Source organism: Kribbella sp. C-35 (assembly GCF_046549195.1).
Lineage (GTDB): Bacteria > Actinomycetota > Actinomycetes > Propionibacteriales > Kribbellaceae > Kribbella.
The window spans coordinates 1,054,774-1,110,486 of the sequence record NZ_JAJPWG010000001.1; the positions used below are offsets into that span (position 1 = coordinate 1,054,774).

Genomic DNA, 55,713 nt, shown 5'->3' on the forward strand with positions numbered 1-55,713 from the left:
TCGGCACCGACACCCCGGCCTGCTCCGCAATTTTCGCAATGGTCGGCCGCTCGGCCACGACGCCTCCCGATCGAAACTTTCGAACCAGCCTAGCGATGAATGGTGCGGCCGTGGGCATCCGGTACGCCGCTGAGCCGGAAGAAGAACGTGTTGACCTGGTCGCGCCACTCGCGGGCGTTCGACAATTGGGTCTCGAAGCGGGCGGTGATGTTCGTGCGGATCGCCGGCTCGAAGCGCTCGGCGATCACCTGCCAGCGCGCGACCATCGCCTCCACCTCGGCGTACCCCTGGAAGTGTGTGTCGTAGATGTGTTGCAGCACGGTGCTCCCGCTCTGCAGCACGTGGTCGTATGGCACGTGGTGGAAGAACAGCAGCAGCTCGTCGGGACACGTGTACACGTCCTCGTACCGACTCGCGAGCGGTTCCGGATACTGCCCGGTGAATCCCGATCCCGTCTTCACCGTCCGGTCCACCCCCACGCCGTACCGATCCGCGAAGTGGTGCGCCCCCGCGCCCGAGTACTCGTACCCGTTCACGCTCGGCCCGTAGTGCGTTCCCGGCGTCACCATGAACCCGACGCCGAGTGGTGCGGTGTACCGCTCGTACGTCTGCCACGAGCCGGCCAGGATCGTGACGAGCTCGCTCCGGGTCCGGTCGTCCATCGCGAACGTCGCGGCCGCCCACTCGTGCAGCAGGCTCAGCGGGTCCGCGGCCGGGTCCCACGCCAGCCGCCCGAACGCGTAGAGGTTGCTCTGCGCAAGCTTGTGGCCGGTCCAGTTGAGGTCGTCCCCGACGTTGGACACGGCAACGATCGCACCGATGCGGTCGGCAACGTTCACGCCACCGCCGCCGGTCGTGTCGAACTGCAGGATCTCCCGCCACCAGGGCCCCAGGTAGCAGAGGTCCTGCTGCTGGCCGGAGTACTCCTGCGTGACCTGCAACTCGACGCCGAAAACGGTTTCCTGGAATTCCCCGAGCAGCGGCGAGATCGGCTCCCGGACCTGGAAGTCCAGCGGCCCGTGTTTGACCTGCAAGACAACGTTTTCCTCGAACCGCCCGTCGAGCGGGATGAACGCGTCGTACGCCGCCCGCGCCCGATCCGCCCGGCGATCGCGCCAGTCCTGTTCGGGTTCCGCGCCGGAACATCGCCAGAAAACCGTTCCGCCGTACGGCGCCACTGCCCGCGCCAGCAGGTTCGCGCCCTCGGGGTCGTGGGCGGTTCGCACCACGAGCCCGCCGAGATCCGGTACGACGTCGTACACCCGGTGGATCGTGGCGGCCCACCAGCGCGCGACCCGCTCGTCGTGCGGGTCGTCGATGAAGTCGACCGCGAGACTCACCGCGATCCCGTACTCGCGGAAAACGCCGGCCAACCGCGCCACATCGGGCAGCTCGGCGGTGGCGACCGCCACCGCATTGATCCCGATCGACGCCAGCAACCGCGCGTACGCCCGGACCCGGGTCAGGTCGGGCACCACTTCGCCGTCACGGAAAAAGATCGAGCCGCCCGAGTATCCGCGCCGTACGGCACCGGACAGCTCGTCCCAGTGGTCCAGCATCCGGATCGGTACGGCGGGCTGCTCGACGACGGTGAAGTCGCCGCTCATCCACTCGAAGTACCGCAGCACGTAGAAGTACCCGTACAGCAACCCGTGCCCGCCCTCGGCCGCGACGACCAGATCGTTGCCCCGTCGCACCACCACGAACCCCTCGACGCCCAGCCCGTGCTCGGGTACGGCGGCCTCGACCTCCTGCCAGAGAGCGGTCTCCCGGACCCGGGTCAGCATGCAGACTGCGACCTGTACGTCGGTGCGGAAACGGCGCGTCTGCCGGATCTCGGCGCGGATCGTCTGCGCGAGCACGCCCGACGCATGCACAGTCACCTCGGGCAGGCGTTGGGTACCCAGCCAGGCGGAATCGGCGGTCATCGAGCGTCGATGCTTACACACCAGACGGTCACTGCCCGGTGACCGAAAGTTTCGAGACCGTACCGTAGCTGAGACACTCCGAGACACTCTGAGACCAAGGCCACGCCCTCCCGATGTGGGTGCATCCGGCGCCGATGGGAACAATGGGCCACATGCTGCAGCCGTCACGGGAGGTGACTCCCTACACCGAGCTCGACCGGGCCACCTGGGCGCAACTGGCCGAGACCACCATCTCCCCGCTGACGGCGGACGAGGTCGAGCGGTTGCGCGGTCTCGGCGACGAGATCGACATGGACGAGGTCCGCGAGGTGTACCTGCCGCTGTCGCGGATCCTCTCGCTGTACGTCCGGCACGCCCGCGCGCTGCACGCCGACACCGAGAGTTTCCTCGGCAAACCGGCCGAGACCCGCACCCCGTTCGTGATCGGGATCGGCGGATCGGTTGCCGTCGGCAAGTCCACGACCGCGCGACTGCTGCGCGAACTGCTGGCGCGCTGGCCCGAGCACCCGCGGGTCGCACTCGTCACTACCGACGGTTTCCTCTGGCCGAACGCCGAGCTCGAACGCCGCAACCTGATGCAGCGCAAGGGCTTCCCGGAGTCGTACGACCGCAAGGCCCTGCTGCGTTTCGTGGTCGAGGTGAAGTCCGGGATCGACACGGTCGAGGCGCCGGTCTACTCACACCTGCACTACGACCGCATGGACGGCGTACGGACGACCGTCGAGCAACCCGACATCCTGCTGCTCGAGGGCCTGAACGTCCTGCAACCCGCACCCCGGCACGCAGACGGCAAGAGCGGCCTCGCGGTCAGCGACTTCTTCGACTTCTCGGTGTACGTCGACGCGGCCGCCGACGACGTCCGCTCCTGGTACGTCGCCCGCTTCCTCAAACTCTGGGAAACGGCGTTCCGCAACCCCGAGTCGTACTTCGTCCGGTACGGCGAGCTGAGCCGCGAGGAAGCGATCAAGAAGGCAGAGTCGCTCTGGGACGGCATCAACGGCCCGAACCTCCGCGAAAACATCCTCCCCACCCGCTCCCGAGCCACTCTCGTCCTCCGCAAAGGCCCCGACCACGCCGTCCGCTGGGTCAGGCTGCGGAAGCTCTGACTGCGGGTACGACGGCCAGCGCGACAACTGCCGCGGTCAGGGCGAACGCGACCGGGTAGCCGGTGCCGCCGACGACCGCCCCGAAGGCCAGCGCGCCGAGTCCCCACCCACCGTCGTACGCCAGGTTCCAGAGCGCACTGACCTGCCCGAACCGCGACCGGTCGACGCGGTTGTACATCAGAGTCAGCGTCAGGTTCTGCGCGGCGCCGAAGCCGGCCCCGAAGCACGTGGAGCCGATCAGGATCGCGATCGGGCTGGGCAGGAAAACGAGCGATCCGGCCCCGACGGCGGCAAGCACGAGTGCAGGCGCAAGGAGCTTCGCGGGACCGACGCGGTCGGCGTACCGACCGGCCAGCCAACGTGCGGCGGGCGCCGCAATCGCCTGCAGCAGAAGGGCCGAGGCGACCATCGACTGCCTATCCCCAGCAACAGCCAGCGGTAAGAACGTAACGCTGATCCCGGCCGCAACAGTCACCGCAGCGAACACGAGCGTCGGCATCAACAACCCACTCCGCCGTACGCCGCCGAGCACCTTCACGTGCTGTTCTTCCACAGCGATCCGCGCCGGCAGACCGATCAGCATGACCAACCCGGCCAACGACGCAACGGCCGCCAGCACGAACAGCGCACCGAACCCGATCACGTCGATCAGATAAACCCCAAGCGGCAACCCGATCACCGCAGGCACCCCAACCGCCACGCCATACACCCCAAGGGCCTCACCCCGCCGAGCTGCCGGCGTGAGGTCAGCCACCAGCGCCACAGCCCCCACAACCAAAATCGCCAACCCCGCACCACGCACGATGCACACGGCCAGCACAACCGGCAGAGACGCCGACGCCAACAGAACAAGCGAAGGCGCACCAAGCAGCACCAACCCAACCCCGAGCACCACCTGATACCCCCACCGCGCCAACATCCGCGGCACCACTAACTCAACCCCCACCGCCGAAAACATCATCGCGGCCGTGGACAACCCCGCCCCAACCCCACCAGACCCGTTGGCCGCCAGGTACATCGGAACGACCGACGTCAGCAGGTACATGCTCAACCCGGACCCGAACGCCATCACCAGCAGCCGCTGAAACCGGCCACTCAGCAGTCGGTCGACGGCGACTGCAGGAATCTCGCACGCGGTAGTCATACCTCGAAGGTATGGAAATACCGGTACGCCCTACAGATCCAGTTTCCAAGCGGCCGAGAGGACCAGTTGCCGGGGTCCCTTTGTCGACAAGTTATCTTCTTGCGGTGGGAAGTTCGGTACACCTCCGGCTGGCGACCCGGTCAACGGCCCACACCGTGCTGCTCGAACTGGCGAGCACTCTCGTCGACCGTCCTCGGTTGACCCACGACGACGCCGGCCGGCCACACATCCCCGGGCTCGCGGTGAGCATCACCCACACCGATGAGCGGAGCGCGGTCGCCGCGTCGTACGGCGGGCCGGTGGGGATCGATCTCGAAGAGATCCACCCGCGCAACGTGCGCCCGCTCGCTGATCGTTGGTTCAGCCCACGGGAATTGGCGTGGATGGCGAGCGAAGCGGACCAGTTGAGGGCTTTCCTGCGGCTGTGGACGGCCAAGGAAGCGGTCGGCAAAGCACTCGGCGTCGGGCTGCGCGGCGCGGGTCTGCGTCGGGAGATGCCGATCGGCGGCGGGGCAGTCGAATCCGAGCCTGGGCTCGCGGTGGCCTACCTGCCGTGCGACGGCGCCGTACTCGCGGTCGCCGCACCTCTTCGCGTCGCGGTGTCACCGGCTCTTGACCCGCTGTGTGCGTGTGGGTAACTTTCGCGTCGCGGGGGAGTATCTGTAATTCAATTACTTTGGCGTTCGCCCCTGCCCGCCTGGACTGAGTTGGTGACACCGATGGAACTGACCCGACGCCAGACCCTCGGACTCGCGGCGGCCACCGTCGCTGGGACGACGGTCGCCGCCACTACGACCGCAAGCGCGCACACCGACCGGTGGGTCCGCGACACCCTGCGCCGGATGACGCTGGAGCAGAAGGTCGGCCAGCTGTTCGTCTGCTACGCGTACGGGCCGGCGGCCGACACCGCCGACGCCCGCAACACCAGCCTGTACGGCGTGGCGACGCCCGCCGAGGTGGTCGCCAAGTTCAACCTCGGCGGCGTCATCTACTTCACCTGGACCGACTCGACGAAGGACCCGCAGCAGATCGCCCGCCTGTCGAACGGCCTGCAACAGGCATCGATCACCAACACCGGCATCCCGCTGCAGATCAGCACCGACCAGGAGTACGGCTCGGTCGTCCGTGTCGGACCGCCCGCGACTCAGTTCCCCGGCGGTATGGCGCTCGGCGCGACCCGCTCGGCCGCCTTCGCGCGCGCGGCGGGCGGGATCGCCGGTCGCGAACTGAAGGCCCTCGGCATCACCACCGACTTCGCGCCGGACGCCGACGTCAACATGAACCCGCTGAACCCGGTGATCGGCGTCCGCTCGGCATCGTCCGACCCGGCGCTCGCCGCGGAGATTGTCGCCGCTCAGGTGAAGGGCTACCAGCGCGACGGCCGGATCGTCTCGACCGCGAAGCACTTCCCCGGCCACGGCGACACCGAGACCGACAGCCACGTCGGGATCCCGGAGATCCACCACACCCGCGAGGAATGGACCCGGATCGATCTGCCGCCGTTCCAGGCCGCGATCCGGGCCGGCATCAAGTCGATCATGACCGCGCACATCGTCGTACCGGCGCTCGACCCGTCCGGCGACCCGGCGACGTTGAGCCGGCCGATCCTGACCGGGATCCTGCGGCAGCAGCTGCGGTTCGACGGCGTGGTGATCACCGACTCGCTCGGCATGAAGGGCGTCCGAGACAAGTACGGCGACGCGGAGATCCCGCTGCGAGCGATCGAGGCGGGCGTCGACCAACTGCTGATGCCGGTCGATCCCGGGCTGGCGTACAACTCGGTCCTCGATGCCGTCCGCGCAGGTCGCATCTCCGAGGCCCGCATCGACGAGAGCGTCACGCGCATCCTCGCGCTCAAACACGATGGCGGTCTCGTCGACCACCCGTACGTCGACCTGTCCCGCATCGCCAAGGTCGTCGGTACGCCGGCCAACTACGCCGAGGCCCAGCGCATCGCGGACCGCAGTACGACGCTCCTGCGCAACGACGACGGCGTACTCCCGCTCTCCCCCGCGCCGCGCAAGATCGTCGTCACCGGGTACAGCCCCACCAACCTGGCGACCGCCCTGCAGAACCGGGGCGCGACGACGACGATAAAGGACACCGGCACGACGCCGACCGACGCGAAGATCGCCGACGCCCTGGCCGCCTCGGCCGCGGCGGACCTGACCATCGTGCTGACCAACAAAGCCTGGGACACCGAGGTCACGGACAAGCTGGCGAAACAGCAGAAACTCGTCAACGGCCTGCTCGCCACCGGCCGCCCGGTGATCGTCGTCCCGGTCCGCGACCCGTACGACGTCGCGTACTTCAACAACCCGTCGACCACGCTGGTCACGTACGGCAGCACCGTCGTGTCGATGGAAGCACTCGCCAAGGTGCTGTACGGCGAGATCGCCCCGACAGGCAAGCTGCCGGTGGAGATCCCCGCGAAACCGGACCCGAACAGCCCTGATCCGGCACCGGTCCTGCACCCGTTCGGCCACGGGCTCACGTTCGATCCGCGGGCGACCCGGCTGACCGTTGCCTCGTACAACATTCATGCGGGCGCCGGCGAGGACAACGTTTTCGACCTCGACCGGACCGCGCAGGCGATCAAAGCCTTGAACGCGGACATCGTCGGACTGCAGGAGGTCGACGTTCACTGGGGCGACCGCAGCCAGTGGCTGGACACGATCGCGGAACTGGCCGGAAAGCTCGGAATGTATCCGGCATTCGCACCGATCTACGACCTCGACCCGCCCGCGGCCGGACAGCCGATGCGCCAGTACGGCGTGGGCGTGCTGTCCCGCTTCCCGCTGGTGCGCACCGAGAACCACCCGATCACGCGACTGTCCACTCAGGACCCGAATCCGGTGCCCGCTCCGGCGCCGGGATTCCTCGAGGTGGAGGTCGACGTCCGCGGGCGGCGGGTGCATGTGTACTCCACTCACCTGGACTACCGCGGCGATCCGACCGTACGGACGATGCAGGTCGCCGACACCGTCAAGATCCTGGCCCAGGACCGTCGGCAGGACCTGCAGATCCTGGTCGGTGACTTCAACGCCGAGGCCGGCGCGCCGGAGCTCGCCGGGCTCTGGACGCGGCTGACAGACTCGTGGACGGCAGCCGGTGAGACGACCGGCGGACCGAACACCTATCCGGCGGTTTCCGCGAACAAGCGGATCGACTTCGTCACCGTCGGCAAGGGCCTGACCGTACGGAGCGCCGAGGTACCTGCCGAGGTCCCGGTCGCCGAGGCCGCCAGTGACCACCGTCCGACGATCGCCGACCTCTCGTTCCGTTCCTGAGGAGACCGCTCATGAAACGACGCAGTTTGCTCGCCGGCGCCGGTGCCGTCGCCGCCGCCCCGCTGATCGACGTACCCGCGGCACACGCTGCGCAGACCGTGTCCAGCCGCAAGGTGATGACCGGCGCCGAAGTGCTCGCGAAGGACGGATGGCGCGCGCTGGCGGGCCAGAAGGTCGGCGTGATCAGCAATCCGACCGGGATCCTGCCGGACTTCACGCACGTCGTGGACACCATGCACGCGTCCGGCCAGGTGAACATCGTCGCCGTGTTCGGTCCAGAACACGGTTTCCGCGGCAGCGCGCAGGCCGGCGGTTCGGAGGGCGACCACGTCGATCCGCGGACCGGGATCATGGTGTACGACGCGTACGGCGCGAACGCCGACAAACTGGTGAAGCTCTACACCCAGTCCGGTGTGGAAACCGTTGTCTTCGACATCCAGGACGTCGGCGCCCGGTTCTACACCTATATCTGGACGATGTTCGAGGCGATGCTGGCCGCGGTCCGCACCGGCGCCCGCTTCGTCGTCCTCGACCGCCCGAACCCCGTCGGCGGCTCCGCGCGCGGCCCGATGCTGAAACCCGGCTACACGTCGGGCGTCGGCAAGAAGGAGATCGTCCAGCAGCACGGCATGACCGTCGGCGAGCTGGCCCGGATGTTCAACGCCGAGTACCTGCCGCTGGAGCCGAACGGCGGGCGCATCGAGCAACTCACCGTCATCGAGGCGAAGAACTGGAAGCGCGACCAGCTGTACGACGACACCGGTCTCACCTGGGTGATGCCGAGCCCGAACATGCCCACCCCGGACACCGCCCTGCTGTACCCGGGCCTGTGCCTGTTCGAGGCAACCAACATGTCCGAGGGCCGCGGTACGACGCGACCGTTCGAGCTGATCGGCGCGCCGTACGTCGACTACAGGTGGGCGCAGGCGCTACAGACCAAGGACATCCCGGGCGTCGCGTTCCGCGAGGCGTACTTCACCCCGACGATCAGCAAGAACGCCAATGTGCTGTGCGGCGGCGTCCAGGTGCAGATCACCGACCCGCACCGGGTCGAGGCGATCACCGCGGCGACGCACATGATCGTCGAGGCCCGTAAGCTCTACCCCGAGTTCACCTGGCGGGCGGAGACCCCACCCGGCCGGTGGATCGACCTGCTCACCGGATCGGACCGGTTCCGGACCATGCTTTTGGCGGATGCGACCGCCGAGCAGATCGTGGCAGCCTGGAAGTCCGAGACCGACGCCTGGACCGCCCGGCGGGCGAAGTACCTTCTGTACAAGGGCGCGCACCGATGAGACGGCTCGCGCTCACGACGATTTCTGCGGTGATACTCACGATGGCTTCCCCTGCTGTTGCTAGCGGCAACAACTCCGGCCGGTTCGACCGGCCGTACGACGGCTACGCGCCGAAGACCACGCTGCTGCGCGACGCGACCCCGGCGAAGGCCGGCCTGGATCCCGCGCCGATCGACGCCGCGCTGGCCCAGGTCGCCGCCTGGACCCAGCCGAGCGGTGCGACGAAACCGTTGTACGCCGGCGCCGTCACGCTGCTCGGCCACGACGGCAAGATCGTCACCCGGACGGCGACCGGCCTGGCGCTGAAGTACGCCGACGGGCAGGGCACCGAGCTGCCGCCGGACCAGCAGATTCCGATGCGCACGGACACGATCTTCGACATGGCCTCGGTGTCCAAGCTGTTCACCTCGATCGTCGTGCTGCAGCTGGTCGAGAAGGGCAAGGTCGACCTGGACACGCCGATCGCGACCTACATCCCGGAGTTCGCAGAAAACGGCAAGGAAACCGTAACCGTGAGGCAAGCGCTCACGCACACGAGTGGATTTCCGTCCTGGCTCCCGCTGTGGAGCACAGGCAAAACTCCGGAGGAACGGCTGCACCTGGCGCTGACCGCGAAACTGCAGAACCCGCCCGGTTCGACGTACCTCTACAGCGATCTGAACCTGATCGCCCTCGGCGAGCTCGCCCATCGGGTGACCGGGAAAACGCTGGACAAGCTGGTCGCCGACGGGATCACCAAACCGCTGCAGATGCGCGACACCGGCTACAACCCGGACCCGAAGAAGAAGCCGCGGATCGCCGCCACGGAGTACCAGGCCTCGCCGCCGCGCGGCATGGTGTGGGGCGAGGTGCACGACGAGAACGCCTGGTCCCTCGGCGGTGTCGCCGGCCACGCGGGCGTCTTCAGCACGGCCGACGACATGGCCGTCCTCGCGCAGACGTTCCTGAACGGCGGCAGCTACCGCGGCGCCCGGATCCTCAAGGAATCCTCGGTGACCGCGATGATCACGAACTTCAACCAGGGCTTCCCCGGCAACGACCACGGCCTCGGGTTCGAGCTGAACCAGCGCTGGTACATGGGCGGCCTGTCCGGCCCGCGTGCGGCCGGCCACACCGGCTACACCGGTACGTCGCTCGTGATCGACTTCGACTCCCGCTCGTTCGCGATCCTGCTCAGCAACCGCGTGCACCCGAGCCGCAACTGGGGCAGCAACAACCCGGCCCGCCGCGCGGTCGCCCAGGGCCTCGCGCTCGCCCTCGGCGTCGGCCCGAGACACGGCAAGGACGCCTGGTTCTCCGGTACGACGGACAACGCGACCAGCACGCTCGACGCGAAGGTCGCCGTACCGGCCGAAGGCGCGAAGCTCGCGTTCGACCTGTTCGTCGACACCGAGGTCTCCGACCTGCTGTATCTGGAGACCTCCGCGGACGGAACGACCTGGACGAAGGTTCCGTTCTCGGTCCGCGACCGGGGCTCGGTGATCGACACCGACGGCTCGATCAGCGGCTCCGGCAACCGGCACTGGCACCAGGTCACCGCCGACCTCGAACCAGGCGAGCAGACCATTCGCTGGCGCTACACCTCTGACCCGCTGTACCAGGGCCGCGGCGTGTACGTCGACGGTGTGAAGATCACGAGCGAGACTGGTCTTCTTCTCGACGGTGAACGAACGCCTGAATCATTTACCGCAACAGGTTGGAGACTTTCGCGTCGGTGACCCCATCTCGTGGTTCGTCGCCGTACCGTGCTGTTATGAATTCGACAACCTCTCCAGAACCCACGGGGCCGCTGCTGGTCCGGGTCCGCGCGGTGATGCCCGCGCTGGCGCCGGCCGAGCAGCGGGTTGCGAACGCGGTCCTCGCGGACCCGGGCGGAGTGGCGGCGATGACGATCTCCGAACTGGCCGAGGTGGCGTCCACCTCGGAGACCACGGTCATCCGGTTCTGCAAGCAGATCGGCGTCCCCGGCTATCCGCAGCTTCGCCTGCAACTGGCGGCGCAGTCGGCGCAGGAGAGTATCCGGCCGGAGGTCGGCGGGGACATCGAGCCGGGCGACTCGCTGGCCGACGTGGTCAGCAAGGTCGCGTTCGCCGACGAGCGAGCGGTCCGCGAGACCGCACAGCAGGTCGACGTGGACGCCCTGGCCAAGGTCGTCGACGCGGTGGTGAACGCGTCGCGGGTCGATCTGTACGGTTTCGCCGCGAGCGCGTTCGTCGCCCTTGACCTGCAGCAGAAGCTGCACCGGATCCGCCGGGTCGCGTTCGCCTGGTCGGACGTGCACATCGCGCTGACGAGCGCCGCACTGCTCGGCGAGGGCGATGTCGCGATCGGCATCTCGCACACCGGCACCACGGTCGAGGTCGTCGAGGCGCTCGAGGAGGCGGCCAAGCACGGCGCCACCACAGTCGCGGTGACGAACTTCCCGCGTTCGCCGCTGGCCCGTACGGCGGACCTCGTCCTCACCACGGCCGCGCGCGAGACGACGTACCGCTCGGGCGCGATGGCCAGCCGGATCGCGCAGCTGACGGTGATCGACTGCCTGTTCATCGGCGTCGCGCAGCAAGTGCTGCCGGACGCCCGGAAGGCCCTCGAGGAGACCGCCAGCGCGGTCCGCGGGCACCGGCTCAAGGGATCCGACTGAGGACAATCGTTTCCGTCAACGATGAACGGAATTGAAAATCCTTCAGTAGAAAACTAACATCGATCCCGTGACCTCACCGACCGAGCAGCGCAACCCGAGGACGCTGGCCATCGATGCGGTGGGCACGTCCGAAATCCTCCAATTGCTGAACAACGAGGACGCCCTGGTCGCCGGGGCCGTCAGCGCGGTGATCCCGGAGCTGACCAAGGCCGTGGACGCCGCCGTCGAGGCGGTCCGTGGCGGCGGCCGGGTGCACTACTTCGGCGCCGGTACGTCGGGACGCCTGGCGACCCTGGACGCCGCCGAACTGCTGCCCACGTTCCACGTCCCGGACGGACTGGTGGTCGCCCACCACGCCGGCGGCACCGAGGCGCTGCTCCGCGCGGTCGAGAACGTCGAGGACTCCGAGGAGGGCGGCGCTCGGGACGCAGCGGCCGTCACCGGTCAGGATCTCGTCGTCGGCCTCGCTGCTTCCGGAAGCACGCCGTACGTCGCCGGCGCCCTGAAGGCCGCCCGCGCGGCCGGGGCGACCACCGTGCTGGTCACGTCCAACCCGGACGCCCCGCTGGCGCCGCTGGCCGACGTCGTGGTCGCCGCGGACACCGGCCCCGAGGTGATCGCCGGCTCGACCCGGCTGAAGGCCGGCACCGCGCAGAAGATGATCCTGAACGCGTTCTCGACGACGCTGATGATCAAGCTCGGCCGTACCTGGTCCAACCTGATGGTCGACCTGGTCGCCACCAACAAGAAGCTCCGCGGCCGGATGCTCCGCATCCTCGCCGAGGCCACCGGCGCCGACGACGCCGCCTGCGAAGCCGCCCTGGCCGAGGCCGAGGGCGAACTGAAGCCCGCCCTCGTCCATCTCCTGACCGGCACGCCCATCCCCGCCGCCCGAGCCGCCTTGGAAGCGGCTCACGGCCGCGTAGCGACCGCCCTCGCCGAGCTAGGCTGACCGCTCCACCGGTGGCCGCAGGACCAGCGTCACGACGATCAGGGCCATGAAAAGCGCGGTGAGGGCGAACGGGATCGGGATCAGCGGGTCCAGCAGAACGAGTACGGCGCCCACGGGTACGACGGTGTCGACCACGCGGTCGGCGTTGTCGCGGAGGGCGATCCACCAGATGCCGAGGACGAAGATCGCGATCGGGATCGTCACCGTGTAGGACGCGGCGAGCTCACTCAGCTCGGTGTGGTGGGTGATGCTGTCGATCTCCACCTCGATCCCGGCCGAGAACGCGCCGGCCGCGGCGAACACGAAGTAGTGCACGTACCCGTAGCGGATCGAGCGGGCGAACGAGGAGATCGCGGTGTGGTGCGGCGGCCAGAAGTAGATCCACCAGAGCGCGGCGGTCACCACCAGCATGAGCACCGAGAGCGCGATCAGCTTGCCGAGGTGCTCGTGCTCATGGACGGCGTCGAAGATCGCGTTCGCCGAGGCGAGCAGGCTCTCGCCGAGCAGGATCAGCGTGAACAAGCCGTACCGCTCGGTGATGTGGTGCGGGTGCCAGGGGGTCGTCCAGCGCCGCTCCGCCACCACCGGTACGGCCAGCTCGGCGAGCACGAACACGAACCAGGCGGCGACAACCATCGACTCGGGCATCACCAGCGTGGTCCCCCACAGCACCTGCACGACCGCGATCCCGCCGGCGTAGCGCAGCGTCGCCTGCCGACTCTCCCCCGCCGCGTGGGATGCCCGCAGCCATTGGGCGATCATCGCGACCCGCATCACGACGTACCCGAAGACCACCACGGTGAAGTCGCGGTCGGCAAAGACCGGCTCGATGCCGGCGGCGAGTACCAGGACGCCGCTCATCTGCACGATCGTGAGCACCCGGTACAGCCAGTCGTCGGTCGCGAAGGACGTGGCGAACCAGGTGAAGTTCATCCACGCCCACCAGATCGCGAAGAACACCATCCCGTAGGACAGCAGCCCCTCGGCGATGTGCTTCTCGGACAGCGCGTGATGGAGCTGGGCCGCGGCGACACTCACCGCGACCACGAACACCAGATCGAAGAACAGCTCCAGCGACGACGCGGTCCGGCCGGGCTCGTGCGGGTCCCGCGGCCGCATCGGAACCAGCCGTGACCGCGTCGTGGGGAGCGTCATGGCGCACAGATTAGACGGAGATGTCGACCGAAGGTCGGAGCAGGGCCGCGGCGGCGAGGGCTTCGTGGGCGGGGTTCTCGAGGAAGCCCTTCACTAGTTCAGGATCGGCGGGCTGATCGAGGTGCGGGAGGGTGATCTGTTCGTACGCCGCTTGGAAGCGCGGACCCCACCGCCTGGTGCCGAGGCGGGCGGTGCGGGAGCAGTTGTCGACCATGTAGGCGACGTCGCGGGCGTGCATGTACGGGAGCAGCGAGTCGGCGGCCTCGATGACCGACTCGTTGACGATCTCGGACCACGCGTGACCGCGGGCCGCGAACTCGTCCACCTGCGCCATCATCGTGGCCACGAACAGCCCCGCGGTCAGTGGATCGATGCGGGCCGGCGCGGTACCGCGGCGGGCGTGGACCTCGGCGCTGTGCGACCACATCGGGCTGCCGCCGATCTCGGTCATCGGGCGGGTGGCGAGCCGACGTTCGGCCAGGATCACGCTGCGCAGTTCCGTGCCGTCGGCAACCTCGTCGTACACCTCGGCGACCAGGTCACGGGCGGGTCCGTACGTCGCCGAGTACGCCCGATCGAACAGTTCCACGTCCCCGCTCGCCGCCCGCACCGCCGCGAGACCGTCGTTCGAAATGGTGCGCGCGATCGGTCCGGTGATGGCCTCGGTGGACCGCTCGTACGCAGTCACAGGGTCCGCGCCCTCGATCCGGAAGTACCGGTACAGCGCCTCCACCAGACCATGCACCGCCCCGAGCAGGATCGCCCGCTCGCCGACGATGTCCGACAGGTACTCGGACCGTAGCGTGGTCGCGAACGTGTACGGCGACCCGAGCCCGATCGACCACGCGAGCGCCCGGTCCCACGCGTGCCCGTCCGGATCCGCGTGTACGGCGACGCTCGCGTTGATCCCGGCCCCGTTGACGGTCGCGCCCTGCTGGTACAGGCGCCGTACCGAGTCGCCCATCCCCTTCGGGCACACCGCGATCACCGGATGACCGGCGGGGAAGGCGCTGCCGATCGAGGTCAGGTGACCCAGCAGGAAACCGTGGGACAGACCAATGGTCGCGCCGGGTTTCAGGACCGCGAAGATCTCCTCGTGCTGCGCCGCCAGCGCCGCGTCCGCGATCAGCAGGATCACCAGGTCCGAGGCGGCGGCGACCTCAAGCCAGTCCCCCAGCGTCCCGTTCTCCTCGGTGAACCCCTGCCGGCGTGCGTCCTCCGCCGACGCCGACCCCGGCCGGAGACCGACCGACACGGCAACACCGGTCCCTTGCAGCGAGTCGCGCAGATTCAACGCCTGCGCGCGTCCTTGCGGCCCCCATCCGAGTACGCCGATCCGCTCCACACCGTGCAACGCCGCAGGCAGCGGACCGAACAGGTCCCGCCCGCCGCGCACGATGTCCTCGGACCCGCCCGGAACCGCCATCTGCTCTACCCGAAACACCGAACTCTTCATGCGCTCCAGTCAAAGGGCGGCACGTGCATTGCAGCAAGCGCAATGTCCGCACCGCCCCGTTGCAGGAACTGAAATATCAGGGTTCCAGGCCTACTGCTTTCAGGGGGTTCGGCCAGGCCTTCAGGGCGGCGTGCAAGGCGGGGTCCTGGGTGGTTGCCAGGGCGTCCTCGTAGGCGGCCGTGATGACGTCGGCGATGTGCGTGACCTGGCCGGTGTTCGCCGAGCGTACGGCGGCCTCGACCATGGCGATGCTGACAACGTTGGAATGCACCTCGGACTGCGGAGTCGTCGAGCTACGGACCGCGTCGACGAACTCGACCAACGAGCCGGCGATCTCCTCCGGTTCGTCGGCCATCACCGCAGGGAGCGCCTCGCCGGATGCCAACGAAGCGACCGGGGCGTTGTCGCCGTCCCAGGTCGCCGTACCGCCAGAGGTGCTCGCGCGCCATCGGCCGTTCCACGACGTCTCCAGTCCCGGCGCGCACCAGCTGCCGGTGAAGGTGAAGCGGGAGCCGTCGGCGTACGTGAAGATCGCGGACGCGGCCGCGTTGCCGTCGAACCAGCTCCAGGTCGGGTTGTACGAGTCGCAGTACACCGACACGGGCTCCGACCCGATCAGCTTGCGGGACAGGTCGAACTGGTGGATCGCCATGTCGACCAGGAGCGGCTCGGCCATCCGCTCCCGAAAACCGCTGAAGTGCGGAGCCTTGTAGAACTCGCACGACAGCGTCCCGATCGGTCCGAGCTCGGCGAGCTGACGCTGGAACGCCGCGATGGCCCGGAAGTACCGGCGGGACTGCGAGACCATCAGCAGTTTGCCGCTCACCTCGGACGCCGCGACCATCTGCAGACATTCGCGCACCGTCTCGGCCAGCGGTTTCTCGCAGAGCACCGGAAGCCCCCGCAGCAAGGCGCCGACGCTCACCTTCGGATGCGCGACCGGCACCGTCACGTCGATGACCGCATCCGCTCGATCGGCCAGTTCGTCGAGCGAGGCGGCCACCGGTACGTCGCCGAACCCGTGCTCGTCGGCCGCGGTCCGGGCCACGTCGACGTCCAGGTCGACGAGCCCGGCGAGGACGACGTCCGGGTTGGCGGCGATGGTGCGCAGCCAGGCGCGCCCCATCCCGCCGGCTCCGACCTGCAGCAGTCGCAAGGGTTCAGGCATCGGCAGGCTCCTCGATGGGTCCGGTGTACCCGTGTCCGTTGAAGAAGTCGCCGGTCTCGTAGCGCAGCAGCGTCGGCACTGCGCGCTCGGGCCGGTCGGAACGGGCCCAGGCGACGCCGTTCGCAATGACCTTACGCACATCCTTGTGGTGGTAAACCGGGTAGTCCTGATCGCCCGGCGAGAAGTAGAAGATCTTCCCGTGGCCGCGGCGGAACGTGCAGCCGGAGCGGAACACCTCGCCGCCGGAGAACGACGACACGAAGACCAGTTCGTCCGGGACCGGGATGTCGAAGAACTCGCCGTACATCTCCTGCTGCTCGATCACGATCGGGTGCGGGACGCCCTGCGCGATCGGGTGGGTCGGGGCGACCGTCCAGACCAGTTCACGGTCCCGCTCGCTGCGCCAGCGCAGGGTGCACGTCGTACCCATGAGCTTGCCGAAGATCTTCGACCAGTGCCCGGAGTGCAACACGATCAGGCCCATCCCGGCCAGCACGTGCTGGTACACGCGGTCGACCACCTTGTCCTCGACCTCGCCGTGCGCGGCATGGCCCCACCAGACCAGTACGTCGGTTTCCGCCAGCACCTCTTCGGTCAGACCGTGCTCGGGCTCGTCGAGGGTGGTCGTGCTGACTGTCGCCTCGAGGTTCTCGCGAATCCCGGCGGCGATCGTCTCGTGCATGCCGTCGGGATAGATCTCCCGGACGTGCGGCTCCACCTGCTCGTGCCGGTTCTCTCCCCAGACGAGTACGCGAATCGTCATAGTTCTTCCTTGTGTGTAAGGGTTATTTGACGGCTCCGCCGATGGCACCGGCGGCGATGTATTTCTGCGCGGCGACCAGCAGCACGATGGCCGGGACCGCCGAGAGGACCGCGGTGGCCATCACCGCGTTCCAGTTCTGCACCTGCGTGCCGAGGTACTGGTAGATCCCCAGCGTCACCGGCCGGACGCCGCCCTTCGTGGTCAGCGTCAGCGCGAACAGGAAATCGCTCCAGGAAAACAGGAAACTGAACAGCCCCGCAGTGATCAGCGAGTTCTTGCTGATCGGCAGCACGATCGCGACGAACGCCCGGAACAGCCCGGCGCCGTCCACCCGCGCCGCCTCCACCAGCGACGGCGGCACCGAGAGCATGAACGACCGCAGGATCAGGATCGCGAACGGGATCGCGCTGCTGCAGTTGGCGACGATCAGCCCCGGGATCGAGTTGAGCAGCCCGATCCGTTCGTACGCCGTGTAGAGCGCGTTCGCGATCACGATCCCCGGAATCATCTGCGAGATCAGGATCGCCAGCAGCCCGACCGACACCCAGCGGGACCGGAACTGCGACAACGCGTACGCGCACGGAGTCGCGATCGCCAGACTCAGTACCACAGTCCCGGCCGCGATGATCATGCTGGTGACGAGGTTTCCGCCCTGCTCGTCGAGAGCGCGTTTGTAGCCGGAAAACGTCGGATGCAAGGGCAGGAAACCAGCCGTCAGGGTGTTTCCGGACGGCTGCAGCGAGGCGTTCAGCATCCAGTAGACCGGGAACAGCATCACGCACAGGATCAGTACGCCGATCACGGTGTACGTCGTACGTCGCAGCATGCCCTTCCCCCTACTCGTCGACGGCACGGCGAGTGCCGCGCAGGTAGAAGATCGCGAACACGAACGAGATCGCGATCAGGATGTTGCTGAGCGCCGCGCCCTGGCCGAACCGGAAGTCCACGAAGGACTTCTCGTACGACTGGGTCGCCAGTGTCTGCGTCGCGTTGGCCGGCCCGCCGCCGGTGAGGCCGAGGATGATGTCCAGGACCTTGATCGTGTAGACGACGCCGAGCATCAGCAGCACGCTCGCGACCGCCCGCAGGTTCGGCCAGGTGATGTACCAGAACGAGCGCCACCCGGTCGCGCCGTCCAGCTGGCCGGCCTCGTAGAGCTCGTCGGGGATCTCCGCGAGACCGGAGTACAGCAGGGTCACGTTGAACGGGATGCCGATCCAGATGTTCACGCCGATCACCGCGATCAGCGCGACCGACGGCGAGTTCAGCCACGGCACCGGATCGTTGATCAGGTGCAGCCCCATCAGCGACCGGTTGAGGATGCCGCTGTCCTGCTCGAGGATCGACCGCCAGGTCGCGCTCGACACGATCAGCGGCAACAGCCACGGCAGCAGGAGCAGCGAACGCAGCAGACCGCTCAACGGGAACTTCTTGTGGAAGAACAGCGCCAGCCCCAGCCCGATCGCGAACTGGAAGGAGATCGACCCGACGGTGAAGAGCGCGGTGTTCAGCATCGCGTCCGAGAACAGCTTGTCGGTCACGACCGTGCTGTAGTTCTTCAGCCCGACCCACGGCGCGACCCCGGTGAAGAACGTCTTCAGCCCGTAGTCCTGCAGGCTCATCAACAGGTTCTTCACCACCGGGTAGCCGAACAGCGCCACCATCGCCACCACGGCCGGTAGTACGAACAGCACCTTGGTGAGGGTCTCGCCCCGGTGGCGCCGGCCGCGCGACTTCGCGCGGCCGGCCACCGTCGTACGTGTGAGCGTCGCCATGCCGTCAGCCGCCGGAGGCCTGCTTGAAGGCGTCCTGGGCCGAGGCCTTACCGGTCAGCGCCAGCTGGATCGCCTGGTAGATCACCTTCGCGGCGTCCGGCCACTTGTCGCCCAGCTTGCCGGTCCGCGCCCGGGCGGTCTTCACCTGCTCGGCGAAGGCCTTCATCGACGGCACGTCCTTGGCGTACTGGTCGAGCAGCGCGAGCTTGGTCGGGAGGGTGAACCGGGCCTTCGCCCAGGCCAGTTCGTTCTCGTCCGAGTTCAGGCACTTCACGAAGTCCGCGGCCTTCTGCTGCTTGGCCTGGTCCTTGTTCAGCGGGACCGTCCAGGCCTCACCACCCAGCGGCGCGACGGGTGTCTGATCCGGCTTGTTCAGCGGGAACGTGACGACGTCCCACTTGATCTTCGGGTTCTTGTTCAGCGACGGGATCTGCCAGGGGCCGTTGACCATCATCGCGGTCTTCCCGGCGATGAACTGGTCGTTGACGTCACCTTGCGTCCAGTTGATGACGCTCTTCGACGCCGACCCCGACTTCACGAGGTCCACCCACAGCTGCAGGGCTTCCGCGACCTGCGGGCTGGTCAGATCGGTCTCGTCACCGCCGTTGGTCCACATCGCCGGCAGGAACTGCCACGAGCCCTCGTACGTCGCGTTGGCGTTGAACGCCATCCCGTACCTGCCGGGCTTGGTGAGCTTCTTGGCGGCAGCCTTCAGCTCCTCCCAGGTCTTCGGCGGCTGGACGCCGGCCTCGGCCAGCATGTCCTTGTTGTAGAACAGCGCGATCGTGTTCGTCACCGGCGCCAGCCCGTAGAGCTTGCCCTCGTACGACGTCGCGTCGACCATGCCCTGAATGACTCCGTCGCCGTTCAGACCCATGTCGTTCAGGGGCGCCAGCGCCCCGGTCGCGGCGATCTGCTGTACGTCGGGGTTGTCGAGCATCAGCACGTCCGGCAGCGTCTTCGACGAGGCCTGCTGCAGCACCTTCTGGATCAAGGTGTCACCAGGCACCGTCTCCCGTTGAATGGTGATGCCGAGCTTCGACGCGCAGGAGTCAAGTCCCTTTTGCACAAGGGATTTGTCCGGGTCGTTGTTGTAGTAGTCGAGGATCGTGAGGCTCTTGACGCTGTCGCCGGACGTGGACGACTGGCCGCCGCCGTTGTCACCGCAGGCGACCAGCAGGAGCGACACCGTCGTCGCACCCGCCAGCGCGGCGGCGATCCGCTTGCTGATCATGACATCGGACTCCTTCAAAGCGTTTAACCGAGGAACATGGGGACTGCTGAGCAGCTTGTGGATTGTGCGGTAAACCGCTTAACTGAGGCGTTGAAGGACTATGTTCCGTACGTCACACCGCTGTCAAGAGTTCGGAGGGGGTCGATCGATGGTCACGATGAAAGACGTCGCTCAGCGGGCCGGGGTCTCGATCGCGACCGTCTCGTTCCTGCTGAACGACACCAAACCGGTGACGGCGGCGACCCGGGCGCGGATCGAGCAGGCGATGCTCGACCTCGGGTACCGCCGCAACATGGTCGCCCGCGCCCTGGCCAGCCGGAAGACCCACATCATCGCGATGGCGTACCCGGCGCTGGACCACAAGTTCGGGTTCTCGGCGGCGGAGTTCTTCACCAGCGCGGCCGACGCGGCCCGCAAACAGGACTACCACCTGGTGCTCTGGCCGGTCGGGAACGACGGGACCGAGCTGAAGGAGCTCGTCGGTCAGGGTCTGGTCGACGGCGTCGTACTGATGGAGGTCCAGCTGGACGACCCGCGCGTCCTGGTCCTGCAGGAGACGTCGACGCCGTTCGCGCTGATCGGACGGACGTCGTCCCTGGAGGGGCTGGCACACGTCGACATCGATTTCGACCGGACCGTCGAGGACGCGGTCGCGCACCTCTACGAGCTCGGTCACCGGCGGCTGGTGCTGGTCTCCGGGAATCTCGCGGACCCGCTGTTCAGCACCTACGGGCCGTACGTCCGCTCGGAGGCGGCGTACCGCCGGGTCGCGGCGGAGCACGGCCTGGAGGTCGTGGTGATGGAGAGCTCCGGATCGACCACGGCCGGCCAGGAGGCGATGACGCGGCTCGTCGAGGACTACCCGGACACCACCGGCGTACTGATCGTCAACGAGTTCGCGGCGCTCGGTGCGGTAGCGGGCCTGAATCGCCTCGGCTACAAGGTTCCTGACGACATGTCGGTCCTTCCGTTGCTGATGGCACCGGAAATGGCGGCGCTCACCAACCCCGCGCTGACGATCATGCGGACACCGGGCCCGGAGCTCGGCCAGCTCGGCACCGACTCACTCATCCGGCAGATCGAAGGCGCCGATCCGCTCCCGCCGCAGCTCGTCTCCGCCAAGCTCTACCCCGGCGCTACGGTCGCAAGCCCCAGAGCGCCGCGATCAAAGGGCGGTGCAGGTCGGCGCGGCGCGCGCAAAGCCCGATCGTGAGCGGTTCCAGATCGGCCGGCAGCTCGACGAGCTGATCGCGTACGGCGGACGACTCGAGCACCAGCCTCGGAACGACCCCGGTCCCGCACCCCAACGCCACCAGGGCAAGCAGCGCCTCGTGCCCATCCGGCTCGCCAGCAATCACCGGCTTCACGCCAGCCCTCCGGAACCAGCGGAACGCGGCTTCCCGAACAAGCCCCCGAGCCGGCACAACAAACGGCCCACCCAGCGAACCCTCGCCAGCCGTCACCAGGTCCGGGCTCTCACGGGCTTTCACCAGGACCAGGTCGGTGACTGCGACGGGTCGGCTCACCAGGGTTTGCGGGAGGCGCTTGGGAATGCCCGCGACCGCGGCATCCACCTCGCCTTCGTCCAGGCGGGCAAGGGCAGCGGCCGCATCACCGGTGCGAATGTCGAGGCGAATCTGCGGATGTTCTTCACGCAGCGGCGCCAGCAGATCCGGCAGCAAAGTCTGGCAAGCGGTGACGGTGGCGAAGATCCGCAGTTCACCGCTCAGGCCGGCCGGCTCCGCAGAGCCGGATCGGTAATCCGCCCACAGCTCCAGCGCTTTCTCGGCGTACGCCGTGAACCGTCGCCCCTCCGCCGTCAGCACCACGCCCCGCGGCCCACGATCGAGCAACTGCGAACCGACCCGCATCTCCAACCGCTGAATCGTCCGCGTCAACGTGGCCGCACTGACATGACACTCCAAACTGGTGCGCCCGTAGTTGAGCGTCCGCGCCAAATGCAGAAACAACTCCAACTCACGATGCTCTGCACTCACTTCTAGGCTCACCTCTGGCCTCGACCTTCACACAGGCCTGCCGACCCACGCACCAGCATCGTCCCAGCCGCCACGCCCCACTCCCCGTCGGCCCCGCCCGCACGCTCCGCCCGCTGCCTCCCAACACGAGGGGATATCCATCCGCGTGTTGGGTTCTCCGCTCGCATACCAAGGGAGAACCCCCAACTGGATGGGATACCCCCTCATGTTGGGGAGGCTCTGAGGACGGCCGGCTGCCCGGCGGGCGGCAGCCTCATGCCAGCCCGTCGACCACGACGAGGCGATCACGGACCTGTTGGGAGGCGTGTCGCCGGCTTCGCGGTCGACCGGTCGAGGCGGATCGTCGGTTTCGGGACCTGGTACGTCGTGACCTCGCCGCCCTGCATGACCGTGAGGATCGCTTCGCCGACGATCGTGCCGAGGCCGTGGACGTCGACAGTGACGACGCTCAACGGCGGATGCGCCAACCGGGCGACCGCCGTGTCGTCCCACGCGATCACTGACAAGTGCTCGGGGATGCGAACCCCGAGGTCCTTGGCCGCGGACAGACCGCCGATCGCCATCAGGTCGTTGTCGTACACAACGGCCGTCGGGACCTGGCTGCCGGTCAGCAACTGCCGCGTCGCCTCCCGGCCGGCGTCCTCGGAGTAGTCGCCCTCGACGACCCGGCCCTGCACATCCCGGTCCGCGCACGTCTCCATGAACGCGTCGTCACGAGCCTGGCAGTGCAGCATGTCCCGCGGGCCGCTCACCCGCGCGATGTCGCGATGCCCGAGATCCGCGAGCGCTCGAACAGCCGCCCGGGCGCCCTCGGCGTTGTCGACGAGCACGTTGGTGATCGGCGCCTGCAGCTCCGGCCCACCGAGCAGCACCGCCGGCACCCCCAGCCGCTCCACCTCGGCGAGCCGTGGATCCTTCGCCCGGAGGTCGACCATGACGATGCCGTCGACGTGGTCGTTCGCCACCCACCGCTGCCAGATCGCGATCTCGTCGGCGATGTCGGCCGCGAACTCGATCAGCAGGCTCACCCGCCGCCCGTCGAAGACCTCCTCGATCCCCTGGACGACGTCGGCCATGAACGGCTCCATCCCGAGCAACCGCCCGGGACGCGCCAGCACCAGCCCGGCGATCCGCTCCCGCGTCACGTCCTGCATAGACTCCCCTCCAAGGCCACCGAAGCCACTATATTCACAGACCTAACAAACTCGGCAGAGAGCGGATGTCCCGATGCAGCAGGTCAGCGACGCGTCGCGGTCGCCGGGTTACGACCCGGCACCGACGAACAGTCGCGCCCTCATTGTGGACAGCATCCGCTCCGCGGGCACGGTCAGCCGGGTGGAACTCACCCAGATCACCGGCCTCACCGCCCCCTCGGTCACCACGCTGGTCCGGCGGCTGATCGACGACGGGCTCGTCGACGAGGCCGGCCGCGGCTCGTCCACCGGCGGCAAGCCTCGCACGATGCTGCGGATCAGGGCAGCAGCCCGGTACGTCGTCGGCGTACATCTGAGCGCCGACAGCCTGACGTACGTGCTGGTCGACTACGCCGGCGCGGTCGTGGCCCGCTGGCGGCGCGCCGGGCCGGGTGACGACAGCGATCCGGAGCAGGTCGTGGAGCGGATCGCGACCGAGACCACCGAGCTGATCGAGCGCTCGGGGATCGACTCGTCGCTCGTCCTCGGACTCGGCTTCGTGTGTCCCGGTCCGCTGATCCGCAACCGCGGCGTCACGTCCGCGCCGCCGTCGATGACGCACTGGGTCGGGTTCCCGATCCATCGCCGCCTGGAGGAACGGCTCGGTCTGCCCGCGCTGCTGGAGAATGACGCGACCGCGGCCGCCGCGGGCACCCGGCTCACCACCAGCCACGACGTCTCGGTGATGGCCGCGCTGTTCATGAGCGAGGGCATCGGATCCGGCCTGCGGCTGAACGGCAACGTCTACCAGGGCGCCCATGGCAACGCGGGCGAGGTGGGGCATATCTGCGTCCAGATCGGCGGTCCACAGTGCTGGTGCGGGAGCACCGGCTGCCTCGAGGCGATCGCCGGTCCGGCCACGGTCGTCGCCAAGGCGCGCGCGGCGGGGCTCGATCTCGGATCACCCCGGCGTACCGGGGTCGCGGCGTTCGCCGCCATCGCCCGGCTGGCGCTGACCGGCGACTCCCGGGCCGAGGCGATCCTGCGGGACTCCGCGTCCTGGCTCGCGCTCGGCGCGCAGACGATCACCAACATGTACGACGTCCAGCTGCTGGTGCTGACCGGGCCGGCGTTCGCTGTCGCCGGGACGATCTACCTGCCGATCATCCAGGAGCGGATCCTGAGCTCCGCGTTCGGGCGCGCCGTGGACACCGAAGTGGTGCTCGACGAGCGCGGTCACGACGCCGCCGCGATCGGCGCGGCGCTGATGATGCTCCGTTCCGAGCGCGCAGTCTCCGCCTAGGTCCTGTCTGGATCACCAGACAGGACCTCGGTCCGGCACCCTTCGCAGTCGAACCGTTACTGGTCTAACTCTTGCGCCTTGTTTATTAGGCAAACTAAGTTACGGCCAGCTTCCCCTGGCGGGTGCCGGGTGACGCGTTCGACCGACCGCGTTGTGAAAGGAATCGATCAATGCTCCGGAACCCGACGAACCGCCCACGGGTGCGGCGCCTGGTGAGCGCCGCAGCCGCCGCGACCGCCACCGCGCTCCTGCTCGCCGCCTGCAACGGCGCCGCCGCTGGTAACCAGACCGCCAACAAGGACGCCTCCATCACCGTCGCGGCCGGCGACATCACCACCGAGAACTTCAACCCGTTCAGCAGTACGGCGTTGCAGCCGACGCTGGGCGTCATCTACGAGCCGCTGTACTGGTACAACTTCGCGAAGCAGTCCGACCCGACGCCGGTGCTCGCCTCGGGCTTCTCGTGGAACGCCGCCGGGACCGAGCTCACCATCAAGACCCGGCACGACGTGAAGTGGAACGACGGCCAGCCGTTCACCGCGAAGGATGTTGCTTTCACGTTCAACCTGGTCGCGAAGACGCCGGCGCTGAACCCGTCCGGTCTCGCCGCGACCGCGAAGGCCACGTCGGACGACACCGCCGTACTGACCTTCAAGTCGAAGTCCCTGATGCAGGAGCCGGCCGTGCTCGCCAACCAGGCGATCGTGCCCGAGCACATCTGGAAGGACATCAAGGACCCGACGACGGACCTCAACAAGAACCCGGTCGGCACCGGTCCGTTCAAGGTGAAGTCGTACACGCCGCAGAGCTTCGTGCTGACGAAGAACGACCAGTACTGGGAGGCGGGCAAGCCCACCATCAAGGAGGTGCGCTACCTGCCGGTGACGTCCGCGGACGCCGCCAGCGCAGCCCTGGTCGCGGGCAAGGTCGACTGGGCCAGCGCCTACCTGCCCGGCATCGACAACATCATGAAGTCCGGCAAGAACCTGACCTACGTGAACACACCCGTGATGACGACCGTCATCGTGACCTGCTCCAACGCCGCCCTGGGATGCGCCGGACCGCAGACCGACCCGGCCGTCCGCAAGGCGATCTACCTGGCGATGAACCGCGAGCAGCTCGCGAAGCTGGCCGGCGGCGGCGTCGCGGGCGTCGGCTCGCCGACGATGCTGCTTCCGGGCCGCGACGACAACTGGATCGCGGACGCCGGTACGGCGAAACTCCCGCAGAGCGCGAACGCCGACGAGGCCGGCAAACTCCTCGACGCGGCCGGGTGGACGAAGGGCAGCGACGGCGTACGGACGAAGGACGGCAAGCGGCTGTCGCTGACCGTCCAGACCGTCACCGGGTGGAGCGACTACATCCTGATCAACGACACCCTCAAGCAGCAGCTGGCCGCGGTCGGCATCGAGCTCAAGCCGAGCCAGGTGTCCTGGAACGAGTGGAACGCCGCCCAGACCAACGGCAAGTTCCAGCTGTCGCTCGACTCGGTCGGCCTCGGCGCGTCCACGAACCCGTACTTCACCTACGACAGCAAGCTCGCCACCACGAACACCGCCCCGGTCGGCAAGTCCGCGTCGGCCGGCAACCAGTCCCGGTTCTCGAACCCGGCCGTGGACGCCGCGCTCACGACGGCCGCCGGTACGACGGACCAGGCCGCGCAGAAGGCGGAGTACGCGAAGATCCAGTCGATCATCGCGGACCAGCTGCCCTACATCCCGGTCTACGTGAACTCGATGCTCACCGAGTTCAACACCTCGCGCGCGACGGGCTGGCCGACCAAGGACAACCTGTACGTCCTGCCCGCGGCCTGGAAGGCCTGGGACGCCGGCATCGTCCTCAAGACGATCAAGCCCGCCAGCTGAGCGCGGGCCGGCCGTGCGCTATCTGCTCCGGAAACTCGCCTTCTACGTCGTCGCACTCTGGGCGGCCCTCACGCTGAACTTCCTCGTTCCCCGGCTGATGCCGGGGAACCCGGTCGACCTGATGCTGTCCAAGCTCGCGACCAAGGGACCGGTCACGCCGACCACCCGGAACGCGATCGAGGCACTGCTCGGCACAGACACTCACTCGTCGCTGTGGAGCCAGTACTGGACCTACCTGCATCACCTGGTCACCGGCGACCTGGGTACGTCGATCGCGTACTTCCCGGCGCCGGTGTCCCAGGTCATCGGCCAGACGCTGCCCTGGACCGTCGGCCTGATCGGTCTCGCGACGTTGATCTCGTTCGCCATCGGAATCCTGCTGGGACGCGCCGCCGGCTGGCGGCGCGGTTCCTGGGTCGACAACCTGATCCCGGTCACCACGATGCTGCAGTCGGTGCCGTATTTCTGGCTCGCACTGCTGCTGCTCTTCCTGCTCGGCAGCACCTGGCCGGTCTTCCCACTGAGCGGCGGGTACGACGTGTACTCCGTGACGCCGGGCTGGAGTCTGCCGTTCGCGCAGTCCGTGCTGTATCACGGAGCCCTGCCGGCGTTGACGATCGTCATCTCGTCGGTCGGCGGCTGGATGCTCGGGATGCGCAACATGATGGTCTCGACGATGTCCGAGGACTTCGTCGTGACCGCCGAGGCGAAAGGCCTGACCCCACGCCGGATCCGGTCCCGGTACGTCGCCCGGAACGCGGTCCTGCCGTCCATCTCCGGGTTCGCGATCTCGCTCGGTTTCGTGGTCGCCGGGTCGATCGTCACCGAGGCCGTGTTCTCGTACCCGGGGATCGGCTCGGCGCTACTGCTTGCCGTCGGCAACAACGACTACGCGCTGATGCAGGGCGTCTTCCTGATCATCACGCTCGCGGTCCTCGGCGCGAACCTGCTCGTCGACCTCCTGTACGGCGTCATCGACCCCCGCACGCGTGCGCGGTCCTAGAGAGGGGTGAACATGACAGCAACCACTGAAGGCGCAGTCGCCGTGGCGGCGCCGATCCGTCGCCGGACCTTGCCGCCGATGACCGTCAAGCTGGCCGTCGGTCTGGGCATCGCAGGTCTGATCATCCTGTTCGGCGTGCTCGGTCCGCTGCTGGTCGGCGATCCGTCTACGGTCCGGGACGTCGGCCTGACCGGACCGGGGAACGGTTTCCTCCTCGGCACCACGCAGAGCGGTCAGGACGTGTTCGCCCAGCTCGCGTACGCGACCCGCGGCTCGCTCATCATCGGCGTCGTAGTCGGTGCGATCACGCTGCTGCTGTCGTCGTTCTTCGGCATCGTCGGCGCGTTCGTGGGCGGCTGGACCGATGAGGCGTTCTCGCTGTTCACCAACATCATGCTGGTGATTCCCGGTCTGCCGCTGGTGATCGTGATCTCCAGCTACGTACCGAACAAGTCGATCTGGCTGGTCGCCGCGGTCCTCGCGATCACCAGCTGGGCCGGCTCCGCGCGCGTCCTGCGCGGGTTCACGCTCAGCGTACGCAGCCGCGACTACGTGCTCGCGGCCCGGATCAGCGGCGAGAAACGCTGGCGGATCCTGCTCGTCGAGATCCTGCCGAACCTGATCCCGCTGCTCGCGTCGCAGGTGGTGTTCGCGGTGATCTTCGCGATCCTCGGCGAGGCGGGTCTGTCGTTCCTCGGGCTCGGCGCGTCCGGATCGTTCACCTGGGGCACGATGCTCTTCTACGCGCAGAACGGGCTCGCGCTCCGGCTCGGCGCCTGGTGGTGGTTCGCGCCGCCCGGCCTGGCGATCGCGCTTTTCGGCGCGGCGCTGTCGCTGATCAACTTCTCGATCGACGAGATCATCAACCCGAAGCTGCGCTCGCAGACGCGTGCCGAACGCAACAAGTGGAGCGTGAAGGCATGAGCGTGCTGAGCATCGAGAACCTGAGCATCGACTACCGCGCCGAGACGACCGTGCACGCCGTACGCGAGGTCTCACTCACGCTGGAACGCGGCGAGATCCTCGGGCTCGCGGGTGAGAGCGGCTGCGGGAAGTCGACGCTGGCGTACGCGATCACTCGCCTGCTCAAGCCGCCGGCGACAATCACCGGCGGACGGGTCGTGTTCTCGTCCCGCGAGGGGTACGACGTCGACCTGTCTTCGCTGGCCGGCGACGATCTGCGAGCGTTCCGCTGGGACAAGATCGCGATGGTCTTCCAGGGCGCGATGAACTCGCTCAATCCGGTACTGCGGATCTCCGAACAGCTCGAAGACGTGTTCATCACGCACCGGCCCGAGCTGAGCAGGGCAGAGCGGCGCATACGCTGCGGTGAGCTGCTCGAACTCGTCGGCGTCGACCGGAACCGGCTTCGCGCCTATCCGCACGAGCTGTCCGGCGGGATGCGGCAGCGCGTGATGATCGCGATGGCACTGGCCCTCGATCCGCAGGTGCTGATCATGGACGAGCCAACCACCGCACTCGACGTGGTCGTGCAGCGCGAGATCCTCCGGGAGATCACCCGCCTCCGGTCCGAGCTGGGGTTCGCGGTCATCTTCATCACCCACGACCTGCCGCTGCTGCTCGAGATCAGCGACCGGATCGCGGTGATGCGGGCCGGGCTGATCGTCGAACTCGACGACGCACTGACGCTCTACACGAAGCCCAAACACCCGTACACGAAGCGACTGCTGTCGTCGTTCCCCAGCCTGACCGGTGAACGCGGCGGCTTCATACGGACCGGCGAGATCGCCGGCGACATTGCGTTGGACGAGACCGATCAGACCGTGGAGGCACCGTGAGCGAGCGAAGCGAGCGACCAATGGGTAGAGCAGCGCTCGCTCGCACCGGAACCGAGCGAAGCGAGGTGGAGGTGTGAGCGTGCTGGAGATGCGCGATGTGGTCAAGGAGTACCGGCTGCGCAACGGTCTGCGAACCACGCGGCTGCGTGCGGTCGACAAGGTGAGCTTCGAGCTGACACCGGGCCGGACGATCGCGCTGGTCGGACAGTCCGGTTCGGGCAAGTCGACGATCGCCAAGTTGCTGATGCAGCTCGAACGGCCGACCTCCGGAGCGATCCTGGTGGACGGCGAGCCGATGCGGTACCACGGTGCGCCTGCCGCGGCGTACCGGAAGGCTGTCCAGATGGTGTTCCAGGACCCGTTCGCGTCGCTGAATCCGTACCACTCGATCAGCCATCACCTGGAGCGGCCGGTGAAGCTCCATCACCCGGACTTCACCCGCGAACAGGTCGACGAGCGGGTCCTGGAGCTGCTGCGCCGGGTTCGGCTGGACGAGGACTTCGCGCATCGCAAGCCGCACGAGTTGTCCGGCGGTCAGCGGCAACGCGTCGCGATCGCCCGGGCGCTCGCCCCCGAACCGGCGATCCTCGTCGCGGACGAGCCGGTGTCGATGCTCGACGTGTCGATCCGCCTCGGCGTACTCAACCTCCTCGCGACCCTGCAGCGCGAGGAGAACCTCGGCGTCCTCTACATCACCCACGACCTCGCCACCGCCCGCCACTTCAGCGACGAAATCATGGTGCTGTACGGCGGTGTCGTGGTCGAACGCGGTCCTGCGGACGACGTGATCCTGAACCCCCAACACGAATACACCCAGCTCCTGGCCGAAGCCGCCCCAGCCCCAGAACGCCGCCTGACCGAACTACGCCCGTAAACAACAAGTACGCCGGAGAGCCAGGTGGCTCTCCGGCGTACTTTGCTGCTTTAGAGCTTCAGCGAGGAAGCGACTACGTCCGCGAGCGAGTGGGCGATCTCGTCGGCAGTGTCCGAGGACTCGGCCTCGACCATGACGCGGACGAGCGGCTCGGTGCCCGACGGGCGGAGCAGGACTCGACCGGTGTCGCCCAGGCGCGTGGTGGCCTCGGCGACCGCGGACTGCACCGCGGGGTCGGTGCCCGCGCGGGACTTGTCCACGTTCTTCACGTTGACCAGAACCTGCGGCAGGCGGGTCATCGCACCGGCCAGATCGGCCAGGCTCTTGCCCGTCTGAGCTACCCGGGCGAGCAGCATGACCGCGGTCAGCGTGCCGTCGCCGGTGGTCGCGTGGTCGGACAGGATCACGTGCCCGGACTGCTCACCGCCGAGCTTGTGGCCGCCGGCCTTCATCGCCTCGAGCACGTACCGGTCGCCGACCTTGGTCTGCTCGACCGCGATCCGCTCCCGGACCATCGCCTGCACGAAGCCCAGGTTGCTCATGACGGTCGCGACCACGGTGTCGTTCGACAGCCGGCCGCTGTCCCGCATCGCCAGCGCCAGAATCGCGAGGATCTGGTCGCCGTCGACGAGCTCGCCGTTCGCGTCCACCGCCAGGCAGCGGTCCGCGTCGCCGTCGAGCGCAATCCCGACATCGGCGCGGTGCCCAACGACCTCACGCTGTAGGCCGTCGATATGCGTGGATCCGCAGTTCAGGTTGATGTTCAGCCCGTCCGGGGCGGCGGCGACCGTGATCACCTCTGCGCCGAGCCGGCGCAGTGCCTCCGGCGCGGTCTGCGAGGCGGCGCCGTTCGCGCAGTCGATCACGACCTTCAGACCGTCGAACCGGTTCGGCGCGGAGCGGACCAGGTGCGAGACATACGTCTCGAAACCCTGCCCGTCGTCCATTACGCGGCCCACGGCGGCACCGGTCGGACGCTGCCACTCCTCGTTCATCCGGGCTTCGATGGCGTCCTCGATGACGTCGTCGAGCTTGATCCCGCCGCGGGCCAGGAACTTGATGCCGTTGTCCGGCATCGGGTTGTGGCTGGCGGACAGCATCACGCCGAGATCGGCGCCGGTCGAGCCGGTCAGGTGCGCCACGGCCGGGGTCGGCAGCACGCCGAGCCGGACCACGTCGACGCCGGCGCTGGCCAGACCGGCCACCACGGCGGCTTCCAGGAACTCACCACTGGCACGCGGATCCCGGCCCACAACGGCGCGTGGCCGGTGCCCTTCGAAGGCACCGGCCTCGCCGAGTACGTGAGCTGCCGCGACCGAGAGGTCGAGCGCCAGCTCCGCGGTCAGGTCCACGTTCGCCAGGCCACGGACTCCGTCCGTGCCGAACAAACGCCCCATCAGGTGATCAGCGCTTGCTGTACTGAGGCGCCTTACGGGCCTTCTTGAGACCGGCCTTCTTGCGCTCCTTGATCCGCGCGTCGCGGCTGAGCAGACCGGCCGACTTCAGGCCCTTGCGGTTGGCCTCACGGTCGGCGTCGTTCAGGCAGCGGGCCACACCGAGCTGCAGCGCGCCGGCCTGGCCGGTGATACCGCCGCCGTTGATCCGGGCGATCACGTCGTACGAGCCCTCGAGGCCCGCGACGACGAACGGCTCGTTCACGTGCTGCTGGTGGACCTTGTTCGGGAAGTAGACGTCGAGGTCCTTCCCGTTGATCTTCCACTTGCCGGTGCCCGGGACGATCCGAACGCGAGCGACGGCCTCCTTGCGACGGCCGGTGGCGCCGGCCGGGTTGATGACCGCGACCCGACCCGTCTCGGCGCGCTGCTCCGGAGCCGGGTTCGTCTCGGAGGTGTAGGCGACCGGGCCCTCGGTGTCGATGGGGACCTCGGTGTCGAACTCTTCGGTCTCGGTGGTGATGTCGCTCACGCTGTGAATCCTCGTTTACCTGGTTCGTCGATCGCTTACTGGGCGATCTGGGTGATCTCGAACGGCTTCGGCTGCTGCGCCGTGTGCGGGTGCTCCGGACCGGCGTACACCTTCAGCTTGGTCAGCAGCTTCCGGCTCAGGCGGTTCTTCGGGAGCATGCCCCAGACGGCTTTCTCGACGGCCTTACGCGGGTCCTTGTCGAGGATCTCGCCGATCGGCGTCGCCGTCAGACCACCCGGGTGACCCGAGTGGCGGTACGCCAGCTTGTCGGTCCGCTTGGTGCCGGACAGGGCCACCTTGGAAGCGTTGACGACCACGACGAAGTCGCCGCCGTCCACGTGCGGAGCGAACGTCGGCTTGTGCTTGCCGCGCAGCAGGGTGGCGATCTGGACGGCGAGCCGACCGAGCGTGACGTCGGTGGCGTCGATCACGTGCCACTCGCGAGTGACGTCAGCAGGCTTCGGGCTGTACGTGCGCACGGTCGTTGACCTTCGTTTCTCAGAGGTTGAACAAAACTGGACGTCGGCGAGCGGTCAGCCGACAAGAACAGTGTCTGTACCGGACCTGGAACGCACAACAGCAGCCCAGAATACCGGCGTGGCCACGTTCGGGTCAAAGCGAGCCCACACGCCGAGGGGACCCCGGCTTGGAAGCAGCTGAGGACCGCACTAGTTTAGCGGTGAAGATTGCAGTCCGAATCGCGTCCCGCCGGCTGATCTACCCTCATTCATCCAGGCGATGACGCCAGCTTCCGAAGAGGGCATCGTGACCGAACAGTCGCTCACCGTCCGGGACAACCGGACCGGCAAGGACTTCGACCTTGCCATCACCGATGGCACCATCCGTGCCGCAGACCTCAAGCAGATCAGCGCATCCGACGGCGACGGTGGCCTGGCCACCTACGACCCCGGCTTCGTCAACACCGCGTCCTGCCGTTCCTCCGTCACCTTCATCGACGGCGACAAGGGCATCCTGGAGTACCGCGGGTACCCGATCGAGCAGCTCGCCGAGCAGTCGAACTACCTCGAGGTGGCTTACCTGCTGGTGAACGGCAAGCTGCCGAACAAGGCGGAGTACGAGGCCTGGGCGCACGACGTGACGTATCACACGTTCGTGCACGAGAACCTGAAGACCTTCATGCAGGGCTTCCGGTACGACGCGCACCCGATGGGCATGCTGCTGGCCTCGGTCGGCGCGCTGTCCACGTTCTACCCGGAGTCGCGCAACATCTTCGACGAGGAGTCCCGGGCGCTGCAGATCCGGCGGCTGATCGCGAAGATGCCGACGCTCGGCGCGTTCGCGTTCCGGCACGCCCAGGGCAAGCCGTACGTGTACCCGGACAACGAGCTCAGCTACACGGCGAACTTCCTGTCGATGCTGTTCAAGATGAGCGAGCCGAAGTACGCCGCCGATGACCGCCTGGTGCGGGCGCTGGAGATCCTGTTCATCCTGCACGCCGACCACGAGCAGAACGCCTCCACGAACGCGGTCCGCGCGATCGGCTCGACCCAGGTCGACCCGTACACCGCGGTGGCCGGCGGGATCGGCGCGCTCTACGGCCCGCTGCACGGCGGCGCCAACGAGGCGGTGCTGAAGATGCTCCGCCGGATCGGCTCGATCGACAACGTGCCGTCGTTCATCGAGGGCGTCAAGAACGGCGAAGAGCGGCTGATGGGCTTCGGCCACCGGGTCTACAAGAACTACGACCCGCGGGCGAAGATCATCAAGAAGGCCGCCGACGACGTCTTCGAGGTCACCGGCATCAACCCGCTGCTGAAGATCGCCGTCGAACTGGAGAAGATCGCGCTGGAGGACGAGTACTTCGTCTCCCGCAAGCTCTACCCGAACGTCGACTTCTACTCCGGCCTGATCTACGAGGCGCTGCAGTTCCCGCCGGACATGTTCACCGTCCTGTTCGCCATCCCGCGAACCTCCGGCTGGCTCGCCCAGTGGCTGGAGATGCTCGGCGACGGCGACCAGAAGATCGCCCGCCCGAAGCAGATCTACACCGGCGCACGAGGCGTCCAGTACGTCCCGATGGGCGACCGCTAACCCACCCCCTGAAACGGCCCCTCGATCCCGAGGGGCCGTTTTCTGTTGAACGACACCACCGAAAAGGACACCGCTTCGCGGCGGCAGTTCTTCTGGCCGCCTCCGGCGGCGTGCGCGAACCGTGGATACGCGCGGATGTGATCGGCGCCGGGCACTGCCCGTCAACGCGCCGACCACCCGAAAGAACAAGGTCGCAAGCCCACTCGACATAGGTCGTCACATGTCGGCGATGACGCGCCGGCGGGTTGCAGATCCGCCGCTGTCTGCGCACGGATCTCGGGAAGAGTCGCTGATCAGGCCCCGACCGTCCGGTCAGTGACGTTCCGACGTGGACGGTGCGATATATGGTTACGGTTTTGGTGTGCGTTTGGGTATCATTTCAGTACAAGGAAGGTAGGTTGTCGCTGTGTATCCCAACCGCGAGGTCTTCCGCAACGCACCACTCGCCCTGGTGGCCGCCGAGATCCGCTTCACCGATGCTGCGCGTTTGCGTCAGCAGGTGACCAAGGATGAGGTGGCGATCGCCCTTGAGGAGCGGTTCCCGTTCGCCGAACCACTTCAGCGTGGCGAGGTGACCTTGAACCTGGGTCTCGGTGGTGCGCCGCCGCAGATCCAGGAGCGTCAAGGTGTAGTTCTCAAGAACGCGAGCAGCACCGAAACGCTCACCGTCATGTCCGAATCTCTGACCTACGAGACAACCGCATACCGCAGCTTCAACGAGCTCCTCGATGTGGTCAGGTCGGCGTGCGACGCACTCGTGGCCGCCAAGGTTCGTCCGGCCGTTCAGCGGGTTGGGCTCCGCTACATCGACGAGGTCCGCGTACCCGAGACCATCAGCGACGTCCGTCAGTGGGGTACGTGGATCAACAGCCGGCTGATCGGCCAGCTTGAGGTTGGACCCGACGACTATCCGGCTACCGCGATGCAGAGTGTCACCACCTTCGACCTTGGCGGTGGAAGGGGTCTCAATTTCCGGTGCGCGGCGCTGAACCAGGGCCCGATCGTCGTACCGCAGTTCCTCAGGCGGCCACCCATCCAGTCCGGGCCGTTCTTCGTCTTGGACTTCGACGGTTTCCACGACTTCACCGGGCAAGAGGCCGTCCCGCTGAGTTCCGAGGTGGTCTGCGACTCCCTATCTGCCGTCCACCTACCGTGCGGCACCGCCTTCCAGCGGTCGATCACCGATGAGGCCCGCACACTCTTCCGAGGAGGGCCGTCATGACAGTCAGTCCGACGAGCGGGGGCCAGCCGACTGGAACCTCAGCAGGCGCAGTCTCTGACTACGCACCGTCAGCCCCGAGTGAGACACGTGCGCTGTCGCTGCGTGCGGACTACCTCCGCACTGAGATGGACATGCTCGGTGGTGAAATGCAGCAGTTCCACGGCGCGGTCCGCGAGAGCGACCTTGCCGACCGCGCCTTGGAGAAGAGCAAGAGATCGGTCGCTAATCTCCTCGATGAGCTCGCCGGCGACCGGGGCATGGGCTGGTCCGACATCGCGGAGGTCGTCGGGGTCAGTGTCTCGGCGGTCCGGAAGTGGCGCAAGGGCGGAGTAGCCAGTCCGGACAGCCGCTCGAAGCTCGCACGGATCGCAGCACTTCTCGACGTCCTGGAGAAGAAGGGTGTCATCGAGGACCCCGCTGCCTGGATGGAGATGAACTTCACCCTTGAGCCGGGCTACTTCATCCGGCCCCTCGACTTGTACCTGGAGGGACACGTCACCGAGCTGATCGAACTGGCCGAGCAACGTCAGACAACCGCGCAGATTCTCGACCAGGTTCGCCCGAACTGGCGTCAGAGCCGCAGTGACTTCGAGGTGTACCTCGACGTCGATGGCGAGCGCTCGATCCGTCGGCGAGAAGAGTAAGTACCGCGAATCATGGACCGAATCGAAGTGGACGCGCTCTACGACGAGCGCGGAGATGTCAGTCGGGCTCGTCCCCTGCTCCAGGGCGACGTGTTCGACGGTGTCGTTCTGCCCGGGTTCACCGAGGAGCCAATGCTGGTCCAGATCGTCGCGCATCCCTGCGCGATGCGGACCGGTGCGAGTCTGACCCCTCGGATAACCGTCGCGCCGGTAGAGCCGCACCAGAAGATCAAAGGCACGGGATGGAATAGCAACGTACGGCTGATGCCGCTCGCAGAGCTGACGAACAACGGCCATTTCGCGGCAAAGTTTGTCGATGTTACCGCTTGCCCGGCAGGACTGCTCACCAGGGACCGGCGAATCGCCACACTTTCGCATCAGGGCATCTACGTGCTGCAGCAACGATTGATCAAGCACTACACGCGCACGGAGATGGGCCTGGAGATTCTGCGCAGCCAGTCCGCGCCAGTGCTGACCGAGGCCGAGTTGCTCTGGGACTGGCTCGAGTGCGTTCTCACCGAGTCCGAGACAGCCGAGGACAAGATGCTCGATGCGGAGACCGCGGTGTTCGAGACCTGGATGCGCGACGGCGACCCGTCCCCACAGCAGCGGCTGCGCTTCGAGATTCACCACACCGACGTCCGCCGCGAGGCACAGCGTGCGGCAGCCGCGCGTGCGAAAACGCGCCGGGCGCAGGGCTAGGACATCCACATGGAGCACCTGCGGTACGACCTGGGCAACCTCAAGAAGGGGTCCACAGTGGTGGTCACCCTGAAGAACCAGGCCAACGTCCAACTGATGATGAACAGTGAGTACAACAACTACAAGGCTGGCCGACGCTACCGCTACCACGGCGGCCGGGTCACGCGGTCGCCGTTCCGCATGCCCGTACCGTCCAACGGACATTGGGTTGTCGCGATCGACCTCGGCGGGTACGCCGGCAGAATTTCCGCGGGCGTCGCGGTCGAGCCGCCACCACGTGGCTTCCTCCCTCAGGCCCGCTCGGCTCAGCTGAGTCCCGCCGCCCAGGTCGCGGTTCGAGAGGAACCGGAGGAGCCGGCCGGAGACGCTCTCGGCGGCCAGACCTGGGACGTGTTCATCAGCCACGCCAGCGAGGACAAGGACGCCGTCGCTCGACCCCTGCGCGACGCCCTCGCTCGGTTGGGAGTTACGGTCTGGCTCGATGAGGCTCAGATGCGGGTCGGGCATAGTTTGCGCCGGAGGATCGACGACGGCATCCGCTCAAGCAGATTCGGTGTCGTGATCCTGTCAGGAGCGTTCTTCCGCAAGGGCTGGACGAATCACGAATTGGACGGGCTGGTGACCCGCACTGTTGCCGGCGAGCAGTCCATCTTGCCCATCTGGCACGGCCTGACCGCGGATGAGGTGCGCGCGTTCAGCCCGACGCTTGCAGACAAAGTCGCGTTGAGCACGGACCAATTCACCATCACCGAGATGGCCGAGCAGATCGCCGACGTGGTTGCCGACCCGTCCTGAACGGAGGACCACGGGTGGGAGGAAGCTCGCGTCTTGACCAAATGCGCGCAAAGGGCTGACCATCGCCCGAGCGGCCAACAGGAGAGCGACCGCGAAGCGGTGTCTTTTCAACGGCCAGCCCTCCAGAAGAGCACCGAGCGCTAACCACCACCGACCGCGACCACACCCCGCGCCTCCCGCCGAAGGCGGCCAACAAGACAGCCACCGCGCAGCGGTGCCCTTTCGCCGGTGTCTGTCGGGGGCCGGTTTGTGTCTGTGGGCGCTGTTAGGTTCGGTGGATGGCAACGTTGGTGGGGAAGGTTGCGCTCGTTACGGGGGCGAGTCGTGGGGTGGGGAAGGGGATCGCTCTCGGGCTTGCCGAGCAGGGGGCGACTGTGTTCGTGACGGGCCGGACCGTGAGTGGAGGTACGCCGCCGACGCCGCTGCCGGGTTCCGTGCAGGAGACGGCGGCCGAGGTCACGGCCGCCAGCGGACGTGGGGTGGCGATCGCGTGCGATCACCGGGACGACGAGCAGACCCGCGCGGCCGTGGCGCGGGTGGTGGGTGACGCCGGGCGTCTCGACGTACTGGTGAACAACGTCTGGGGCGGCTACGAGTACTTCTGGGACGGGACGGAGTTCTGGCGGGAGGCCGGCTTCTGGACCGCGCCGATCGAGCGGTGGGACGCGGCCTTCCAGGCGGGTGTCCGCGCTCACTACGTGACGACCGTCGCCGCCGCGCCGACGATGGTCGCGGCGGGCTCGGGCCTGATCGTCAACGTCTCGTCGGAGGGCGCCGAGAAGACCGACACCGGGGTCGCGTACGGCGCAGCGAAGGCGGCGACGGACCACATGATCGCCTGCATGGCCCACGAGCTCCGCGACCACGGCGTCACCGCGGTCTCGCTGTACCCCGGCTTGGTCCGGACCGAGTCGGTTCTCCGCGCGGCCGAGTACATCGACCTGACCGACTCGGAGTCCCCGCTGTTCGTCGGCCGGTCGGTGGCGTCGTTGGCCGCCGATCCACAGGTCAGCCGCCACACCGGTCGGGTCGTGCGCACAGCAGCCCTGGCCGCGGAGTACGGCTTCACCGACCCGGGTGGGTAGTGGATTTGGAGACGGCCCCGGGCGGGCTTGTTGCCTCGGTCCGGGGCCGTCTGGCGCCTCTGGGGACTAGGACGCGGCCGGGGTCTTGGCCGGTTCCCGGAGGTGGGTGACGAGTTCGTCTACCTGGCCGCGGGCGCGGATCATGGCGAGGTGGTCGATGTAGTCCCGGGACTCCACGATCAGCCCGTCCCGCACCCGCAGGACGAAGATCGCCGGTACCCGGAACGGCTCGCCCGTCGCCACGATGGTCCCGGCGTACTCGAACTCGGCCACGATCACCTCGGGGTCGGCGGTCTGGTGCACCCGGAGGTTGTCCGGCTGGAAGCGGACAACCTCGGTGACACGCGGTCCGACCCCGCCGAAGTGCTCGCGGAGCGCGTCCCGGCTGAGCAGCGGGTGGTCGCCGTACGGGTTCATCGGGTGCCGGACGTCGGTCTGCTCGGCGTACAGCTCCGGCAGGACGGCGAAGTCGCGGTCGGCGACGCCGTGCACGAGCTTCAGGAAGACCTCTTCAGGAGTCATCGGATTCCTCACGGGTATAAACGGAGTGATGACTTCGAATATATGGAGTCGCAACTTCGTTTACAACCTCGGAGCAGTTCTCGGCGTCTTCTAGGCTGAGGTGCGACGGAGGGGAGCTGGGGTGCGGGCAGACGCGCGGGACAATCGGGCCAGGATCATGACGGCGGCGGACGACGTGTTCGGGCGGTCGCCGGGGGCGTCGACCGACGATGTGGCGAGGCTGGCCGGGGTCGGGATCGCGACGGTGTTCCGGCACTTCGCGACCAAGACCGAGCTGCTCGAGGCGGTCCTCACACTGCGGCTGGAGCGGATCCGGGACCGGGCCCTGGAGCTGGCCGGCAGCGACGATCCGGGTACGGCGTTCTTCGAGTTCTTCACGCAGGTCGTGTCGGAGTCCGCGTCGAAGCTCGCGATCGCCGAAGCGCTGACCGCGGCGGGGGCGGCGGCCGGCGAGGAGGCACGGGAGGCCGGGCGCGGGATGCGGGAGGCGTTCAGCGGGTTGCTGACCGCGGCCCAGAAGGCGGGCGCGGTCCGCGCCGACGCAGAGATGCCCGAGGTCTACGCGTTGCTGATCGGCGCGTCCCGCGGTGCGACCGCGGCCAAGCTCGACCCGGAGACCCGCGACCGGATGCTTGCGCTGATCTATGACGGCCTGAAGCCTCGCCGGTGAAGCGCGTCCTCAAGATCGTCGTTGCCCTGCTGCTGCTCCTGATCGTTCCGCTCGGGGCCTACGCGATCTCGCTGCGCGTGCAGTACTCCGGCGACCCGACGGCCCGGACCCGCAACCAGGACGCGCTCTGGCTCGGTCATGCCTGGGTCGACGGCCGGAAGACCGCCGCCGACGTGACCGCGCTGGCGCAGCGGTTGCAGGGCACCGGCATCCGCGACCTCTACGTGCACACCGGTCCGCTGGAGCACGACGGTTCATTGCCGTTGGCAAAGGTTTCGCCGAAGGCGCGCTGGTTCGTGGACGCGGTGCATGCCGCGGCTCCCGCCGTACGCGTGCAGGCCTGGCTCGGTGACGTCGTACAGCCGGGCAAGGACCCCGGCATGAACCTCGATGACGCAGTCGTCCGCCAGCGGGTGGTCGAGTCGGCTTCCGCCGTTCTGCAGCAGGGGTTTCAGGGCATCCACTACGACTTCGAGCCGGTGCGGTCCGGGTCGAAGGGCTACCTGGCCGTGCTGGACGAGACGCGGGCACTGGGTACGACGTTGTCGGTCGCGGCGGCGCAGATCGACCCGCTCTGGTACCTGCATGCGATCCCCATCGACAAGTGGTGGTCGCAGGACTACTTCCGCCAGGTCGCGGAACGGGTCAACCAGGTCGCCGTCATGTCCTACGACACCGCACAGCCGCTGGAGTCGTTGTACGGCGGGTACGTCGCCAAGCAGACCAAGCTGGCGCTGGAGGTCACCCCACCAGCCACGGACCTCCTCATGGGACTCCCGGCGTACTGGGAGAACAACCCGTCCCATTGGGGCAACGCGGAGACCGTCAGCGCGGCAGTCCGCGGCGCACGCCTCGGTCTGGGCGACTCACCGCGCCAGAACTTCGGTCTGGCCTTGTACGTCGACTTCGCGGCCACCGACGAGCACTGGGCGGCGTACCGCGACGGCTGGTGTGTCACCCCCTAGAACGGGTTCCAGCGGGTCAGAACGAGGATGAGGACGCAGATAGCCACGTAGACCGCGTTGACGAGCAGCACCGGCGAGGGCCTGCGGGCGGGCGGCTCCTCCGGCAGACCGGTGTGCGAACGCAGCCGGAGCGTCTCGAACACGGATGCGACGTTGGCCAGCTCCTTGTCCGCGATACCGCCAACGACGTGCCAGTCGTCACCTGCCTCCAGGCTGAGCCCTTCCTCCTCGACCTCGACCGACTCGACGGCCCGCCACGACAGGCGCCGCTCGAACCAGCCGGTGCGGATCCACAGGTCGGTCGCGGTCGCAGTCACCTGGTAGAGCGCACGTGAACCGAGTGATTGCACCAACTGTGCACCGACGACGGTCGCCATGAACGCGGCGTACCAGTCTCCCCAGCTCGCAAAGGTCCCGACTGCGACCGGTGCAACCACCAGTACGGCGATGAACGCCGGCAGGTTCCACCACGACCGTGTCTGCAGCGGAACCTCCCACGGCAGCGTCGGCACCTCCCGCGCCGGCTCCACCGTCGGCTCGGACGGCTCGCTGGTGTCGGGGTGCTGCTCGGGCAGGCCTTGCGTGGACTCGGTACGCCATGGCAACCGCCGCGGGGCGCGGAACGGGCTGACCGGCCGGAGCACCTGATCGCCGAGCACGAGCGTCGGCCAGCTGCCCTCGGTCAGATCGCCTACCAGCAGAGCGTCGCCGCGGTACCGCTTGAGCGTTTCCGCCCACTCTCGCTTGAGCTTGGCCGGCGCGCCGGCTTCGTCCTCGTCGAGCGCAGTGAAGGCGTCGAACAACCGCAGGTCGCTCTCCTCGTCATCCAGATCGGTCTCGAGAAAGCCGAGCAGGACCGCACCGTCCGCCGACCGGACCGCGAACGCAGAGGAGGCGTCCGGCTCGATCCGGACCGGCGTGGCCTGTCCGTTCCAGAACCTGCGTGGGCGGGCCCTACGGAGCTGAATGTCGCGTAGCAGGAACAGGACGGCCAACACCCAAGCACCACCGGCCACTGTGTACCAGAAGGTGTAGTCGGCCAGCTCCGCACGCAGCCGGAGCCAGTCCGGGTCCGCAGGGTCGACGAGGACCGGCACCTGCGCACCGGTGTCGTAGTCGTCCACCGCGGTCACGGTGTGACTGCGGCCGTCGGGCAACTGGAGTACGAGGTCCCCGTCGTCGTTCATGCCCGTCACGACAGCGGTCTGCTCGACGGCACGTCGTACATGCGTTTCCTCGCGCTGGTCCTGCCAGTGCATCAGACCGAGCGCGGCGGCGCCCACCAGCACCAGACCGCCCGCCACGAGGAGTCGGCTCGTCACACCGATCTGTGCGGCCGCCTGCACCTGCACCTGCTGTCGCGGCATCCGGGCGGACAAGGAGCGTTGCCTACGACGGCTCGTGAAGACCCAGATGAGCAGTACGGCGCACAGGACGCCGTACACGGTCCAGCCGATCCGCGCTGAGGTGACGTCGTCGTACCGGAGGTCGAGAACCATGAACAGCAGGCCGGAGACCGCAGCGACGATCGGCCGCCACCACAGCAACACGAGCGACGCGAAGCAGACGATCATCGCCAGTGAGAACGTCCGGTCCGGGCCGCAGACCCTCGGGTCCTCGACCGAGCAGCCGCCGGTGTCACCGGCTATCGACGCCACGATCGCTCCGACCCAGACCACCGGCAGGAGCCAGCGGTAGAGCCAGCTCGGGATCACGGTGCCGGCCCAGCGGGCAGCCAGATCGCCTGTCATCCCAGTTCCTCCTCCACGGTGTGGGAGAACTCTAGGTCCTTTCTGGTGATCCCACGCCGTAGCGAGGAGGTGCTCGGTGCGGTGGCTCGGCGTGCGGGGGCGAAGGTCTCGATGCGGAGCATCGTGGCCTTTGCACCCGTGCGGCGAGGTGCCGTGCCGAGTGCCCCGCAGTAGGCGTGGGATCACCAGACAGGACCTAAGGTCAACGGGCCCTTTCTACGCGACCTTCGTCCCAGACCGGCTCGTCGGGTTCGTAGACCGAGCCGTCGGCGCCGAAGACCAGGTAGCGGTCGAAGCCCCGGGCGAACCAGCGGTCGTGGGTCACTGCGAGGACGGTGCCGTCGAACGAGTCGAGGCCCTCTTCCAGCGCTTCGGCCGACTCGACGTCCAGGTTGTCGGTGGGCTCATCGAGGAGCAGCAGGGTCGCACCGGACAGCTCCAGGAGGAGGATCTGGAAACGGGCCTGCTGACCTCCGGACAGGCTGTCGAAAGTCTGCTCGGCCGCATGCGCCAGCTCGTACCGGTCCAGCTTCCGCGACGCCAGCTCACGCCCCATGCCGTCACGGTGGTCGTCACCGCGGTGCAGGATCTCCAGCAACGTCCGGCCGACCAGCTCCGGGTGCTCGTGGGTCTGCGCGAACCAGCCGGGCCGCACGCGCGCACCGAGCTTGGCGTTGCCGGTGTGCGCCACAGACGGGATCTGTACGTCGCCAACAGGCTCGTGCTCAACATCCGGATCCGAACCACCGTTGGCGAGCAGCCGCAGGAAGTGCGACTTCCCGGACCCGTTGGACCCCAGTACGGCGACACGTTCGCCGTACCAGACCTCAAGGTCGAAGGGCTTCATCAGACCGGTCAGCTCGAGTGCAGTGCACACCACCGCCCGCTTGCCGGTGCGGCCGCCGGTCAGGCGCATGCTGACCTTCTGCTCGCGCGGCAGGGCCTGCGGCGGACCAGCCTCCTCGAACTTGCGCAGCCGCGTCTGCGACGCCCGGTAGCGCGACGCCATGTCGGAGTTGTACGCCGCCTTCTGCTTGTACATGAGCATCTGCGCGCGCAGCTTGGCGTGCTCCTCGTCCCAGCGCTTGCGCAGCTCCTCGAAACGCTCGAACCGGTGCCGCCGCGCCTCGTGGTACGTCGCGAACCCGCCACCGTGCGTCCACGCGGTATTGCCCGCCGCACCGAGCTCCACGGTGACGATCCGGGTGGCGGTGTTCGCCAGCAGCTCCCGGTCGTGGCTGATGTACAGCACGGTCTTGTCGGAGCTACGCAGCTGCTCCTCCAGCCACCGCTTCCCTGGTACGTCGAGGTAGTTGTCGGGCTCGTCCAGCATCAGTACTTGGTCCGGGCCGCGCAGCAACGCCTCCAGGACCAATCGCTTCTGCTCACCGCCGGACAGCGTCTTCACCTCACGCCAGCGACAGCGGTCGAACGGTATGCCGAGTGCGGCCGTCGTACAGACGTCCCAGAGGACCTCCGCGTCGTACCCGCCGACCTCGCCCCAGTCCGCCACCGCCTGCGCGTACCGGAGCTGGGTCTTCTCGTCGTCCGCGTCCATCATCTTCTGCTCGGCCTTGTCCAGCTTGGCCGCGGCCTGCTGGATCGCCTGCGGCGCCACACCGAGCAGCAGGTCGCGCACGGTCGACGAGTCGCGCACCGAGCCGACGAACTGCCGCATCACGCCCAGCCCACCGGACCGGGAGATGCTCCCGCTGTGCGGCTTCAGGTCGCCGGCGATGATCCTGGTCAGAGTGGTCTTGCCCGAACCGTTCGCCCCGACCAGCGCAACCTTCGCGCCGTCCCCGACCCGGAACGTGACGTCGTCCAGCAACACCCGCCCGTCAGGCAGCTCGAACCCCACACCGGCGACATCCACGTGACCCATCCCCCCAGTCTGACGGCCCCGGCAACCCGCACGCGAACAGTTATCGTGACGCACGTGACGACACCACTGGGTCGGGAGATCCTGCCCGGCACCCGCGAGTACCAGTGGGTGGCGAGCATCGTGGAGGCAGTAGAACGCCGCACCGGCCGCCCGTCCTCCTGGAACCGGCGACTCCACGAAGAGCTCAGCAAAAGGATCGGTACGTCGCAGATCGACGGACCGATGACGATGCGCCGGGATTTCCTCGACGCTGTGCTGCACGCGTACGACGCGACCGGACCGTTGAGCCTCCAGGAAACCGCCGCGGCCCGGCTGGCCGCGATGTACGTGGTCCACGAGACCGATCACCAGCAGCACTCTGTGGGCGACGAGACCGCGCCCGACGCCGTCGCCTACACCTCACCGGAGGGCCTGGCCGTGACCGAAGGGCTCGCCGAAATCAATCGGGCCCGGATCGTCGTCCAGGTCATCCAGGACGTCGGCATGGACAAGGCGGTTCCGCGGATCAACGACCTGACGGCCCCGACGGTCTACGCCGGGTACGAGACCGGCGTACAGGATGTGCTGGACGGGCTGCAGCAGATCAGCGGCCGGTCGTCGGAGGAAGTGCTGACGGCTGTCGACCGGACACCGTTCGCGCAGCGGTACAACGCTATGGCCGATGTGGTCATCGACTCGCGCCTGGACGGTCTGATGCCGCCGGAGCACCGGTCACAGATCCGCCTCCGGCTGACGCGCCCCCTGCGCGAGGAGCTGGCGAAGCTCGCGGACTACGACCCCGACACCGAGCTCCCGAACGCGCTGTCCGACCGGGCGCGCGAGACGGCCGCAACAGCTGTGCAACGCCTGGAAAGCGAGCTGGCCGACGTCGAACGCCACTACCAGCGGCACGGCGACAATCCGCCACGGATGCCGATGTCGCCCGAGCAACGGTCCCTCGTCGAGCGGATCGAAGCGCACTACGGCCGCCCGTCCACCCTGGTAACCGACCACCTACGCCAGTTCCTCACTTCTCACCAAACCGCCGCCACCCGACCCACGAGAGCACCAACCGCCACATCAACCGGCCCGGCAACAGTTGCGGCCGACGCCGGCCGCGGAGGTGCTGCGGCGGGTGCTGGTGCTGGGGCGGGTGGCGGTGCTGCTGCAGGTGGTGCTGCTGCAAGTGGCGCGGCTGCTGCCAGCGGTGCGGCTACGGCTGCTGCTGTTGCGGCAGCGGCACGGGACGGGTGGCGTCCTGACAGGTCTCGACCGGGCGGTAGTCGACCCTTTGGAAAGGAATGATCGGCAGGGATGGACGCTTATCGTGAAGCACAGCGGCTGTACGCCGAAGTCATGCTGTCGACTGCCTCCGGGCACGAGCTGGTTGCCGAGCTCGAGCGGACGCTCCAGCGGATCGGGGAACTGCTGCCCCAAGCGGCGCCGGACCAGCGTGCCGCCGTACTGCTGATGAACAGCTCGCTCGCGGAACGGCTGGCCGGGCTGCCGGAGGAGAGCCGGTGAACGAGATCCTCGAGCCCGGTCCGGAGATCCCCGCCGGCACCTGGGAGCACGACTGGGTCTCGTCGGTCGTCGCCAAGGCCGAGGAGTACTCCGGCCGGCCTTCCCGCTGGAACGGGAAGCTGTACGAGCAGGCCGGACCGGTCGCAGGTCGCTGCCTTCCCGACGGCAGCATGACGATCAGCCGGGAGCACGTGCTCGACCCTGCGCGCCCTGCCTACACACCGGGCCGAACGCTGACCGGCAACGAACGGTACGCGGGTGCGAGCGCGACCACGATGGCGGTGTTCCAGGCGCGGCTCTCGATGGACGAGATCGGAGACGACAGCGTGCCCGGCGCGACACCGCGCGGGTCGCTCGCGGTCGTCGCCCTCGAGAAGGCACGGGCCGATCAGTTCAGCCGGGAGTACAGCGGCCGGATCGCAGAGAGTATGACCGAGCATTCGCTGCCCCTGCCCGCTCAGGCTCCGGCGTTCCCGGCGTACTCGGCGGCCACGGACCACCTGCTGTACCCGCTCAGCGGGTCCACCGGGATGAGCCACGACCAGCTCGGCGACCTGATCGACCGCACCGAGCTCACACAGCGGTTCAACGCGATCGCCGACCGGGCGATCGACGTTCAAGTGGGCGACTTGGTCCCCGAGTCGCATCGCGCCCAGCTCCGCGAGGACTTGGCCGGGCCGCTCCGCCGCGGACTCGGCGGCCTCACGATGACGGAGATGAGCCAGCTCACGGACCCCGGGTCAAAGGAGAGGTGGGGCTGGGACTCGGCAGGATGGACCGCCAAGGAGTTCGACGCGAACCTCGGCGACATCAAGGACCATTACGAGTCCTGGAACGCGGAGCACCCGGACGTCGAACCGCCGGAGCTGCCGGACTCCCTGCGTGAGACGTTCCGCGACCGCGAGGAGCACACCCGGCAGATCTGGTCCGACGCGGGCTGGCCGGCGCAGCAACCGGTCGCGGGGCGTGAGAAGGAGTACTACGAGCAGCTGTATCCGACCGAACGCGAACAGGAGATCGCCAGGCTGCAGCAGTTCCTGTGGTCGCACACCGCACCGAGCCGGCGAACTGATTCGGCAGTCGACAGCAGCGGACGTCCCGACAACGTCCGGCAGATCGGCTCGGCCCGCAGGCCGGACCGCGGGATCGAGTGAGCTACCAGTCCTTGAGCGCGCTCAGATAGGTGCCGCCGGACGGGCGGACCGAGCCCGTCATGAACAGTTTCAGCGGTGTGGAGTACAGCCCGTAGACGTGGCTGCCGGTGAAGAAGCCGGCCGACGTACAGCCGTCGTACACGACCCAGATCTCCTTGGTCCCGGCTGCGGTGCTGAAGCGGAGCGCGATCGCCTCGGACGGCTTGGCGACCTGCGGAGCGCACTTGAACACCGGCAGGTCCGGGTTCCGCTCCGGGAGCACCTTGATCGCGTCGACCACCTGCTGTGCAACGGCGGCGTCGAACTCCTGCTGACCGAGCAGACCACCCTGACCCGTGCTGTAGCGGCACGCGCGCAGACCGGTCACCGGGGTGTTCAGGTCGAGCCCGGTCCCCGCCGGTACGTCGTTCGGCGCCGCGGCCTGTTGGATTGGGTGCTGCACCGGACAGCTTGCCTTCGCAACCTCTGACTTCGGCCCTACGCCCTGTGAGGGCTGCTCCGGTGCTTCAGCTTTGCCTGCGGAGTCGCTCTGGCTCGTGCTAACTGGTGACTCACCGCCGAGCAGGCCCCACACGCCACCGACGGCCGCAACCACCAGCACCGCACCAGCGGCCATCGACATCGCCTGCCGACGGCGGTGCACCCGGCGACGTGCTTCACGTGCCAGACCGGTCTTCTGCATCCCCTGGGTGCCCGCGTGGTCCTGGAACGCAGAGGTGATCTTGGGGCCGAGCTCCTGCTCAGGGTCGTGCTGCTCAGGCATCCTCGGCTCCTTCCGTGCTCAGTGTGGTCTTCAACGCTGCCAGTGCTCGATGTACGTGCGACCGCGCCGTCGCCTCCGCGCAGTGCAGTAGCTGGGCGATCTCGGCGTACGAGAGCTCCTCGTAGAACCGCAGTACGACGGCAGCTCGCTGCTTGTCCGGGAGCGTCGCGCACAGGTCCCAGATGGCGTCCGCCTCCGCACGGGCCGCCGTACCGTCCGAAACGGCGCGCGCCGTGCGCACCGGGTCGTCGACCGGCGCCTCGCGCCGGCGGAACCGCCGCCACCAGGAGATGTGCGCGTTCACGACCATCCGCTTCACGTACGCCTCGGGGTCGTCGGCACGGCTCACCCGGCCCCAGCGCGCGCAGGCTGTCGTCAGAGCGTCCTGTACGGCGTCCTCGGCCAGGGTCGCGTCGCCGGTGAGGACATACGCGAACCGCAGCAGGGCATCCGCCTTCTCGGTGACCCACACCTCGAAGTCGAGCGGCCCCGTCCGAACCTCAGCTGCCGCCAAGACTGCCTCCATACCCCTCAGGACGGTGCCGGGCCCGCGTTCGTTGCACGCAGTACCCGGAAGCCCTTCGCGCTGCCCACCCGTTCGCACGGGTAGCCCTGGTCCGTCATCCAGCGCTGGAGGGAGTCGCCGCCCAGGTTCTTGCCGACGACAAACCATCCCACGCCGCCGGGAGCAAGACGACTCAGCCAGCGCAGCAACATCTTGTGGAGTTCGGGTTTGCCGATGTGGATCGCCGGGTTCGACCAGATCTCGTCGAACCGCACCTCCTCGGGTACGTCGTCCGGCAGCACCGCACGTACCCGGTCCGCGACCCCCGCGGCCTTGGCATTCTCCGCCGCCAGCTCGAGCGCCCGCGTATTCACGTCGATCGCCCACACCGTTGCCTCCGGCACCTCTGTCGCGAGCGCGCACGCGATCGGCCCGTAGCCGGTCCCGAGGTCGAGGAACGTCCCCGCGCGGGTTGGTGGTTCCACCGAGCGCAGCAGAACCGACGTACCGATGTCCAAACGGTCTCGGGAGAACACCCCAGTAGCCGTTGTGAAGACATACGACCGTCCCCAGATCTGGGCTTCGACAGTACGCCGTACGTCCGCCGACTGCGGCTCCGCCGAAAAGAAGTGGTCACCCACGCTGATGTACCTCTCCTCGCACCTGACGGGCCTGTAACGCCCGCGCAGCCAGCTCGTCGTCCGCCGGGTAGCGCACTTCCTCCAACGTGAGCCCGTGCGCCGGCAGGACCGACACAGCCGAGTCCCGCACCTTCCCAGCCAGTACGGCGGCCGGCCACTCGACGTCCCGACGTCCGTCGCCCACAGGGATCATCGACCCCACCAGTGCCCGCACCATCGAGTGACAGAAGGCATCCGCGATCACAGTGCTCTCCAACTGTCCTACGCCGGTCCGCTGCCACGAGAACTCCAGCAGCGCCCGCACCGTGCTGGCGCCTTCCCGCTTCTTGCAGAACGCCGCGAAGTCGTGCTCTCCGAGCAGACCGGTCGCGGCAGCGTTCATACGATCCACATCCATCGGCCGCCCCACCCGCAGGACATGTCCCCTGGTGAGCGGGTCCCAGCCCGCCGGGTCGTCGCACAGCCGGTACACGTACCGGCGGGCCAGGGCGGAGAACCGGGCGTCAAAGCCGTCAGGAGCCGCCGTAACGGCCGTGACGGCTACATCCGCGGGCAGGACGCCGTTCAGCCCTCTCAAGAGCCTCAGCGGGTCCACAGCGCCTTCGACGTCGACGTGGGTGACCTGTCCCCGGGCGTGGACACCTGTGTCGGTCCGGCCGGCACAGGTCACGGTCACCGGCTCCGGCAGCCGCAGTACGACGCGAACCGCCTCTTCGAGCTCCCCCTGCACGGTACGGAGACCCTCCTGACGGGCCCACCCATGAAAGGCCGCTCCGTCGTACCTCAGGTCAATCCGCCAACGCACACGTCAATCTAACGCAACGGAGCCCCCTCACCGTGCGGTGAGGGGGCTCTGAAGGAGTGCTTACTTGTCGTCGTCCTCGGTCTCGCCGGCCTTGGCGAAGCCCGCGGCCTCGGCGTCCGCCTCGGTCTTGAACCAGACCTCGGCGACCGTCTGGTCGTACCACGGCGACTCGGTGGTGTGGTACTTCATCGAGTTCTCGTTGCCCTTGATGGTGAAGCCCTCGGGCGCGGAGCCGTCCTCGAGCGGCGCGGCGGAGTTGTCGAACTTGCCCGCCACGACGTCCTGGACCTTCTCCTCCTTCGGCTCTTCAGCCTTCGGAGCGGCGGCCTTCTTCGCCGGGGCCTTCTTGGCGGCGGTCTTCTTCGCCTTCGGCGAGTCCGACAGCGCCTCGACCAGCTCGATCTTCACCATCGGGGCGTTGTCGCCCTTGCGCGGGCCGAGCTTGGTGATCCGGGTGTAGCCACCCGGACGGTCGGCGTACCGCTCGCCGATCTCGGTGAAGAGCACGTGCACGACGCTCTTGTCCTTGATCCGCTTCATCACCTGGCGGCGCGCGTTGAGGTCACCACGCTTCGCCTTGGTGATCATCTGCTCCGCCAGCGGCTGCAGGCGCTTGGCCTTGGCCGCGGTGGTGGTGATGGCGCCGTGCTCGAACAGCGACGTCGCGAGGTTGCTGAGGATCAGCTTCTCGTGCGCCGGGCTGCCGCCCAGCCGGGCACCCTTGGTGGGGGTTGGCATCTCGTAACTCCAGGAATCTAAGGCCCGTCGGGCCGAAGGGATGTAGGGCCCGACGGGCCTTGGTCAGCTCAGTACTGCTCGGTCTCGGCGAAGCTCTCGTCCTCGTCGTCCGCCTCGTTGCCGTAGGCACCGGACGCGGCGCGCAGGTCGAACCCGGGCGGGGAGTCCTTCAGCGACAGGCCCATCTCGGCCAGCTTCAGCTTGACCTCGTCGATCGACTTGGAGCCGAAGTTCCGGATGTCCAGCAGGTCCTGCTCGCTGCGCGAGATCAGCTCACCCACGGTGTGGATGCCCTCGCGCTTCAGGCAGTTGTACGACCGGACGGTCAGCTGCAGGTCCTCGACCGGCAGCGCCAGGTCGGCGGCCATCTGCTCGTCGACCGGCGACGGGCCGATGTCGATGCCCTCGGCCTCGACGTTCAGCTCGCGGGCCAGGCCGAACAGCTCGACCAGGGTCTTACCGGCCGACGCGACGGCGTCGCGGGGCAGCATCGACGGCTTGGTCTCGACGTCGACCACGAGGCGGTCGAAGTCGGTGCGCTGCTCGACACGGGTCGCCTCGACCTTGTAGGTGACCTTGAGGACCGGCGAGTAGATCGAGTCGACCGGCATCCGGCCGATCTCGGCGTCGGCGGACTTGTTCTGTACGGCGGACACGTAGCCGCGGCCCCGCTCGACGACCAGCTCCATCTCGAGCCGGCCCTTCTCGTTCAGGGTGGCGATCTTCAGGTCCGGGTTGTGCACCTCGACACCGGCCGGCGGCGCGATGTCGGCGGCGGTGACGTCACCGGGGCCCTGCTTGCGCAGGTACATGGTGACCGGCTCGTCGTGCTCGGAGGAGACGACCAGGTCCTTCAGGTTCAGGATCAGCTGGGTGGCGTCTTCCTTGACCCCGGCAACGGTGGAGAACTCGTGCAGGACACCGTCGATCTTGATGCTGGTGACGGCGGCCCCCGGGATGGAGGACAGCAGGGTCCGGCGGATCGAGTTGCCGAGGGTGTAACCGAAGCCCGGCTCCAGCGGCTCGATCATGAACCGCGAGCGGTACTCGTCGACGACCTCTTCGGTCAGGGTGGGGCGCTGTGCGATAAGCACTTCTGTCTTCTTTCTGTTCCGCGACGACCACTATTTGAGGTCGCGAAGGAAGAACGCACCGATCCGGCCGGCGGCCCGGAGGCCGCCGGCCGGAACCGGGTCAGTTCTTCGAGTAGAGCTCGACGATCAGGTGCTCGGCGACCTGGGTGTCGATCTGCTGCCGGGTGGGCAGCTGGTGGACGAGGATCCGCAGACGCTCCGGCATCACCTCGAGCCAAGCCGGTACGACGCGCTCGCTGTGCGTCTCCCGGGCGATGATGAACGGCGTCGTCTCGACCGACTTCGCCTTGACATCGATGATGTCGTGGGCGGAGACGCGGTACGACGGGATGTTCACCTTGATGCCGTTCACGGTGAAGTGACCGTGCACGACGAGCTGACGGGCCTGCCGACGCGTCCGGGCCAGGCCGGAGCGGTAGACCACGTTGTCCAGGCGGGACTCGAGGATCTGCAGCAGGTTGTCACCGGTCTTGCCGGAGCGCCGCGAGGCCTCCTCGTAGTACCGGCGGAACTGCTTCTCGAGAACGCCGTACGAGTAACGCGCCTTCTGCTTCTCGCGCAGCTGGAGCAGGTACTCGCTCTCCTTCGGGCGGCCGCGGCCGTGCATACCCGGCGGGTACGGACGACGCTCGAACGCCTTGTCGCCACCGACGAGGTCGACCCCGAGACGGCGCGACTTCTTGGTCATAGGTCCGGTGTAACGGGCCATGGTTCGCTACCTTCCTCTCTCTGGGATCAGACCCGGCGCCGCTTCGGCGGGCGGCATCCGTTGTGGGCGACTGGGGTGACGTCCTGGATGGTGCCGACCTCGAGGCCGACCGCACCCAGCGAACGGATCGCGGTCTCACGGCCGGAGCCGGGACCCTTGACGAACACGTCGATCTTGCGCATGCCGTGCTCCATCGCCCGGCGCCCGGCGGCCTCGGCGGCCATCTGCGCGGCGAACGGGGTCGACTTGCGCGAACCCTTGAAGCCGACGGTGCCCGCGGAAGCCCACGAGATGACCGCGCCGGTCGGGTCGGTGATCGTCACGATCGTGTTGTTGAACGTGCTCTTGATGTGGGCGTGGCCCGCGGCCACGTTCTTCTTCTCCTTGCGGCGCACCTTCTTCGCGCCGGCCGCGCTGCGGCTCTTGGGAGGCATTCAGTTGCTCCTGGGGTGGTCGAAAGTCATCCGGGTCACTTCTTCTTCTTGCCGGCGATCGCCTTACGGCGGCCCTTGCGGCTACGGGCGTTGGTCCGCGTGCGCTGACCGCGCACCGGAAGCCCGCTGCGGTGCCGGCGACCCTGGTACGACCCGATCTCGATCTTGCGGCGGATGTCCGCGGTCACCTCGCGACGGAGGTCACCCTCGATCTTGTAGTTGCCTTCGATCCAGTCCCGGAGCTTGACCAGCTCGTCGTCGCCCAGCTCGTGGACGCGCTTGTCCGGGGAGACCCCGGTGTTCTTCAGCGTTTCCAGGGCCCGAGTACGGCCCACGCCGAAGATGTAGGTCAGAGCGACCTCGATGCGCTTGTCGCGCGGCAGGTCGACTCCTACGAGGCGTGCCATGTGGCGGTGTTCCTTTCGTCAGCAGAGGTGTGGTGGCGCGCTGCGTCCTTGCCCGCCTCGGTGATTCGTTCTGCTTCACCGGCAAGGCCCTGGCCTCTGTTCCAGGGGCAACGTCCGGGACTGATCCCGGACGAGCATGCGCGCTGTGGTGCGAAAGTGCCGTGTTCCTGCGTGAAGGCTTTGTCAGCCCTGCCGCTGCTTGTGCCGCGGGTTCTCGCAGATCACCATGACCCGGCCGTGACGGCGGATCACCTTGCACTTGTCGCAGATCTTCTTGACGCTCGGATTGACCTTCATCGAGCTACTTTCTTCGACAGGTGTTGGTGGGTCTTACTTGTACCGATAGACGATGCGACCCCGGGTGAGGTCGTACGGCGACAGCTCCACGACGACCCGGTCCTCGGGGAGGATCCGGATGTAGTGCTGCCTCATCTTGCCGCTGATGTGCGCGAGCACCTTGTGCCCGTTGGACAGCTCAACACGGAACATCGCGTTCGGCAGGGCCTCGACGATGGTGCCCTCGAGTTCGATGACTCCCTCTTTTTTGGGCATGTCCTCGCACTTCTGTAGACGTGACTGGCTATGGCCACAAAGTAGCCAAGGAATGAGTGTACGCCACGCACCCAGGCGAAACCCAATCGAGACCGGTCAGCGCACGCGTGAGGCCTCGAGCTCGGTCAGATGATCCGATCCCCAGGTGTCCAAGGGTATCAGCGCTTCGTTGAGTGACCGCCCGAGTTCAGTCAGTGAATACTCCACCTTGGGCGGCACCTGGTGGAACACCTCCCGATGCACGATGTCCCGAGACTCCAGCTCGCGCAACTGCTGGATCAGCATCTTCTCGGTGACCCCGGTGATCTCCCGCCGCAGCTCCCCGAACCGCATCGGCCCGTGGTGCAGCGCCCACAGGATCCGCGGCTTCCACTTCCCGCCGATCACGTCGGCGGAGGCATCCAGACCACAGGTGTAGGCGCGCATACTTACCTTTCCGTCAGTACCTGACTATTTAGTGGGTACTTGTCCATCCTAAAGCTTCAGCACCAGGGTGGACGGCATGAAGACACCTGTCACCGTCCTGGGGCTCGGGGCGATGGGGACCGCTCTCGCCCGGGCCTTCCTGGCCGCCGGCCATCCGACCACCGTCTGGAACCGCACGCCGGGCCGCTCCCCCGAACTCGACACCGAACTCGGCGCCATCCGCGCCGCCACCGCGGCCGAGGCGATCGCGGCCAGTCCGCTCGTCGTCGTCTGCCTGCTCGTCGACGACACCGTCCGGAGCACGCTCGACGGCATCGACCTCACCGGCACGACGATCGTCAATCTCACCAACAGCACGCCCGGCCAGGCGCGGGCCACCGCGGAGCGAGTCGCGACCGCGGGAGCGCAGTACGTCGACGGCGGCATCATGGCCGTCCCCGCGATGATCGGCGGCCCCGCGGCCTTCATCTTCTACAGCGGCGTACCGGAAGCCTTCGAGCAGCACCGCGCCGACCTGTCCGTGCTGGCACGTCCTGAGTACGTCGGCGCCGATCCGGGGCTCGCCGCGCTCTACGACATCGCGTTGCTGAGCGCGATGTACGGGATGTTCGGCGGCGCCCAGCACGCGCTGGCGCTGATCGGCACCGAGAACGTCCCGGCCGAACCGTTCACCGAACGCTTCCTGCTCCCGTGGCTGACCGCGATGCTCGGCTCCCTGCCCCGCATCGCCAAGGATCTCGACAACGGTCCGTCCGACACCGCCGGCTCGAACCTCGAGATGCAGGCGGCCGCCTTCGACAACCTGACCGACGCATCCAGAGCCCAAGGCGTCGACCCGATGCTGCTGGAGCCGATGGGCGGGTTGCTGCGCAAGGCCGTTGCCGCTGGGCACGGCGATGCGGACCTCGCAGCGCTCATCGGCCTGCTCAGGATTCCTGCTGTGTAGCGGCCCACTGTTCGCCCGCGCGCCAGATCTGTTCGGGCATCAGGTCCAGTAGGTCGCAGGCCGCGTCCAGTTGCGCGAGGGCGGTGGTCACGTCGCGGTACGCCGGGAGGATCGCGACGAACCGCCTGCCCTCGCAGCTGAATCCGAACGCCGGTACGTCGGCCAGCGTCTCGACGGCCCGCGGATGCAGGACCGCCATCGCGTGGTCCTCGCGGCCGTTGAACAAGCGGTACTGCGCCGGCAGTCCGTCGATCCTCAACGGCAACGGCAGGTAGCTCGCTGCCGCGACCGGTGCCAGCCCCGAAGGCAGCACCTGCAGCGGCGGGAGGGGCCGATCCACGTGCAGATCAAGGAAGTCGAAGCCGAGTTCACGTCGCCGTACCTTGTGCCGGAACCGCCCGGTCCAGAACTCCCGGCCGCGATGGCTGCCGGACGTCACGTCGACGACCTCGGCGTTCGAGTCCGCGTCGAACGGTGGGAACGGCCAACGATCCAGCAGTTCCGTCCCGGACGCGCTGATCCGCCAGCCGAGCTGCCCGGCGGCATCGGCCCAGGCCCGTCGCCGCCGGCCGTCACGGATGCGCAGCACTACCGTGAAGGCGATCAGCACCACGAACCAGGCCAGCACCATCCAGCCCACCCACCGCGGCTCCAGCAGCAGCCCGGCGATCGCCAGCGGTACGGCGACGGCGAACCAGATCACGTAGACGATCGCGGCCCCTTGGTGCAGCTGCCACGCCCAATCCGGCCGTAGCCGTGGGCCGACGACGCGGCGACTGACCTGGGCCGCGGTCAACGGCGTCTGCCCAGGCCGCCGAGGGCGATGATCGCCCACGGGATCAGCAGCCAGACCGGCCAGAAGTGCGGCCAGTGCCCGCCGTTGCCGAGCCCGATCACGAACCAGATCACCACGTTGATCATGACGACGCCGGTGAA

Annotated in this window: 58 protein-coding genes (2 of these 58 cut by a window edge); 26 read left to right on the forward strand and 32 right to left on the reverse strand. The window is 67.7% G+C overall.

What is annotated here, in order from left to right; genetic code table 11:
- Together ACLJOO_RS05410 and ACLJOO_RS05415 are read right to left on the reverse strand one after the other, a co-directional pair.
- Nucleotides 1-58: the start of a LacI family DNA-binding transcriptional regulator gene (locus ACLJOO_RS05410; RefSeq protein WP_410785706.1), read on the reverse strand. 941 nt of this gene lie to the left of the window's left edge; 58 of the gene's 999 nt are visible here — the first part of the coding sequence; its start codon is at nt 56-58; the stop codon falls past the left edge of the window.
- A 31-nt stretch (nt 59-89) separates the two neighbouring features.
- The gene (locus ACLJOO_RS05415) at nt 90-1,928 is read right to left on the reverse strand and encodes an alpha-glucuronidase (protein WP_410785707.1); all 1,839 of its coding nucleotides are present in this window, start codon (nt 1,926-1,928) and stop codon (nt 90-92) included.
- A 152-nt stretch (nt 1,929-2,080) separates the two neighbouring features.
- Between ACLJOO_RS05415 and coaA the strand changes: the two genes are divergently transcribed.
- Nucleotides 2,081-3,034, forward strand: a complete 954-nt coding sequence (gene coaA, locus ACLJOO_RS05420; RefSeq protein ID WP_410785708.1) for a type I pantothenate kinase — start codon at nt 2,081-2,083, stop codon at nt 3,032-3,034.
- Here coaA and ACLJOO_RS05425 read toward each other — a convergent pair.
- Nucleotides 3,015-4,178, reverse strand: coding sequence for an MFS transporter (locus tag ACLJOO_RS05425; protein ID WP_410785709.1), 1,164 nt, complete (start codon nt 4,176-4,178; stop codon nt 3,015-3,017). The two genes, coaA and ACLJOO_RS05425, sit on opposite strands and share 20 nt — an antisense overlap.
- A 104-nt stretch (nt 4,179-4,282) precedes the next feature.
- Between ACLJOO_RS05425 and ACLJOO_RS05430 the strand changes: the two genes are divergently transcribed.
- The 6 genes from ACLJOO_RS05430 (at nt 4,283) to murQ (ending at nt 12,356) form a co-directional block, all read left to right on the forward strand.
- Nucleotides 4,283-4,816 (forward strand): 4'-phosphopantetheinyl transferase family protein, encoded by a 534-nt coding sequence (locus ACLJOO_RS05430; protein ID WP_410785710.1) that lies wholly within the window; start codon nt 4,283-4,285, stop codon nt 4,814-4,816.
- A gap of 81 nt (nt 4,817-4,897) precedes the next feature.
- Nucleotides 4,898-7,468, forward strand: coding sequence for a glycoside hydrolase family 3 N-terminal domain-containing protein (locus ACLJOO_RS05435; RefSeq protein WP_410785711.1), 2,571 nt, complete (start codon nt 4,898-4,900; stop codon nt 7,466-7,468).
- Nucleotides 7,469-7,479: 11 nt separating this feature from the next.
- Nucleotides 7,480-8,763 carry an exo-beta-N-acetylmuramidase NamZ domain-containing protein gene (locus tag ACLJOO_RS05440; RefSeq protein WP_410785712.1) on the forward strand — a complete coding sequence of 428 codons (1,284 nt, stop codon included), beginning with the start codon at nt 7,480-7,482 and terminating at the stop codon, nt 8,761-8,763.
- Nucleotides 8,764-8,804: 41 nt separating this feature from the next.
- On the forward strand, nt 8,805-10,481 hold the full coding sequence (locus tag ACLJOO_RS05445; RefSeq protein WP_410785713.1) for a serine hydrolase: 1,677 nt from the start codon (nt 8,805-8,807) through the stop codon (nt 10,479-10,481).
- Nucleotides 10,482-10,516: 35 nt separating this feature from the next.
- Nucleotides 10,517-11,404 (forward strand): MurR/RpiR family transcriptional regulator, encoded by an 888-nt coding sequence (locus tag ACLJOO_RS05450; RefSeq protein ID WP_131335130.1) that lies wholly within the window; start codon nt 10,517-10,519, stop codon nt 11,402-11,404.
- Between the two features lie 67 nt (nt 11,405-11,471).
- The gene (murQ, locus tag ACLJOO_RS05455) at nt 11,472-12,356 is read left to right on the forward strand and encodes an N-acetylmuramic acid 6-phosphate etherase (protein WP_410785714.1); all 885 of its coding nucleotides are present in this window, start codon (nt 11,472-11,474) and stop codon (nt 12,354-12,356) included.
- Here the strand turns inward: murQ and ACLJOO_RS05460 are convergent.
- The 7 genes from ACLJOO_RS05460 to ACLJOO_RS05490 form a co-directional block, all read right to left on the reverse strand.
- Nucleotides 12,348-13,511, reverse strand: a complete 1,164-nt coding sequence (locus tag ACLJOO_RS05460; RefSeq protein WP_410785715.1) for a low temperature requirement protein A — start codon at nt 13,509-13,511, stop codon at nt 12,348-12,350. The two genes, murQ and ACLJOO_RS05460, sit on opposite strands and share 9 nt — an antisense overlap.
- A 10-nt stretch (nt 13,512-13,521) precedes the next feature.
- On the reverse strand, nt 13,522-14,967 hold the full coding sequence (locus ACLJOO_RS05465) for a ketol-acid reductoisomerase (protein WP_410785716.1): 1,446 nt from the start codon (nt 14,965-14,967) through the stop codon (nt 13,522-13,524).
- 76 nt (nt 14,968-15,043) lie between these two features.
- Complete coding sequence (locus ACLJOO_RS05470; RefSeq protein ID WP_410785717.1) at nt 15,044-16,135, reverse strand: Gfo/Idh/MocA family protein; 1,092 nt, start codon at nt 16,133-16,135, stop codon at nt 15,044-15,046.
- Nucleotides 16,128-16,898: a ThuA domain-containing protein gene (locus tag ACLJOO_RS05475; protein WP_410785718.1), complete on the reverse strand. Its 771-nt coding sequence runs from the start codon at nt 16,896-16,898 to the stop codon at nt 16,128-16,130. Before ACLJOO_RS05475 ends, ACLJOO_RS05470 begins: the two co-directional genes overlap by 8 nt.
- Nucleotides 16,899-16,920: 22 nt before the next feature.
- Nucleotides 16,921-17,724, reverse strand: a complete 804-nt coding sequence (locus tag ACLJOO_RS05480; RefSeq protein WP_410785719.1) for a carbohydrate ABC transporter permease — start codon at nt 17,722-17,724, stop codon at nt 16,921-16,923.
- Between the two features lie 10 nt (nt 17,725-17,734).
- Entirely contained in the window at nt 17,735-18,673 is a 939-nt protein-coding gene (locus ACLJOO_RS05485; RefSeq protein ID WP_410785720.1) for a carbohydrate ABC transporter permease, read from the reverse strand.
- Nucleotides 18,674-18,677: 4 nt separating this feature from the next.
- Nucleotides 18,678-19,907, reverse strand: coding sequence for an extracellular solute-binding protein (locus tag ACLJOO_RS05490; protein WP_410785721.1), 1,230 nt, complete (start codon nt 19,905-19,907; stop codon nt 18,678-18,680).
- 148 nt (nt 19,908-20,055) lie between these two features.
- Between ACLJOO_RS05490 and ACLJOO_RS05495 the strand changes: the two genes are divergently transcribed.
- Nucleotides 20,056-21,120, forward strand: a complete 1,065-nt coding sequence (locus ACLJOO_RS05495) for a LacI family DNA-binding transcriptional regulator (protein WP_410785722.1) — start codon at nt 20,056-20,058, stop codon at nt 21,118-21,120.
- Here ACLJOO_RS05495 and ilvY read toward each other — a convergent pair.
- Both ilvY and ACLJOO_RS05505 read right to left on the reverse strand, forming a co-directional pair.
- Nucleotides 21,044-21,883 (reverse strand): HTH-type transcriptional activator IlvY, encoded by an 840-nt coding sequence (ilvY, locus tag ACLJOO_RS05500; protein WP_410785723.1) that lies wholly within the window; start codon nt 21,881-21,883, stop codon nt 21,044-21,046. The two genes, ACLJOO_RS05495 and ilvY, sit on opposite strands and share 77 nt — an antisense overlap.
- 305 nt (nt 21,884-22,188) lie before the next feature.
- Nucleotides 22,189-23,058, reverse strand: coding sequence for a LacI family DNA-binding transcriptional regulator (locus tag ACLJOO_RS05505; protein ID WP_410785724.1), 870 nt, complete (start codon nt 23,056-23,058; stop codon nt 22,189-22,191).
- A gap of 73 nt (nt 23,059-23,131) precedes the next feature.
- Between ACLJOO_RS05505 and ACLJOO_RS05510 the strand changes: the two genes are divergently transcribed.
- The 6 genes from ACLJOO_RS05510 to ACLJOO_RS05535 all read left to right on the forward strand — a co-directional run bounded on the left by ACLJOO_RS05510 (nt 23,132) and on the right by ACLJOO_RS05535 (nt 29,881).
- Nucleotides 23,132-24,340, forward strand: a complete 1,209-nt coding sequence (locus ACLJOO_RS05510; RefSeq protein ID WP_410785725.1) for an ROK family protein — start codon at nt 23,132-23,134, stop codon at nt 24,338-24,340.
- 170 nt (nt 24,341-24,510) lie between these two features.
- The gene (locus tag ACLJOO_RS05515) at nt 24,511-26,205 is read left to right on the forward strand and encodes an ABC transporter substrate-binding protein (protein WP_410785726.1); all 1,695 of its coding nucleotides are present in this window, start codon (nt 24,511-24,513) and stop codon (nt 26,203-26,205) included.
- 13 nt (nt 26,206-26,218) lie between these two features.
- Nucleotides 26,219-27,208 carry an ABC transporter permease gene (locus ACLJOO_RS05520; protein ID WP_410785727.1) on the forward strand — a complete coding sequence of 330 codons (990 nt, stop codon included), beginning with the start codon at nt 26,219-26,221 and terminating at the stop codon, nt 27,206-27,208.
- A 12-nt stretch (nt 27,209-27,220) separates the two neighbouring features.
- Nucleotides 27,221-28,132 carry an ABC transporter permease gene (locus ACLJOO_RS05525; protein WP_410785728.1) on the forward strand — a complete coding sequence of 304 codons (912 nt, stop codon included), beginning with the start codon at nt 27,221-27,223 and terminating at the stop codon, nt 28,130-28,132.
- Nucleotides 28,129-29,007, forward strand: a complete 879-nt coding sequence (locus ACLJOO_RS05530; RefSeq protein WP_410785729.1) for an ABC transporter ATP-binding protein — start codon at nt 28,129-28,131, stop codon at nt 29,005-29,007. Before ACLJOO_RS05525 ends, ACLJOO_RS05530 begins: the two co-directional genes overlap by 4 nt.
- Nucleotides 29,008-29,080: 73 nt before the next feature.
- A complete protein-coding gene (locus ACLJOO_RS05535) occupies nt 29,081-29,881 on the forward strand; it encodes an ABC transporter ATP-binding protein (RefSeq protein ID WP_410785730.1) in 801 nt (266 codons plus the stop codon).
- Nucleotides 29,882-29,931: 50 nt separating this feature from the next.
- On the opposite strand, the gene glmM is transcribed toward ACLJOO_RS05535, so the two are convergent.
- The 3 genes from glmM to rplM are packed head-to-tail and all read right to left on the reverse strand — an operon-like array spanning nt 29,932 to nt 32,286.
- Complete coding sequence (gene glmM, locus ACLJOO_RS05540) at nt 29,932-31,278, reverse strand: phosphoglucosamine mutase (RefSeq protein WP_410785731.1); 1,347 nt, start codon at nt 31,276-31,278, stop codon at nt 29,932-29,934.
- Between the two features lie 7 nt (nt 31,279-31,285).
- Nucleotides 31,286-31,807 (reverse strand): 30S ribosomal protein S9, encoded by a 522-nt coding sequence (rpsI, locus tag ACLJOO_RS05545; protein WP_131286310.1) that lies wholly within the window; start codon nt 31,805-31,807, stop codon nt 31,286-31,288.
- Between the two features lie 35 nt (nt 31,808-31,842).
- A complete protein-coding gene (gene rplM / locus ACLJOO_RS05550; RefSeq protein ID WP_131286311.1) occupies nt 31,843-32,286 on the reverse strand; it encodes a 50S ribosomal protein L13 in 444 nt (147 codons plus the stop codon).
- Nucleotides 32,287-32,545: 259 nt separating this feature from the next.
- Between rplM and ACLJOO_RS05555 the strand changes: the two genes are divergently transcribed.
- The 6 genes from ACLJOO_RS05555 (at nt 32,546) to ACLJOO_RS05580 (ending at nt 38,307) form a co-directional block, all read left to right on the forward strand.
- Nucleotides 32,546-33,859 (forward strand): citrate synthase, encoded by a 1,314-nt coding sequence (locus ACLJOO_RS05555; RefSeq protein ID WP_131286312.1) that lies wholly within the window; start codon nt 32,546-32,548, stop codon nt 33,857-33,859.
- Between the two features lie 406 nt (nt 33,860-34,265).
- A complete protein-coding gene (locus ACLJOO_RS05560; RefSeq protein ID WP_410785732.1) occupies nt 34,266-35,081 on the forward strand; it encodes a TIGR04255 family protein in 816 nt (271 codons plus the stop codon).
- 131 nt (nt 35,082-35,212) lie between these two features.
- Complete coding sequence (locus ACLJOO_RS05565; protein WP_410785733.1) at nt 35,213-35,725, forward strand: helix-turn-helix domain-containing protein; 513 nt, start codon at nt 35,213-35,215, stop codon at nt 35,723-35,725.
- A 12-nt stretch (nt 35,726-35,737) separates the two neighbouring features.
- Nucleotides 35,738-36,427 (forward strand): hypothetical protein, encoded by a 690-nt coding sequence (locus ACLJOO_RS05570; protein WP_410785734.1) that lies wholly within the window; start codon nt 35,738-35,740, stop codon nt 36,425-36,427.
- A gap of 9 nt (nt 36,428-36,436) precedes the next feature.
- A complete protein-coding gene (locus ACLJOO_RS05575) occupies nt 36,437-37,222 on the forward strand; it encodes a DUF1883 domain-containing protein (RefSeq protein WP_410785735.1) in 786 nt (261 codons plus the stop codon).
- A 278-nt stretch (nt 37,223-37,500) separates the two neighbouring features.
- Nucleotides 37,501-38,307 carry an SDR family NAD(P)-dependent oxidoreductase gene (locus tag ACLJOO_RS05580; protein ID WP_410785736.1) on the forward strand — a complete coding sequence of 269 codons (807 nt, stop codon included), beginning with the start codon at nt 37,501-37,503 and terminating at the stop codon, nt 38,305-38,307.
- Nucleotides 38,308-38,373: 66 nt separating this feature from the next.
- Here ACLJOO_RS05580 and ACLJOO_RS05585 read toward each other — a convergent pair whose 3' ends face one another.
- Nucleotides 38,374-38,829: a nuclear transport factor 2 family protein gene (locus ACLJOO_RS05585; RefSeq protein ID WP_410785737.1), complete on the reverse strand. Its 456-nt coding sequence runs from the start codon at nt 38,827-38,829 to the stop codon at nt 38,374-38,376.
- A 121-nt stretch (nt 38,830-38,950) separates the two neighbouring features.
- Between ACLJOO_RS05585 and ACLJOO_RS05590 the strand changes: the two genes are divergently transcribed.
- Together ACLJOO_RS05590 and ACLJOO_RS05595 are read left to right on the forward strand one after the other, a co-directional pair.
- Complete coding sequence (locus ACLJOO_RS05590; protein WP_410785738.1) at nt 38,951-39,499, forward strand: TetR/AcrR family transcriptional regulator; 549 nt, start codon at nt 38,951-38,953, stop codon at nt 39,497-39,499.
- Nucleotides 39,496-40,464, forward strand: a complete 969-nt coding sequence (locus tag ACLJOO_RS05595) for a hypothetical protein (RefSeq protein ID WP_410785739.1) — start codon at nt 39,496-39,498, stop codon at nt 40,462-40,464. The genes ACLJOO_RS05590 and ACLJOO_RS05595 overlap by 4 nt, the downstream gene beginning before the upstream one ends.
- Here the strand turns inward: ACLJOO_RS05595 and ACLJOO_RS05600 are convergent.
- Both ACLJOO_RS05600 and ACLJOO_RS05605 read right to left on the reverse strand, forming a co-directional pair.
- Nucleotides 40,461-42,215: a hypothetical protein gene (locus ACLJOO_RS05600; protein ID WP_410785740.1), complete on the reverse strand. Its 1,755-nt coding sequence runs from the start codon at nt 42,213-42,215 to the stop codon at nt 40,461-40,463. The two genes, ACLJOO_RS05595 and ACLJOO_RS05600, sit on opposite strands and share 4 nt — an antisense overlap.
- Before the next feature lie 202 nt (nt 42,216-42,417).
- On the reverse strand, nt 42,418-44,100 hold the full coding sequence (locus ACLJOO_RS05605) for an ABC-F family ATP-binding cassette domain-containing protein (protein ID WP_410785741.1): 1,683 nt from the start codon (nt 44,098-44,100) through the stop codon (nt 42,418-42,420).
- A 54-nt stretch (nt 44,101-44,154) separates the two neighbouring features.
- Here ACLJOO_RS05605 and ACLJOO_RS05610 point away from each other — a divergent pair, with 54 nt between their 5' ends.
- Genes ACLJOO_RS05610 through ACLJOO_RS05620 form a run of 3 tightly spaced genes read left to right on the forward strand, consistent with a single transcriptional unit; the run spans nt 44,155 to nt 46,757 of the window.
- Nucleotides 44,155-45,384, forward strand: coding sequence for a hypothetical protein (locus ACLJOO_RS05610; RefSeq protein ID WP_410785742.1), 1,230 nt, complete (start codon nt 44,155-44,157; stop codon nt 45,382-45,384).
- A 9-nt stretch (nt 45,385-45,393) separates the two neighbouring features.
- Nucleotides 45,394-45,603 (forward strand): hypothetical protein, encoded by a 210-nt coding sequence (locus ACLJOO_RS05615; RefSeq protein ID WP_410785743.1) that lies wholly within the window; start codon nt 45,394-45,396, stop codon nt 45,601-45,603.
- Nucleotides 45,600-46,757, forward strand: a complete 1,158-nt coding sequence (locus tag ACLJOO_RS05620) for a hypothetical protein (RefSeq protein WP_410785744.1) — start codon at nt 45,600-45,602, stop codon at nt 46,755-46,757. Before ACLJOO_RS05615 ends, ACLJOO_RS05620 begins: the two co-directional genes overlap by 4 nt.
- Nucleotide 46,758: 1 nt before the next feature.
- Here ACLJOO_RS05620 and ACLJOO_RS05625 read toward each other — a convergent pair whose 3' ends face one another.
- From ACLJOO_RS05625 to ACLJOO_RS05680, 12 genes are all read right to left on the reverse strand, one after another.
- Nucleotides 46,759-47,520, reverse strand: a complete 762-nt coding sequence (locus ACLJOO_RS05625; protein ID WP_410785745.1) for a hypothetical protein — start codon at nt 47,518-47,520, stop codon at nt 46,759-46,761.
- Entirely contained in the window at nt 47,513-48,046 is a 534-nt protein-coding gene (locus ACLJOO_RS05630) for a SigE family RNA polymerase sigma factor (protein ID WP_410785746.1), read from the reverse strand. Before ACLJOO_RS05630 ends, ACLJOO_RS05625 begins: the two co-directional genes overlap by 8 nt.
- 5 nt (nt 48,047-48,051) lie before the next feature.
- Nucleotides 48,052-48,666 carry a class I SAM-dependent methyltransferase gene (locus ACLJOO_RS05635; protein WP_410785747.1) on the reverse strand — a complete coding sequence of 205 codons (615 nt, stop codon included), beginning with the start codon at nt 48,664-48,666 and terminating at the stop codon, nt 48,052-48,054.
- A complete protein-coding gene (truA, locus tag ACLJOO_RS05640; protein WP_410785748.1) occupies nt 48,659-49,471 on the reverse strand; it encodes a tRNA pseudouridine(38-40) synthase TruA in 813 nt (270 codons plus the stop codon). The genes ACLJOO_RS05635 and truA overlap by 8 nt, the downstream gene beginning before the upstream one ends.
- 60 nt (nt 49,472-49,531) lie before the next feature.
- Nucleotides 49,532-50,209, reverse strand: coding sequence for a 50S ribosomal protein L17 (gene rplQ, locus ACLJOO_RS05645; RefSeq protein WP_410785749.1), 678 nt, complete (start codon nt 50,207-50,209; stop codon nt 49,532-49,534).
- A 68-nt stretch (nt 50,210-50,277) separates the two neighbouring features.
- The gene (locus tag ACLJOO_RS05650; protein ID WP_410785750.1) at nt 50,278-51,303 is read right to left on the reverse strand and encodes a DNA-directed RNA polymerase subunit alpha; all 1,026 of its coding nucleotides are present in this window, start codon (nt 51,301-51,303) and stop codon (nt 50,278-50,280) included.
- A 100-nt stretch (nt 51,304-51,403) separates the two neighbouring features.
- Nucleotides 51,404-52,012, reverse strand: a complete 609-nt coding sequence (rpsD, locus tag ACLJOO_RS05655) for a 30S ribosomal protein S4 (protein ID WP_410785751.1) — start codon at nt 52,010-52,012, stop codon at nt 51,404-51,406.
- Nucleotides 52,013-52,038: 26 nt separating this feature from the next.
- Nucleotides 52,039-52,446 carry a 30S ribosomal protein S11 gene (rpsK, locus tag ACLJOO_RS05660; RefSeq protein ID WP_130384622.1) on the reverse strand — a complete coding sequence of 136 codons (408 nt, stop codon included), beginning with the start codon at nt 52,444-52,446 and terminating at the stop codon, nt 52,039-52,041.
- Nucleotides 52,447-52,481: 35 nt separating this feature from the next.
- On the reverse strand, nt 52,482-52,853 hold the full coding sequence (rpsM, locus tag ACLJOO_RS05665; RefSeq protein WP_133789395.1) for a 30S ribosomal protein S13: 372 nt from the start codon (nt 52,851-52,853) through the stop codon (nt 52,482-52,484).
- Between the two features lie 183 nt (nt 52,854-53,036).
- Nucleotides 53,037-53,150 (reverse strand): 50S ribosomal protein L36, encoded by a 114-nt coding sequence (rpmJ, locus tag ACLJOO_RS05670; RefSeq protein WP_008361054.1) that lies wholly within the window; start codon nt 53,148-53,150, stop codon nt 53,037-53,039.
- Between the two features lie 33 nt (nt 53,151-53,183).
- Nucleotides 53,184-53,405 (reverse strand): translation initiation factor IF-1, encoded by a 222-nt coding sequence (gene infA / locus ACLJOO_RS05675; RefSeq protein WP_012923661.1) that lies wholly within the window; start codon nt 53,403-53,405, stop codon nt 53,184-53,186.
- 96 nt (nt 53,406-53,501) lie between these two features.
- Nucleotides 53,502-53,831, reverse strand: coding sequence for a winged helix-turn-helix transcriptional regulator (locus ACLJOO_RS05680; protein ID WP_410785752.1), 330 nt, complete (start codon nt 53,829-53,831; stop codon nt 53,502-53,504).
- Nucleotides 53,832-53,907: 76 nt separating this feature from the next.
- Here ACLJOO_RS05680 and ACLJOO_RS05685 point away from each other — a divergent pair, with 76 nt between their 5' ends.
- The gene (locus ACLJOO_RS05685; protein WP_410785753.1) at nt 53,908-54,777 is read left to right on the forward strand and encodes an NAD(P)-dependent oxidoreductase; all 870 of its coding nucleotides are present in this window, start codon (nt 53,908-53,910) and stop codon (nt 54,775-54,777) included.
- On the opposite strand, the gene ACLJOO_RS05690 is transcribed toward ACLJOO_RS05685, so the two are convergent.
- On the reverse strand, nt 54,758-55,573 hold the full coding sequence (locus ACLJOO_RS05690; RefSeq protein WP_410785754.1) for a hypothetical protein: 816 nt from the start codon (nt 55,571-55,573) through the stop codon (nt 54,758-54,760). The genes ACLJOO_RS05685 and ACLJOO_RS05690 overlap by 20 nt on opposite strands.
- Nucleotides 55,570-55,713 carry the 3' portion of a DUF1707 domain-containing protein gene (locus ACLJOO_RS05695; RefSeq protein WP_410785755.1) on the reverse strand. Its footprint extends 306 nt past the window's final position, so the window shows 144 of its 450 coding nt (coding positions 307-450); its start codon lies off the right edge, out of view; its stop codon occupies nt 55,570-55,572. The genes ACLJOO_RS05690 and ACLJOO_RS05695 overlap by 4 nt, the downstream gene beginning before the upstream one ends.

Coding starts and splice junctions, on each gene's coding strand:
- glmM (WP_410785731.1), bottom strand. CDS start 31,278: ATGGGGCGTTTGTTCGGCACGGACGGAGTCCGTGGCCTGGCGAACGTG.
- ACLJOO_RS05555 (WP_131286312.1), top strand. CDS start 32,546: ATGACGCCAGCTTCCGAAGAGGGCATCGTGACCGAACAGTCGCTCACC.
- ACLJOO_RS05680 (WP_410785752.1), bottom strand. CDS start 53,831: ATGCGCGCCTACACCTGTGGTCTGGATGCCTCCGCCGACGTGATCGGC.
- rpsM (WP_133789395.1), bottom strand. CDS start 52,853: ATGGCACGCCTCGTAGGAGTCGACCTGCCGCGCGACAAGCGCATCGAG.
- rpsK (WP_130384622.1), bottom strand. CDS start 52,446: ATGCCTCCCAAGAGCCGCAGCGCGGCCGGCGCGAAGAAGGTGCGCCGC.
- ACLJOO_RS05485 (WP_410785720.1), bottom strand. CDS start 18,673: ATGGCGACGCTCACACGTACGACGGTGGCCGGCCGCGCGAAGTCGCGC.
- infA (WP_012923661.1), bottom strand. CDS start 53,405: ATGCCCAAAAAAGAGGGAGTCATCGAACTCGAGGGCACCATCGTCGAG.
- ACLJOO_RS05505 (WP_410785724.1), bottom strand. CDS start 23,058: ATGCAGGACGTGACGCGGGAGCGGATCGCCGGGCTGGTGCTGGCGCGT.
- ACLJOO_RS05425 (WP_410785709.1), bottom strand. CDS start 4,178: ATGACTACCGCGTGCGAGATTCCTGCAGTCGCCGTCGACCGACTGCTG.
- ACLJOO_RS05515 (WP_410785726.1), top strand. CDS start 24,511: ATGCTCCGGAACCCGACGAACCGCCCACGGGTGCGGCGCCTGGTGAGC.
- ACLJOO_RS05470 (WP_410785717.1), bottom strand. CDS start 16,135: ATGCCTGAACCCTTGCGACTGCTGCAGGTCGGAGCCGGCGGGATGGGG.
- ACLJOO_RS05480 (WP_410785719.1), bottom strand. CDS start 17,724: ATGCTGCGACGTACGACGTACACCGTGATCGGCGTACTGATCCTGTGC.
- ACLJOO_RS05575 (WP_410785735.1), top strand. CDS start 36,437: ATGGAGCACCTGCGGTACGACCTGGGCAACCTCAAGAAGGGGTCCACA.
- rpmJ (WP_008361054.1), bottom strand. CDS start 53,150: ATGAAGGTCAATCCGAGCGTCAAGAAGATCTGCGACAAGTGCAAGGTG.
- ACLJOO_RS05415 (WP_410785707.1), bottom strand. CDS start 1,928: ATGACCGCCGATTCCGCCTGGCTGGGTACCCAACGCCTGCCCGAGGTG.
- ACLJOO_RS05475 (WP_410785718.1), bottom strand. CDS start 16,898: ATGACGATTCGCGTACTCGTCTGGGGAGAGAACCGGCACGAGCAGGTG.
- ACLJOO_RS05570 (WP_410785734.1), top strand. CDS start 35,738: ATGGACCGAATCGAAGTGGACGCGCTCTACGACGAGCGCGGAGATGTC.
- ACLJOO_RS05450 (WP_131335130.1), top strand. CDS start 10,517: ATGAATTCGACAACCTCTCCAGAACCCACGGGGCCGCTGCTGGTCCGG.
- ACLJOO_RS05530 (WP_410785729.1), top strand. CDS start 28,129: ATGAGCGTGCTGAGCATCGAGAACCTGAGCATCGACTACCGCGCCGAG.
- ACLJOO_RS05445 (WP_410785713.1), top strand. CDS start 8,805: ATGGCTTCCCCTGCTGTTGCTAGCGGCAACAACTCCGGCCGGTTCGAC.
- ACLJOO_RS05605 (WP_410785741.1), bottom strand. CDS start 44,100: ATGGGTCACGTGGATGTCGCCGGTGTGGGGTTCGAGCTGCCTGACGGG.
- ACLJOO_RS05615 (WP_410785743.1), top strand. CDS start 45,394: ATGGACGCTTATCGTGAAGCACAGCGGCTGTACGCCGAAGTCATGCTG.
- ACLJOO_RS05630 (WP_410785746.1), bottom strand. CDS start 48,046: ATGGAGGCAGTCTTGGCGGCAGCTGAGGTTCGGACGGGGCCGCTCGAC.
- ACLJOO_RS05600 (WP_410785740.1), bottom strand. CDS start 42,215: ATGACAGGCGATCTGGCTGCCCGCTGGGCCGGCACCGTGATCCCGAGC.
- ACLJOO_RS05625 (WP_410785745.1), bottom strand. CDS start 47,520: ATGCCTGAGCAGCACGACCCTGAGCAGGAGCTCGGCCCCAAGATCACC.
- ACLJOO_RS05510 (WP_410785725.1), top strand. CDS start 23,132: ATGCAGCAGGTCAGCGACGCGTCGCGGTCGCCGGGTTACGACCCGGCA.
- rpsD (WP_410785751.1), bottom strand. CDS start 52,012: ATGGCCCGTTACACCGGACCTATGACCAAGAAGTCGCGCCGTCTCGGG.
- ACLJOO_RS05435 (WP_410785711.1), top strand. CDS start 4,898: ATGGAACTGACCCGACGCCAGACCCTCGGACTCGCGGCGGCCACCGTC.
- ACLJOO_RS05685 (WP_410785753.1), top strand. CDS start 53,908: ATGAAGACACCTGTCACCGTCCTGGGGCTCGGGGCGATGGGGACCGCT.
- ACLJOO_RS05565 (WP_410785733.1), top strand. CDS start 35,213: ATGCTCGGTGGTGAAATGCAGCAGTTCCACGGCGCGGTCCGCGAGAGC.
- ACLJOO_RS05490 (WP_410785721.1), bottom strand. CDS start 19,907: ATGATCAGCAAGCGGATCGCCGCCGCGCTGGCGGGTGCGACGACGGTG.
- ACLJOO_RS05460 (WP_410785715.1), bottom strand. CDS start 13,511: ATGACGCTCCCCACGACGCGGTCACGGCTGGTTCCGATGCGGCCGCGG.
- ACLJOO_RS05525 (WP_410785728.1), top strand. CDS start 27,221: ATGACAGCAACCACTGAAGGCGCAGTCGCCGTGGCGGCGCCGATCCGT.
- coaA (WP_410785708.1), top strand. CDS start 2,081: ATGCTGCAGCCGTCACGGGAGGTGACTCCCTACACCGAGCTCGACCGG.
- ACLJOO_RS05495 (WP_410785722.1), top strand. CDS start 20,056: ATGGTCACGATGAAAGACGTCGCTCAGCGGGCCGGGGTCTCGATCGCG.
- ACLJOO_RS05580 (WP_410785736.1), top strand. CDS start 37,501: ATGGCAACGTTGGTGGGGAAGGTTGCGCTCGTTACGGGGGCGAGTCGT.
- ACLJOO_RS05465 (WP_410785716.1), bottom strand. CDS start 14,967: ATGAAGAGTTCGGTGTTTCGGGTAGAGCAGATGGCGGTTCCGGGCGGG.
- ACLJOO_RS05585 (WP_410785737.1), bottom strand. CDS start 38,829: ATGACTCCTGAAGAGGTCTTCCTGAAGCTCGTGCACGGCGTCGCCGAC.
- ACLJOO_RS05440 (WP_410785712.1), top strand. CDS start 7,480: ATGAAACGACGCAGTTTGCTCGCCGGCGCCGGTGCCGTCGCCGCCGCC.
- rplQ (WP_410785749.1), bottom strand. CDS start 50,209: ATGCCAACCCCCACCAAGGGTGCCCGGCTGGGCGGCAGCCCGGCGCAC.